47 protein-coding genes (2 of these 47 cut by a window edge) are annotated in these 57,671 nt (G+C 51.3%); 41 read left to right on the top strand and 6 right to left on the bottom strand.

Annotated elements, in window-relative coordinates:
• The 21 genes from hag to M2108_RS04280 form a co-directional block, all read left to right on the top strand.
• Positions 1-59, top strand: the end of a protein-coding gene (gene hag, locus M2108_RS04380; protein ID WP_277468222.1) for a flagellin Hag. The gene continues 832 nt to the left of window position 1, outside the view; 59 of the gene's 891 nt are visible here — the last part of the coding sequence; the start codon falls outside the window, past its left edge; it ends in the stop codon at positions 57-59.
• Positions 60-244: 185 nt separating this feature from the next.
• Positions 245-2,146, top strand: a complete 1,902-nt coding sequence (locus M2108_RS04375) for a glycosyltransferase (RefSeq protein ID WP_277468223.1) — start codon at positions 245-247, stop codon at positions 2,144-2,146.
• A 61-nt stretch (positions 2,147-2,207) separates the two neighbouring features.
• Complete coding sequence (locus tag M2108_RS04370) at positions 2,208-2,600, top strand: flagellar protein FlaG (protein WP_277468224.1); 393 nt, start codon at positions 2,208-2,210, stop codon at positions 2,598-2,600.
• A 20-nt stretch (positions 2,601-2,620) separates the two neighbouring features.
• The gene (gene fliD, locus M2108_RS04365; protein ID WP_277468225.1) at positions 2,621-4,102 is read left to right on the top strand and encodes a flagellar filament capping protein FliD; all 1,482 of its coding nucleotides are present in this window, start codon (positions 2,621-2,623) and stop codon (positions 4,100-4,102) included.
• A 33-nt stretch (positions 4,103-4,135) separates the two neighbouring features.
• Positions 4,136-4,528, top strand: coding sequence for a flagellar export chaperone FliS (gene fliS / locus M2108_RS04360; protein WP_277468328.1), 393 nt, complete (start codon positions 4,136-4,138; stop codon positions 4,526-4,528).
• Positions 4,518-4,853: a flagellar protein FliT gene (gene fliT, locus M2108_RS04355; RefSeq protein WP_277468226.1), complete on the top strand. Its 336-nt coding sequence runs from the start codon at positions 4,518-4,520 to the stop codon at positions 4,851-4,853. The genes fliS and fliT overlap by 11 nt, the downstream gene beginning before the upstream one ends.
• A 222-nt stretch (positions 4,854-5,075) precedes the next feature.
• Positions 5,076-5,273, top strand: coding sequence for a cold shock domain-containing protein (locus M2108_RS04350; protein WP_068724647.1), 198 nt, complete (start codon positions 5,076-5,078; stop codon positions 5,271-5,273).
• Between the two features lie 528 nt (positions 5,274-5,801).
• Complete coding sequence (locus M2108_RS04345; RefSeq protein ID WP_277468227.1) at positions 5,802-7,226, top strand: S-layer homology domain-containing protein; 1,425 nt, start codon at positions 5,802-5,804, stop codon at positions 7,224-7,226.
• 259 nt (positions 7,227-7,485) lie between these two features.
• Positions 7,486-8,037 (top strand): ribosome hibernation-promoting factor, HPF/YfiA family, encoded by a 552-nt coding sequence (hpf, locus tag M2108_RS04340; protein ID WP_068724651.1) that lies wholly within the window; start codon positions 7,486-7,488, stop codon positions 8,035-8,037.
• A 297-nt stretch (positions 8,038-8,334) separates the two neighbouring features.
• Entirely contained in the window at positions 8,335-10,842 is a 2,508-nt protein-coding gene (gene secA / locus M2108_RS04335) for a preprotein translocase subunit SecA (protein WP_277468228.1), read from the top strand.
• Between the two features lie 421 nt (positions 10,843-11,263).
• Positions 11,264-12,377, top strand: a protein-coding gene (gene prfB, locus M2108_RS04330) for a peptide chain release factor 2 (RefSeq protein WP_277468229.1) whose coding sequence is annotated in 2 segments (ribosomal slippage) — positions 11,264-11,335 and positions 11,337-12,377 — 1,113 coding nt in all. Because the reading frame shifts where the segments join, the coding sequence is not laid out codon by codon here.
• Positions 12,378-12,431: 54 nt separating this feature from the next.
• Positions 12,432-13,316 carry a YitT family protein gene (locus M2108_RS04325; RefSeq protein WP_277468230.1) on the top strand — a complete coding sequence of 295 codons (885 nt, stop codon included), beginning with the start codon at positions 12,432-12,434 and terminating at the stop codon, positions 13,314-13,316.
• A 153-nt stretch (positions 13,317-13,469) separates the two neighbouring features.
• Positions 13,470-14,525: an N-acetyl-gamma-glutamyl-phosphate reductase gene (argC, locus tag M2108_RS04320; protein ID WP_481856856.1), complete on the top strand. Its 1,056-nt coding sequence runs from the start codon at positions 13,470-13,472 to the stop codon at positions 14,523-14,525.
• A gap of 21 nt (positions 14,526-14,546) precedes the next feature.
• On the top strand, positions 14,547-15,782 hold the full coding sequence (gene argJ, locus M2108_RS04315) for a bifunctional ornithine acetyltransferase/N-acetylglutamate synthase (RefSeq protein ID WP_481856857.1): 1,236 nt from the start codon (positions 14,547-14,549) through the stop codon (positions 15,780-15,782).
• 31 nt (positions 15,783-15,813) lie between these two features.
• Positions 15,814-16,617, top strand: coding sequence for an acetylglutamate kinase (argB, locus tag M2108_RS04310; protein ID WP_481856858.1), 804 nt, complete (start codon positions 15,814-15,816; stop codon positions 16,615-16,617).
• 98 nt (positions 16,618-16,715) lie between these two features.
• The gene (locus M2108_RS04305) at positions 16,716-18,002 is read left to right on the top strand and encodes an aspartate aminotransferase family protein (RefSeq protein ID WP_277468232.1); all 1,287 of its coding nucleotides are present in this window, start codon (positions 16,716-16,718) and stop codon (positions 18,000-18,002) included.
• A complete protein-coding gene (argF, locus tag M2108_RS04300; protein ID WP_277468233.1) occupies positions 17,999-18,967 on the top strand; it encodes an ornithine carbamoyltransferase in 969 nt (322 codons plus the stop codon). The genes M2108_RS04305 and argF overlap by 4 nt, the downstream gene beginning before the upstream one ends.
• A gap of 390 nt (positions 18,968-19,357) precedes the next feature.
• Complete coding sequence (locus M2108_RS04295; RefSeq protein ID WP_068724664.1) at positions 19,358-20,593, top strand: argininosuccinate synthase; 1,236 nt, start codon at positions 19,358-19,360, stop codon at positions 20,591-20,593.
• 217 nt (positions 20,594-20,810) lie between these two features.
• On the top strand, positions 20,811-22,226 hold the full coding sequence (gene argH / locus M2108_RS04290) for an argininosuccinate lyase (RefSeq protein ID WP_277468234.1): 1,416 nt from the start codon (positions 20,811-20,813) through the stop codon (positions 22,224-22,226).
• A 249-nt stretch (positions 22,227-22,475) separates the two neighbouring features.
• A complete protein-coding gene (locus M2108_RS04285; RefSeq protein WP_277468235.1) occupies positions 22,476-23,135 on the top strand; it encodes a helix-turn-helix domain-containing protein in 660 nt (219 codons plus the stop codon).
• A complete protein-coding gene (locus tag M2108_RS04280; RefSeq protein ID WP_277468236.1) occupies positions 23,110-23,556 on the top strand; it encodes a hypothetical protein in 447 nt (148 codons plus the stop codon). The genes M2108_RS04285 and M2108_RS04280 overlap by 26 nt, the downstream gene beginning before the upstream one ends.
• 70 nt (positions 23,557-23,626) lie before the next feature.
• Here M2108_RS04280 and M2108_RS04275 read toward each other — a convergent pair whose 3' ends face one another.
• Entirely contained in the window at positions 23,627-24,412 is a 786-nt protein-coding gene (locus M2108_RS04275; protein ID WP_277468237.1) for an alpha/beta hydrolase, read from the bottom strand.
• Positions 24,413-24,578: 166 nt separating this feature from the next.
• On the opposite strand from M2108_RS04275, the gene M2108_RS04270 reads away from it, so the two are divergent.
• From M2108_RS04270 to M2108_RS04260, 3 genes are read left to right on the top strand one after another with little or no spacing between them, the layout of a single operon-like run.
• Positions 24,579-25,178, top strand: coding sequence for a prepilin-type N-terminal cleavage/methylation domain-containing protein (locus M2108_RS04270; RefSeq protein ID WP_277468238.1), 600 nt, complete (start codon positions 24,579-24,581; stop codon positions 25,176-25,178).
• Positions 25,162-25,743, top strand: coding sequence for a PulJ/GspJ family protein (locus M2108_RS04265; protein ID WP_277468239.1), 582 nt, complete (start codon positions 25,162-25,164; stop codon positions 25,741-25,743). The genes M2108_RS04270 and M2108_RS04265 overlap by 17 nt, the downstream gene beginning before the upstream one ends.
• Positions 25,744-25,755: 12 nt before the next feature.
• Positions 25,756-27,555, top strand: coding sequence for a hypothetical protein (locus M2108_RS04260; protein ID WP_277468240.1), 1,800 nt, complete (start codon positions 25,756-25,758; stop codon positions 27,553-27,555).
• A 75-nt stretch (positions 27,556-27,630) separates the two neighbouring features.
• Here M2108_RS04260 and M2108_RS04255 read toward each other — a convergent pair whose 3' ends face one another.
• Positions 27,631-32,412, bottom strand: a complete 4,782-nt coding sequence (locus M2108_RS04255) for a choice-of-anchor A family protein (protein ID WP_277468241.1) — start codon at positions 32,410-32,412, stop codon at positions 27,631-27,633.
• A 309-nt stretch (positions 32,413-32,721) separates the two neighbouring features.
• Here M2108_RS04255 and M2108_RS04250 point away from each other — a divergent pair, with 309 nt between their 5' ends.
• The 8 genes from M2108_RS04250 to M2108_RS04215 all read left to right on the top strand — a co-directional run bounded on the left by M2108_RS04250 (position 32,722) and on the right by M2108_RS04215 (position 41,228).
• Positions 32,722-34,386, top strand: a complete 1,665-nt coding sequence (locus M2108_RS04250; protein ID WP_277468242.1) for a GspE/PulE family protein — start codon at positions 32,722-32,724, stop codon at positions 34,384-34,386.
• 19 nt (positions 34,387-34,405) lie between these two features.
• Positions 34,406-35,455: a type IV pilus twitching motility protein PilT gene (locus M2108_RS04245; RefSeq protein WP_277468243.1), complete on the top strand. Its 1,050-nt coding sequence runs from the start codon at positions 34,406-34,408 to the stop codon at positions 35,453-35,455.
• On the top strand, positions 35,455-36,660 hold the full coding sequence (locus M2108_RS04240; RefSeq protein WP_221796778.1) for a type II secretion system F family protein: 1,206 nt from the start codon (positions 35,455-35,457) through the stop codon (positions 36,658-36,660). The genes M2108_RS04245 and M2108_RS04240 overlap by 1 nt, the downstream gene beginning before the upstream one ends.
• A gap of 186 nt (positions 36,661-36,846) precedes the next feature.
• Complete coding sequence (locus M2108_RS04235; RefSeq protein ID WP_277468244.1) at positions 36,847-37,341, top strand: type II secretion system protein; 495 nt, start codon at positions 36,847-36,849, stop codon at positions 37,339-37,341.
• Between the two features lie 68 nt (positions 37,342-37,409).
• Positions 37,410-38,159 carry a prepilin peptidase gene (locus M2108_RS04230; protein ID WP_277468245.1) on the top strand — a complete coding sequence of 250 codons (750 nt, stop codon included), beginning with the start codon at positions 37,410-37,412 and terminating at the stop codon, positions 38,157-38,159.
• Between the two features lie 15 nt (positions 38,160-38,174).
• Positions 38,175-39,818, top strand: coding sequence for a type IV pilus biogenesis protein PilM (pilM, locus tag M2108_RS04225; protein ID WP_277468246.1), 1,644 nt, complete (start codon positions 38,175-38,177; stop codon positions 39,816-39,818).
• Positions 39,805-40,404: a type 4a pilus biogenesis protein PilO gene (gene pilO, locus M2108_RS04220; RefSeq protein ID WP_277468247.1), complete on the top strand. Its 600-nt coding sequence runs from the start codon at positions 39,805-39,807 to the stop codon at positions 40,402-40,404. Before pilM ends, pilO begins: the two co-directional genes overlap by 14 nt.
• A 221-nt stretch (positions 40,405-40,625) precedes the next feature.
• Positions 40,626-41,228: a DL-endopeptidase inhibitor IseA family protein gene (locus M2108_RS04215; protein ID WP_277468248.1), complete on the top strand. Its 603-nt coding sequence runs from the start codon at positions 40,626-40,628 to the stop codon at positions 41,226-41,228.
• Positions 41,229-41,292: 64 nt separating this feature from the next.
• Here M2108_RS04215 and M2108_RS04210 read toward each other — a convergent pair whose 3' ends face one another.
• On the bottom strand, positions 41,293-42,723 hold the full coding sequence (locus M2108_RS04210) for a VanW family protein (RefSeq protein WP_277468249.1): 1,431 nt from the start codon (positions 42,721-42,723) through the stop codon (positions 41,293-41,295).
• Positions 42,724-43,071: 348 nt separating this feature from the next.
• Here M2108_RS04210 and ftsE point away from each other — a divergent pair, with 348 nt between their 5' ends.
• From ftsE to M2108_RS04185, 5 genes are all read left to right on the top strand, one after another.
• Positions 43,072-43,758: a cell division ATP-binding protein FtsE gene (gene ftsE, locus M2108_RS04205; RefSeq protein WP_277468250.1), complete on the top strand. Its 687-nt coding sequence runs from the start codon at positions 43,072-43,074 to the stop codon at positions 43,756-43,758.
• Positions 43,748-44,662 carry a permease-like cell division protein FtsX gene (gene ftsX / locus M2108_RS04200; RefSeq protein WP_277468251.1) on the top strand — a complete coding sequence of 305 codons (915 nt, stop codon included), beginning with the start codon at positions 43,748-43,750 and terminating at the stop codon, positions 44,660-44,662. The genes ftsE and ftsX overlap by 11 nt, the downstream gene beginning before the upstream one ends.
• Before the next feature lie 61 nt (positions 44,663-44,723).
• A complete protein-coding gene (locus M2108_RS04195; protein ID WP_277468252.1) occupies positions 44,724-46,025 on the top strand; it encodes a murein hydrolase activator EnvC family protein in 1,302 nt (433 codons plus the stop codon).
• 113 nt (positions 46,026-46,138) lie between these two features.
• Positions 46,139-47,608: a S41 family peptidase gene (locus M2108_RS04190; RefSeq protein WP_277468253.1), complete on the top strand. Its 1,470-nt coding sequence runs from the start codon at positions 46,139-46,141 to the stop codon at positions 47,606-47,608.
• A 66-nt stretch (positions 47,609-47,674) separates the two neighbouring features.
• Positions 47,675-49,030: a PDZ domain-containing protein gene (locus tag M2108_RS04185; protein WP_277468331.1), complete on the top strand. Its 1,356-nt coding sequence runs from the start codon at positions 47,675-47,677 to the stop codon at positions 49,028-49,030.
• A 374-nt stretch (positions 49,031-49,404) separates the two neighbouring features.
• Here the strand turns inward: M2108_RS04185 and M2108_RS04180 are convergent, their stop codons facing one another.
• The 3 genes from M2108_RS04180 to M2108_RS04170 form a co-directional block, all read right to left on the bottom strand.
• Entirely contained in the window at positions 49,405-49,629 is a 225-nt protein-coding gene (locus M2108_RS04180; protein WP_277468254.1) for a hypothetical protein, read from the bottom strand.
• A gap of 225 nt (positions 49,630-49,854) precedes the next feature.
• Positions 49,855-50,517, bottom strand: a complete 663-nt coding sequence (locus tag M2108_RS04175; protein WP_277468255.1) for a response regulator transcription factor — start codon at positions 50,515-50,517, stop codon at positions 49,855-49,857.
• A 52-nt stretch (positions 50,518-50,569) separates the two neighbouring features.
• Positions 50,570-51,727 (bottom strand): sensor histidine kinase, encoded by a 1,158-nt coding sequence (locus M2108_RS04170; RefSeq protein ID WP_277468256.1) that lies wholly within the window; start codon positions 51,725-51,727, stop codon positions 50,570-50,572.
• A gap of 183 nt (positions 51,728-51,910) precedes the next feature.
• Here M2108_RS04170 and M2108_RS04165 point away from each other — a divergent pair, with 183 nt between their 5' ends.
• The 4 genes from M2108_RS04165 to M2108_RS04150 form a co-directional block, all read left to right on the top strand.
• Positions 51,911-52,846: an ABC transporter ATP-binding protein gene (locus M2108_RS04165; protein WP_277468257.1), complete on the top strand. Its 936-nt coding sequence runs from the start codon at positions 51,911-51,913 to the stop codon at positions 52,844-52,846.
• Positions 52,847-52,866: 20 nt separating this feature from the next.
• A complete protein-coding gene (locus M2108_RS04160; RefSeq protein WP_277468258.1) occupies positions 52,867-54,036 on the top strand; it encodes an ABC transporter permease in 1,170 nt (389 codons plus the stop codon).
• Complete coding sequence (locus tag M2108_RS04155; protein WP_277468259.1) at positions 54,029-55,186, top strand: ABC transporter permease; 1,158 nt, start codon at positions 54,029-54,031, stop codon at positions 55,184-55,186. Before M2108_RS04160 ends, M2108_RS04155 begins: the two co-directional genes overlap by 8 nt.
• Positions 55,187-55,493: 307 nt before the next feature.
• Positions 55,494-57,671 carry the 5' portion of an efflux RND transporter permease subunit gene (locus M2108_RS04150; RefSeq protein ID WP_277468260.1) on the top strand. 825 nt of this gene lie beyond the right edge of the window, so 2,178 of the gene's 3,003 nt are visible here — the first part of the coding sequence; its start codon is at positions 55,494-55,496; the stop codon falls past the right edge of the window.

Raw genomic sequence — 57,671 nt, 5'->3', positions numbered from 1 at the left:
AAGCGATGTTGGCTCAAGCGAACCAACAGCCACAAGGCGTACTGCAACTCCTGCGTTAATTTTTAACCTCATTCAATTTGATTTAGTCTCGTAATACAAGAGGACTGGATTGTATGCCTGAAAAGGCTGCAACCAGTCCTCTTTTTATAGTATTCAATTGTACAAACTGTTTACTATAACTAACTATATTTTTGGATGATGCCGATATAATGAGTAACATTTAAAAGCAGGGGAGAATGTACTTATGAATGCCTCCATCTCATTATGCATGATTGTTAAAAACGAAGAGAATATACTGAACCGGTGTCTGGACAGTATAAAAGATAAAGTGGATGAAATGATTATTGTAGATACCGGATCAACTGATAATACAATAGAAATTGCTCAGCAGTATACCGCATCGGTGTATTCGTTTGCCTGGACTGATGATTTTTCAGAAGCCCGAAATTATTCGCTACGCCAGGCAACGAAAGAGTATATTCTGGTCCTTGATGCAGATGAATATTTAGATGCAGATGCTGATTTGCAGCAAGAACTTTCCTCAAGACTGGATTATTACCTGTTTAACATTAAAAATTATCATTCCTACGGGCAGAGCTTTACTCACAGCGCAGTGCGACTATTCAAAAATGATGCCGCTCTTTATTATGAAAACCGGTTACATGAGCATCTGAATGTTGTGGGTAACGATTCACTTAAAGGCGGAGAAGCTGAAGCGCTTATTCATCATACCGGGTACAACGCGGAAACGATGATTGAAAAGGATAAGATAAACCGGAATTTACCCCTGATGCTGCAAGCTGTAAGGGAAAACCCCGATGCCTACAATCTATATAACATGGGTAAAACCTATTTGTCGCTGAATGAGCACCTTAAGGCTGTAGAATTTTTCAAAAAGGCATACCCGTTAAGTACAAACCGTGTCTTTCTGCCGGAATTGCTGGTAAAGCTAGCCTATTCCCTTGGGGAACTAGACAGGAACGAGGAAGGCTTAAGCATATTGAACGATGCAGTAAACGTATTCCCTGAAGAAACAGAAATGTGGTATATCCGCGGTGAACTTTTCGCGAAGACTGGCTATTATAAAGATGCTGTAGCTTCATTTGAGCAGTGTCTGAAAATCGGAGACAGCGGATCTTTGGTTCTTGAAGGATCAGGGAGTTACAAAGCCTTAGAATCACTGGGAGGGGTATATGAGAAGCAGAGACAACTAACATTGGGGTTTGATGCTGTCTTAAAATCTCTTCAAGCCAAAAAAAATTATACCCCTGCACTAAAAAGGTATTTCAATATCACACTGAAGGCTAAGGTCCCATTAAAGGATGTTTATGAGACTATTAAACAGCTCTATAATATTGCTAATATTGAGGAGCTTCATCTGCTTCTGAATATCTTGTATGGACTTAGACACCCGCTGCTTTGGGATCTTCTGACACAATACTCCGTTAATTCGCAAAAGCATATTGAAGCAGTGGCCAAACTCTACAATAAGAATTATGACGGTGCACGTGCGATCTGGAGCGGAATGCCCCTACAGGCAGTTCTTCCGGAAAACGGGCCGGATATCCTGCTGCTGGCTTATATCATGCAAGATCCAGAGCTGTTGAAGCTTGCTGTGGGGGCTATGAATCTAAGCCATCGTGAGGCCAAGCAACTCAGCAAGCTTATCGGAGGAGCAGAACTAAAGGCTGCCGAAATGACAGGCCCAGTAGAAGCTCAGCTCCTTGAAATGGCACGAAACCTTATCATTCTTCAGGAAATGGATCGTTTTGAAACGATTTCTGCCGTACTTTTAACAGCCAAAATGGACACCAAAATTAAGCTGTGTGAAGTCTTAATCGATTATGGTTATGAAAAGCCGGCATTTGACCAATTAGTAAAGCTCTATGAAGAAAAACCTGCAAATGTAGAAGTGCTGAAAACCCTTGGAGATCTTTGCCTCAGGCTTGGTTATTTCGATGATGCGGAAGTGCTGTATGCTAGACTAATGGAGTTGTTACCGGTATATAGCTCATTTGAGAGCTGCTTCAATTTATATGAAGGAAAACGTAACCTTAAAGGAATGAGAGTGATTTGGCAAGAGATTAAACGGCTCTTTCCACTATCTCAATGGGATTTAGCTTTAAATGGAAGAACGTCTTCATAAAGACTATCCTTCTTCCGATATATAAATTAAATAATAGTATTCTTTTCGGAGGTTTTTGTATATGGAATTTCAATTCTCCTTGTCCGCGGTATCGGTTAACCCACCTAAACAGAGCACAGGCTATGAACCTGCTGCCGTAAAAGCCCCGGAGCAGCAAAAGCTCCCTGATAAAATCAGCACCAATTCCGAGCTCGTACAAGCGGAAAGACAAGGCGCTAAAGTGTCAATCGGGCAGGAGCATCTGATCAAGACTATAGCTAAGGCAGTCAAAGCTCTGGAAGGACCGCAGACAACACTGGAAATCAGTATTCATGAGAAGACACATGAATTGATGGTGAAGGTGCTCAACAAGGATACGGGAGAATTGATTAGAGAAGTCCCATCCGAGAAGACTTTAAATCTGGTTGCTAATATGATGGAGATTGCCGGAATTTTGATTGATGAACGCGTGTAGAAGGGAGCTGGGATGAACGAATGGTTATCCGGGTCAATGGATTTTCTTCAGGCATGGATATTGATAGTATCGTCAAAGAACTAATGACTGCAAAGCGCCAGCCGCTTGTAAAGCTTAATCAGTCAAAGACGCTGTTGGAGTGGCAACGTGATAGTTACCGCGACATCAACAGTAAGCTGGTAGATTTCAAGATGAATAAGCTGAGTGAATGGAATAAATCTGCTCAGATGAATACACAGCAGGCAGTGGTTACGGGGAATACCTCGGCAGTGAAAGCAGATGCAACTGCAAATGCCAACGGTGTGGAGATGACCGTAAATGTGACTAAGCTCGCCACCAGAGCCAGTGCAGAATCAAGTAGTCTGGTAAGTACTTCTACCAGCAAGACGGCCACTACTTCGACGCTGTTGTCTGACATCCAGCACAGTGGTACAGTCGCCTTACCCAGTAAGATTACAATTAATAATGTAGATATTGCTATTACCAGTACCGATACCATTTCCAGTCTGATGGGCAGAATCAACAGCAGTGACGCAAAGGTTAAAGCGTCTTTTGATGAGGTCAGCGGTAAACTTACTCTCACTTCTACGGAAGACGGGGATAAAACGTATCTGGCAGCAAATGAAATAGATAGCTCTTTAAAATCTCTATTGAATCTCAATACGTTCAATAATGCTCAGAAAGCACAACTAACGATTAAAAGCAGTAAAAGCGGCACTGAAGTTCCATATGAATCCATAACCAATTCCCTGATGGTAAATGGTGTGTCCCTGACTTTTCTGGCTGTATCGGGAACTGGTGGAGCCTCCACTATTTCAACCACGCCATCTACTGATAAGACGGTTGAAACGATCAAGTCTTTTGTTGATACGTATAACTCCCTGATTACAACAATGTCAACCAAGGTCGGGGAAGAAAAATATCGTAATTTCCCTCCTTTGACTGATGAACAAAAGTCCCAAATGAAAGAAGCGGATATTACGAATTGGGAAGCTAAAGCGAAAAGCGGGCTTCTGAAAAATGATTCCATTCTTCAAACCGTTATTTCAGATCTCCGGTCTGTCATATCTAAAAATCTGGGCAGTCTTAGTGACATGGGGATCACTACCGGTCAGTACTACGAAGGCGGAAAAATCTATTTAGATGAAGCCAAGCTTAAACAGGCGCTTACTGCTAATCCTCAAAGGGTTACTGAATTGTTCCAGGGCAATTCAGCTAGCATAGACGGCGGTATATTTGGTCAAATGTCCAAACTAGTAGATAAGTCTCTTGATAACATCGTTACCAAAGCAGGTACATCGAAATTTACGACTGATTTGACGGCGACCTATAAAACGGAAAGTGTAATGGGAAGAATGCTCAAAGATTATAATTCCAGGATCGATGCCATGACAGATCGGTTAACAGATCTGGAAACGCGCTATTACAAACAATTTACTGCGATGGAAACAGCAATGTCTAAATATAATTCTCAGTCTAGCAGTTTGTCTAGCTATCTCTGATATGAGATTTAGGATAAGAGAAGGGTGAAAACAATGATGATTTCTCCATATGAAAAATACCGGCAGTCGTCGGTAAAAACATCTACGCCGGGACAACTGCTGATTATGCTTTTCGATGGAGCTATCCGTTTTACCAAGGCGGGTGCTGAAGGAATTGCTGCAGCGGATATTCAGAAGACAAATCAGAACTTTGTCAAAGCCCAGGCTATTATGAGTGAATTAATGGCTACGCTTGATCCGGGTTATAGTATTTCCAATAGTCTCTTCAGTCTTTACGAATATATCAGACATTTAATGATACAAGCTAATGTGAAGAAAGATCAGAGTCTTGCTGAGGAAGCATTAACGTACCTGAATGAATTGCGTGTAACCTGGATGGAAGCCTCCAAAGCTAATATATCCCAGGATCATACTCATGGCCGATAGGATTTATGCTCTTGAAGAGCTGACACGGGGAATTCTGGGAAAATTAAGCCAGGCTGATGATATTGAGATCACAACATTTGTCGAACAGCGGGAAAAACTGACGGACGAGCTTGTAGAATCCTTTCGTTGTAATCCGCCCAGTGACGATGAGAAGGTGGAGATGAGAGCGTTGTTAGCTCACGACCAGCAGTTGAGACAGCGTATGAATGAGCTGAAGCTAGAAGCTTCCCAATGGCTACTGAACCGGAATCAGGCCAAGATGCAGCGTAATGCCTATGAAGCCGCCTACACCCCAGACAGCATTCTAATGGACCGTAAAAAATAACCGGATACGGATGTTTCAGCTCAGGAGCAGGCGGGTATTATATAGCGTCTGCTCCTTTTTGATGAAATGATCACTTTGAAGCTGCTTTGTTTAAATTTGTGGGTGGTAAATTATTGAAAGTAAACATTTACTTTTCCAATTGACAATGGAGAAGCTGCGGTGGTATAGTCGAGTTGTGGGCAAGACTCACGTTCATCTGATGACGAAGGGAATGTTTAATCAATGGAAGGTAAAGTGAAATGGTTTAACGCAGAAAAAGGCTATGGCTTCATCGAAACTGCCGATGGTGGCGACGTATTCGTACACTTCTCCGCAATCCAAACTGAAGGCTTCAAAACTTTGGATGAAGGTCAATCCGTAGAGTTTGACATCGTTGAAGGCGCACGCGGACCACAAGCAGCTAACGTCATCAAATTATAATCATCCGGCGCAGCCGACCTACATATATGGTAGATGGTTAGCAATTTAGACAACGCTAGCAGGGACCCTGGGATTCTCCCGGGGTCTTTTTTTATTGTTCTGAAAGCGCTACTCCTACTGCGAAAACGCCAAAGCTAACATGAATTCCCAATAATCTGTTAGCGATATGAAAAAATGGGTAATAACAGGTGTTGGGCCTACGATCTTGCCTCGATGCAGACTATTCGTAGCTTAGGTGTATGGTTGAGAAAGGTGTGAAAAGCGATATCGTGAAGCTAATGCCCTTCTGCAGTACAGTGAGCAGTACGGTGAAATGTGTCTGCCCATAAAAGGAATGAATTACACTATGCTGCCTAAGCTGACAGTACGTACAGTATGCTTCCTGAAGCAGATGTGTTGTATAAAGCGGATTTAATAACGCGGGAGGCCCACAAATGTAAGCGCGCGCTTCCAATAATGATATTGCAAGGCTATGGTTACAGCCATGGAGGGATGCGCAATTAAACTTTTAGGAGGATGGATAGCAGAATGAAGAAGATGTGGCGCGGTTTGATGACTGGAATACTCGGAATCAGCATGTTATTCGGAGCTCTTGGAAGTGTCTCTGCAGCAACGGCCAAGGATATTCAGGGACACTGGGCACAGAGTCAGCTGCAGGACTGGCTCGATAAAGGATACCTGCAAGGTTATGCTGACGGGACGGTAAAACCGAATAATGCGATTACCCGTGGTGAGTATGTTGCGCTCGTAAACCGCCTGTTTGGATTTACGGACACGGCAGCAATCACGTTTACAGATCTCAAGAGCAACAACTGGGCTTACAGCGAAGTGGCCAAAGCTGTAAGAGCCGGATATATTGGCGGATATGAGAATAATACTTTCCGTGCTACCAGTCCGATTACCCGTCAGGAAGCTGCAGTGATTACTGCCAAGCTCCTCAGTTTGAATACTAACAGCACAACGCTGACATTCAAGGATAGTGCTCAAATTGCCTCGTGGGCTAAAGGAGCAGTCGCAGCCGCGGCTGCCAAGAGCATCATTAACGGTTATCCGGATGGAACCTTCGGGCCGAAAAAAGCTCTGACCAGAGCTGAAGCAGTGGGTATCATCGGTAACTCGGCGGCGAATAATCCAGGCGGTACAGTCACGCCAACTCCAACACCTACAGCTACACCGTCTGCAACGGCCACTCCAACTCCGACGGCAACCCCTACCAGCCCGGCTGGAGGAGGTAGCGGTGGTGGTGGCGGTGGCGGTGGAAGCTCTGCTCCAACTGTTAGCGGAATAACTTATGGACATGTGGGCTCTGTTACGGCAGATGTGTATATGACCCCGTCGGTGACAGGAGCCGTTTATTATGTTGTTGCTCCTTACAGCAGCACTGCGCTCCTGCCGACGCAGCTGCAGGTTCGTGATGGTCTGACCGCAGCTGGAGCAGCTGGTGTGAATGCCGGCTCAACGACTGCTGTTGCCGGCAGCACGGTGTCCTTCTCGGTCTACGGATTGCAGCCTAGCACGGAGTACGCGGCTTACATTGCGGTTGCTGATACTGCCGGCAGCTGGTCAGGTGTTTATACTCTTCGGTTAACCACTGCATCTGCCGGCGGAGGGGCCATCACCGAACTTAGCCCGGGCACCATAGGGACAGTAACAGCTGATGTTTATGTAACTTACGGCCAGGCGGGCGGTATAGCCACACCTGTACGGTATGTGGTGCTTCCGGCTGGCGCTACCGAGCCTACAGCAGAACAGATTGCAGCAGGTCAAAACAGTTCCGGGACACAGCTTGCTGCACCTTGGAGCGGCGGCTTTACACCGGTGCCGGGGATAAGACAGACACTGACTCTTAGTGGTCTGACGGCTGATACGGCTTATAAAGTGTATGTCATTGCAGGTAGCGGAACATCATGGTCTCCGATAGAAATTTTACGGATTCATACGAAACAGCCGTAAAGCATGATACAGCCCGTAAGCTGGCACTGTGTAAGGAATTTGTTATTATAAATTCGGGCGGTCTAGGAATAATATAAGCAGCTAGACATGGTCCGGATGAGGGCAACCTGATTGCCCCGTCCGGACTTTGTTTATTTGTAAATATAGAAAGCTGTAGAATAGATTAATGTTAGGTAAATGTAAAGTCTGTAACGAATTGCTTTTTACTTAGCGCTGACAATTTGGTATAATGGGAACGTAAACAAAGGAGGAGTGCCCTATGCAATTCAGCATTCGAGGTCAACAAATTGAAGTGACAGATGCTTTGAGAGATTATGTTGATAAGAAGCTCAGCAGACTTGAGAAGTATTTCGATGCACCCCCTACCTCAGAAGGATATGTGACGCTTAGCGTAGTCCGCGGCCTTCATACGGTGGAAGTAACGATTCCGCTGGCCGGCGTGACGCTTCGTGCAGAAGACCGCAGCGACGACATGTATGCATCTATTGATGCTGTTGTGGACAAGCTGGAACGGCAGATCCGCAAGCACAAAACCAAACTCAACCGTAAGTTCCGCCAGGAAGGCAGCCTGAAGACCATCTTCGTGGAAGAGCCGGCGAGTAGCGTTGCCGTTGAAGAACAGGATTACGATGATTTGGAAGTAGTGCGGAATAAGCGCTTCACCCTGAAGCCTATGGATGTCGAGGAAGCCATTCTGCAGATGAACATGGTTGGACATAATTTCTTTGTATTCTCCAACATTGAGACTTCTGAAGTAAGCGTTGTTTACAAACGTAATGACGGCAAGTATGGCCTGATCGAACAAGATTAGTCTGATAATCAGGCACAGGTTTATGCTGGATGGTTATTGCCGCCAGTAATAATTTCAAAAAATCAGCCGAGTCCCTATTCGCTTGAAGCGAATAGGGCTCTTACTCGTATATAAAGGGTGACCATTTGCCGCTTCTTCTATTTTGCAAAATAAGGTTGCGGCTGCTCGTATTGCGGCTTGTCTTACAAACTGTTACAATTTATGAAGCAGCGGAATCGAAATAATATATGGCCCTTTCAATTTATATTTAAGGATGGGCTCGGTTCCACCATCTGTGTTGCATGAAAGGGGTTAACCATGCTAGGACTTGTAAAGAAAATATTCGGCGACACCAACGAACGCGATGTCAAACGTCTCATGAAGACGGTCGATGTTATTAACGGATTGGAACCTGAATTCGCAGCCCTCTCGGATGAGGCGCTTAAGGCGAAGACAGAAGAGTTCCGGGCCAGGATCGAAAAAGGCGAAACCCTGGAGGAGATACTCCCCGAGGCATTTGCAACCGTACGCGAAGCTTCCAAACGGACGCTGGGCATGCGGCATTTTGACGTACAGCTTGTTGGAGGTATGGCGCTGCATGAAGGCCGGATCTCCGAGATGAAGACAGGTGAAGGTAAGACACTGGTTGGTACATTGCCGGTCTATCTGAATGCATTACTCGGCAAAGGCGTGCATGTGGTGACTGTGAATGACTATCTGGCCCAGCGCGACAGCGCCCAAATGGCACAAATTTATAACTTCCTGGGCATGACGGTCGGGGTCAACCTGAACGGCATGGACCATGCTGATAAACAAGAAGCTTATGCCTGCGATATTACGTATGGTACCAACAATGAGTTTGGTTTCGACTATCTGCGTGACAACATGGTGCTCTATAAGGAGCAGATGGTACAACGCCCGCTATATTTCTGTATTATTGATGAAGTGGACTCCATTCTTATTGACGAAGCGCGTACTCCGCTGATTATCTCGGGGCAAGCCGAGAAGTCGACAGAGCTGTATTATGCAGCAGACCGTTTTGTTAAAAAGCTGACGGCTGAAGAAGATTACACTGTTGATATTAAAGTGAAGTCGGTAGCGCTGACTGAGAAGGGCGTGGCTACGGCGGAACGTGCTTTTGGCGTTGAGAACCTGTACGATCACAGCCATGTTACGCTGAATCATCATATCGTTCAGGCGCTCAAGGCTAATGTCATCATGCGCCGTGATGTCGATTATGTAGTGAACGGTGATGAGGTTGTCATTGTCGATGAGTTCACCGGCCGTCTGATGGCTGGCCGCCGCTACAGCGACGGGCTGCACCAGGCTATTGAGGCTAAAGAAGAAATCCAGGTACAGAACGAGAGCATGACGCTGGCTACAATTACCTTCCAGAACTACTTCCGGATGTACCGCAAACTGGGCGGTATGACAGGTACAGCGAAGACGGAAGAAGAAGAATTCAAGAAAATTTACGGCCTGGAAGTTCTTCAGGTACCGACGAATAAACCGAACCAGCGTGTAGACATGCCTGACGTTGTCTATAAGAGCGAGAACGGCAAATTCAACGCAGTGGTAACCGAGATTGTAGAACGCCACAAGAAGAACCAGCCTGTACTGGTTGGTACAGTATCCATTGAGAATTCTGAACGCGTATCTGAAATGCTGAAGCGCAAAGGAATCAAGCATCAGGTGCTGAACGCCAAGCATCACGAATCCGAGGCGGAGATCATTTCCCAGGCCGGACAGCCGGGGACCGTAACTATTGCAACCAATATGGCCGGACGTGGTACGGATATTATGCTCGGTGAGGGTGTAAGAGATGTTGGCGGTCTGCATATTATTGGTACAGAGCGTCATGAATCCCGCCGTATCGATAACCAGCTGCGCGGACGTGCCGGACGCCAGGGTGACCCGGGCTCGACACAGTTCTATCTGTCACTTGGGGACGAGCTGATGAAACGGTTTGGTGCGGACAACGTGCTGAACATGATGGACCGTCTGGGCTTTGAAGAAGACCAGCCGATTGAGAGCCGTATGATTACACGCGCAATTGAATCGGCCCAGAAGCGGGTAGAGGGCAATAACTTCGATATTCGTAAGGTCGTTCTTCAGTATGATGATGTTATGAACCAGCAGCGTGAAATCATTTACAAACAGCGCCGCGAAATTCTCGAATCCGAGAATATCAAAGGTGTTGTAACCGAGATGATCAAGCCGGTTATCGACCGTGTAGTCCGCGCTCACTGCGTGGATGACATTCCGGAGAATTGGGAGCTGCAGGAGGTTGCTGACTATGTTAACAGCAAGCTGCTGGATGAAGGTGCCATTACCCGTGATGACCTGTGGGGCAAGGAAGTAGAAGAAATCGTTGATTTCATCTTTGAACGTGTTATGCAGAAGTATGATGCGCGTGAAGAGCGCCTTGGCGCTGAGCTGGTGCGTGAATTCGAGAAGGTTATCGTGCTCCGTTCCGTAGACAGCAAATGGATGGATCATATTGATGCGATGGATCAGCTGCGTCAAGGGATTCACTTGCGTGCTTACGGCGGTACCGATCCGCTGCGTGAATATCAATTTGAAGGCTTTGAGATGTTCAACGCCATGACTGCCGCCATTCAGGAGGAAGTCGCTACGTACATTATGAAGGCGCACATCGAAGCCAACCAGGAACGCCAGTCCGTAGTCGAGGAAGATAAAATCTCGACCAACGCTGAGCCGGCTGAGAAGCGTCCGGTGCATGTCGAAGCGGCAATCGGCCGTAACGATCCATGCCCATGCGGCAGCGGCAAGAAGTACAAGAACTGCCACGGCCAGAACGCGTAAGGATATCCGAAGCGTCTCAGGCTTATAATGATAATAAAAGCGGCTGGGCCCGGGGTTTCCCCCGTTTGCGGCCCGGCCGCTTTTTTGGAGTTTTGGGGATTGGGCGATTTAGCTGCAGAGGATGAGCAGTGCGTTCTCAAAAAAACTAAAACTAAGGTGGAAGCGGCGGAGGGGAAGTTTGGAACTGTAGGAGCGATAGCGTCCGCCTTTGTCTTCAGATTTCTACCGCGATCAGCGGTTCGAATCAGGAAATCTGAAGACAACAGCGGCCGGAAGTCCAAACATTCCCTGGAGCTGCGTACTAACCAGGTTCCGTAATTTTGAAGTGCCAGCTCTCAGGGGCAGTGATACTATGCCAGATCTACAAAATCTCCAATCAGCGGCCCGCGCAATATTTTATTTTGAAAGGTGTAGTGATCCCATGATCGATGCAAATGTGAAGCAGGACCTGCGTGAAATAGGCAAGAAACTAACCAACCTTAGGGGGTCTCTTTGACTTAGACCTGAAGCTGGAAGTCATTGCGAACTTTGAAGAGAAGATGGCAGCGCCGGATTTCTGGAATGACAATGAGCAGGCCCAGGCAGTCATCGGCGAGATGAATGCAGTAAAATCCGTAGTAGACCAGTTTGAGAAGCTGCAGCAGGAGTACGATGATGCGGCGATGATGGTGGAGCTGGCCGATGAGGAAGGCGACGAGGAGCTTGCTGCCGAGGTGGCCGGAAACATCCGGACAATCAGCGGCAAGGTGGATGAGTTTGAGCTGCAGCTGCTGCTTAATCAGCCATATGATAAGCTGAACGCCATTCTGGAGCTTCATCCGGGTGCAGGCGGAACGGAGTCCCAGGACTGGGGCCAGATGCTGCTCCGCATGTACACACGCTGGGCGGAGAAAAGCGGCTTCAAGGTTGAAGTGCTCGACTACCTGCCTGGTGATGAGGCGGGTATCAAGAGCGTAACGCTGCTAATTAAGGGCTTCAATGCCTACGGCTATCTGAAAGCGGAAAAGGGTGTACACCGGCTGGTGCGCATCTCGCCGTTCGATTCCTCCGGCAGACGCCATACCTCGTTCGTTTCCTGCGATGTGGTTCCGGAGATTGCCGATGATGTGGAAGTTGAGATCCGTACAGAGGATCTAAAAATAGATACCTACCGGGCCAGCGGTGCGGGCGGTCAGCATATCAATACAACGGACTCAGCGGTGCGGATTACGCATATTCCTACAGGTGTAGTGGTAACCTGTCAGAATGAACGCTCGCAGATCAAGAACCGGGAGCAGGCGATGAAGATGCTGCGCTCCAAGCTGTACGAACAGAAGCTGCAGGAGCAGCAGAAGCAACTGGATGAGATCCGCGGGGAGCAATCTGATATTGCCTGGGGCAGCCAGATCCGCTCGTATGTATTCCACCCTTACAGCATGGTGAAGGATCACCGTACTTCCGTGGAAACCGGGAACGTGGGGGCTGTAATGGACGGCGATATTAATCTGTTCATCGACGGCTACCTGCGCAGCCAGATCAAGACAGAAGTTGAATAAGCATAACTGGATTTCTACGCGTCCTCGGAGTGTAGTAAGGAGAAGCAAGAGAACATGCTAAAAGAGAATTCACGCAACAAACCGCCGCTGATTCCGCTGAACGGGCCGCTGCGCCATACAGTGGATGTGGCGTTGATCCTGATCGGTTCATTGATTACCGGTCTCGGGTTTAATCTGTTTTTTCTGCCGAACCAGATCGCTTCAGGGGGAGTATCCGGCTTATCGGTGCTTGCCGAGGCCTGGTTCGGCGCTGAGCCGGCTTTTACCCAGTGGGCCTTGAATATCCCGTTATTTATCCTCGGGGTTATTTTCCTCGGCAAGCAATATGGCATGCGCTCCCTGCTGGGGAGCTTTGTGCTGCCGCTGTTTATCTACCTGACCAAAGACGGTCCGGTTCCGACAACCAATCCGCTGCTTGCCTCGATTTATGGCGGGATCGCAGTCGGACTTGGTCTGGGGCTGGTGTTCCGCGGACGCGGATCCACGGGCGGACTGACCATTTTGGCGCAGATTATCCAAAAGATCACAGGCTTCAGCTTCTCGCTGTCTGTTGTGCTGCTGGACGGTACGGTTATTACACTGGCTGCGTTTGTGCTGGGCATGGAGCAGGCGATGTATGCACTGATTGGTCTGTTTGTGACCGGGAGAGTAATCAATGCGCTGGAGATGGGCTTCAGCGTGACCAAGGTGGCTTACATCATTTCAGATCATACAGAGGCGATATCCCAGGCGATTCTGAATGATCTGGACCGCGGGCTGACCAAGCTCAATGCACAGGGCGGCTATACCGGTGACAACCGGGTAGTGCTGATGGCGGTTGTCGGCCAGAACGAAATTACCCGGCTAAAAGCGATCGTCCGGTCTGTAGATCCGGGTGCATTTGTCATCATTACCGAGGCACATGAGGTGCTCGGTGAAGGATTTAAAAGAGAAGCGTAGAATCTCCATGAGAGAAGTCTGCGCTTCTCTTTTTCATATAACAATCCCGCCAATAAAGTTAACGTTACATGTTGTATTTATATTAATTCGGTCGTATAATAATACATATTTGCAGGACGGTATGCATTTCATGAAATAGTCAGAAAGCAGGGGATGACAGTGGCAGGCAAACTGAGAGCGGCGATAGTGGGATCGACGGGGTATGGTGGCGTGGAGCTGATCAGGCTTTTGCAGAACCACCCGGATATAGAAATTACATCGGTAATCTCTTCATCAAGTGCAGGGGAGCCGATTGAGCTCGGGTTTCCGCATTTGACGGGAATTGTGGAGCGGAAGCTGGATGGCGTTGAACCGGCGGAGATTGCGGGCAGGGCTGATGTAGTATTCACGGCAACACCGTCAGGTGTGAGTGCCAAGCTGGTGCCGCAGCTGCTGGAAGCGGGCCTGAAGGTTGTCGATCTGTCCGGAGATTTCCGGCTGAAGGACGGCGGGGAGTATGAGCAGTGGTATAAGCACACGGCTCCGCCCGCTGAATATCTGGAGCAGGCCGTATACGGGTTATGTGAAGTATATGGTGAACGCGCTGCAGGAGTTGATTTTATCTCCAATCCGGGCTGTTACCCGACCGCTACGCTGCTGGGGCTGATTCCTGCGGTAGAGGCAGGCTGGATCAAGCCGGAGAGCATTATTATCGATGCGAAGTCAGGGATTTCCGGAGCGGGACGCGGTGTGAATCTGGGCGTTCATTATGCCGAGATCAATGAGAACTTCAAGGCCTATAAGGTTAACAAGCATCAGCATATTCCGGAGATTGAACAGGTGCTTACCGATGTTTCCGGTGAAAAAGTAACCGTGACCTTCACAACGCATCTGGTGCCGATGACCCGGGGAATTATGAGCACGATGTATGCCGGAATGAACGGGGCTTATAGTGAGCAGGATTTTGTGGAATTATACCGTAAATATTATGCGGGCAGATCCTTTGTGCGGATCCGTGAGGCCGGAGTGCTTCCGGCGACCAAAGAGGTCAGCGGCTCGAATTATTGCGATATCGGCTTCTCCGCAGATGCCCGTACAGGACGGGTAACGATTGTGTCTGTCATTGACAACATCGTTAAAGGCGCAGCAGGGCAGGCGATTCAGAACCTGAATTTGATGATGGGATGGGAGGAAACCCGCGGCCTCGGTTATACACCAGTGTATCCGTAAGGTTCAGCGGTCAAACATACAATGAGCATAAATCAGGCAACATATACCGTCGTGGAAGGCGGAAGCATTACCGCACCAAAGGGTTTCACCTCTGCAGGACTGCACTGCGGCCTCAAAAAAACAACCCGCAACGATCTTGGAGTTATCCTCTGCGAGGTTCCGGCAACGGCTGCGGCTGTGTATACAACAAATGTATTCCAGGCTGCGCCGCTAAAAGTAACCCGGGAGAGCCTGGCGGACGGTACCTTGCAGGCGGTCATCGTGAACAGCGGAAATGCCAATGCCTGCACAGGCGAGCAGGGTGAAAAGGATGCTTACGAGATGCGTGCTGCTGCGGCCAAAGCGCTTGGTGTCAATGAGCAGGATGTAGCTGTAGCCTCGACTGGTGTTATCGGCGAGCTGCTGAAGATGGACTGTGTGCGCAGCGGGATTGCCGGACTGCCGGAGAAGCTGGATGGAGGCGCCGCGGGGGCGGAGGAGTTCAGCCAGGCTATTTTGACAACGGATCTGGTGAAAAAAGAGTGCTGCGTCGAAGTGCTGGTCGGCGGAGAAAAGGTAACGATTGCCGGTGCGGCCAAAGGTTCGGGGATGATTCATCCGAATATGGCCACCATGCTGGGCTTCATGACGACGGATGTCCTGATTGACAGGGAAGATCTGCAAAGCTTGCTGCGTACCGCTACTAATACTACTTTTAATATGATTACAGTTGACGGAGATACAAGCACGAACGATATGCTGGTGACGTTGGCCAGCGGCCTGGCCGGGAATGAGAAGCTGACGCGTCTGCATGCGGACTGGGATGCTTTTGCTGCGGCGTTTACACATGTGTGTCAGCATCTGGCGAAGGCAATTGCCCGGGACGGTGAGGGTGCGACCAAACTGATTGAGGTACAGATCAGCGGTGCGGTGCATGATGAGGCTGCCGGGGCGATAGCGAAGACGGTGGTAGGCTCGAGTCTGGTGAAATCGGCGATTTTCGGGGCGGATGCCAATTGGGGCCGGATTATTGCTGCCGTAGGACGCGCCGGTGTTCCGGTATCGCCGGAGAAGGTGGATATTTCGCTTGGTGAGATCGAGGTGCTGCGCCAATCGCGGCCGGTGGCTTTTGATGAGGAGCAGGCCCTCCATTATCTGCAAAAGACTGATACAGTAGTGATTACCGTGGTGCTATCCGACGGCGAAGGCAAAGCTACGGCCTGGGGATGTGACCTCACTTATGATTATGTGCGTATTAATGCTGCATACCGTACCTAAACGCGGCTGGCATAAGGAGGATACCTAGAATATGATGGAGCAAAAGATAGAAAAGCTGTTTGTGATGAAATGCGGCGGGAGTACGCTGGCTGCGCTGCCGGATTCTTTTTTTGCGGATTTGCGGGAGCTGCAGGCCAGCGGGGTTCAACCTGTCATTGTACATGGCGGCGGACCGGCAATTTCGGATAATCTGGCGAAGCTGGGGATTGAGAGCAGCTTTGTGAACGGCCTGCGGGTGACGACGGAGGATGTGCTGGATGTTGTAGAGATGACGCTGGCTGGAAGCATCAACAAGGCGATTGTCCGCAGAATTCAGGGCAGCGGCGGGCAGGCCCTTGGCTTGTCCGGTGTGGACGGCAATCTGATACTGGCACGGCCTGTGGCCAACAGTGATGTAGTAGGGCAGGTCGGCGAAGTGACCGAGGTTAAGGCGGAGATCATAAAAGGGATTCTGGCACTCGGCTACATTCCGGTTATTGCACCTATTGGTGTAGATGCCGGAGGGCAGCGTTACAATATTAATGCGGATACGGCAGCTGGAGCGGTGGCTTCTTTTGTCGAGTCGCCTTCGATGATTGTGGTCACGGATGTTCCCGGTATTATGCGCACCGTTGATGGTGAAAAGGTCGTACTTCCATCGGTTACAGTGGCACAGATTGAAGAGCTGATTGCCAGCGGTGAAATTTACGGCGGGATGATCCCCAAAGTGCGCGCGGCGATGGACTGCATTCAGGGCAGTGTGTCCGAGGTTGTCATCGTAGACGGCAAAGAGCCTCAGGTGCTTAGCCGGGTGCTGGGCGGGGAGAAGCTGGGGACGAGGATTATCCGTTCTTAGTTTGGTAAGATAGAGTGGAGACAAGCCGGAAGTCAGGTGTTACCAAAATAGAGCGCTGCCGGTTTACCGGAAGCAGCATGGTGGGAGAGTGACTAAGAATGAGTGAGCTTACACAGGCGGAAAAAGATTCTTTAACAGAGGCTGCGGATACCCGTTCAGGGGAAACGAAGGTTCAGGAGGCTGCTCCTGCCAAGCTGAGTGCGGTATTCCCGTCTTATGCCAGATATGATCTGAGTCTGGTTAAGGGCAAAGGCAGCTGGGTCTGGGACGACCAGGGCAACAAGTACCTCGACTTCATGTGCGGGCTGGCAGTAACCAGTCTGGGACACGCTCCCGAGAAGGTCGGCGAGAAGCTGAAGGCGCAGATTGATACGCTGTGGCATGTCTCGAACCTGTTCCACATTCCGGGACAGGACCGGGTAGCAGCGCTTCTGACAGCAAACAGCTGTGCCGATCAGGTCTTCTTCTGCAACAGCGGTGCAGAGGCGAATGAAGCTGCGATCAAGCTGGCCCGCCGTTATCACCAGAAGGTGAAGGGTACAGGCCGCTATGAGATTATTACCTTTGAGCAGTCCTTCCATGGACGTACTCTGGCGACGCTGACAGCCACCGGGCAGCAAAAGGTAAAAGAGGGCTTCCTGCCGCTTCCGGAGGGCTTCAAGACGGTGCCTCTGCATGATCTGCCGGCGCTGAAGGCGGCCATTACGGACAATACTGCAGCCATCATGCTTGAGATGATCCTGGCCGAAGGCGGCGTGCTGGAGGTACAGCAGGAGTTCCTCAATGCTGTGGTTGAGCTGTGCAACGAGCATGGCCTGCTGCTGATCGTTGATGAAGTGCAGACCGGCATGGGCCGTACAGGCAAGCTGTTTGCGCATCAGCACTATGGCATTGAGCCGGATATTTTCACCCTGGCTAAAGGCGTAGCCAGCGGGTTCCCGGCTGGCGTTATGCTGGGCAAAGGTTACCTGCGCGAAGCGTTCAGCCCGGGCAGTCATGCCAGCACCTTCGGCGGTACGCCGCTGGCGGCAGCGGTGATGGAAGCGACGATCGAGACAATGCTCGAAGACGAACTGCCGCAGCGCGCCGAAGAGATGGGTGAATATCTGCGCGGCCTGCTGAGAGAGAAGCTGGCGGATACGCCATTCGTGAAAGAGGTACGCGGCAAGGGTCTGTTAATCGGGATCGAATGCACAGATGCGGTAGGCGATATAGTACTGGCCGGGCAGAAACAGGGACTGCTGTTCGTGCAGGCCGGACCGAACGTGATCCGCCTGCTGCCTAATCTATATGTGAGCCAGGATGAGATCCACCAGGCGGTGGACATTCTTGTTCCGCTGATTCATACTTATGCTAACAAAGGAAACGGGGAGGCACATTCATGAGCCAGAGTGTACACAGCGGGAAGCTAGCGATCGCAGAGCAGCTCAAAGGCCGTGATCTGCTGGAGCTGAATGATTACAGCCCGGAAGAAATCACGTATCTGATTGATCTGGCTATCGAGCTGAAGAAGAAACAAAAAAACGGCGAGGTTTATCAGCCGCTTAAGGGCAAGACGATCGGACTTATTTTTGAAAAATCCTCGACCCGCACACGCGTGTCCTTCGAGGTAGGCATGTATCAGCTCGGCGGCCATGCGCTGTTCCTGAGTAAAAATGATATCCAGCTCGGCCGCGGCGAGACTGTTGGTGACACTGCTCAGGTGATGTCACGCTATCTCGACGGCATCATGATCCGCACCTTCGGCCATGATAAGGTTGAGGACCTGGCGCGTTATGCTTCTGTGCCTGTAATCAACGGCCTGAGCGACCTGGCACACCCTTGTCAGGTGCTGGCTGACTTTCAGACCGTATATGAGCACAAGGGCAAGCTGAAAGGCCTTAAGCTCGCTTATATCGGCGACGGCAACAACATGGCCCATTCCCTGCTGATCGGCGGCGCCAAGCTGGGCGTGCATGTCTCGGTTGCCGGACCAGAAGGCTACGAGCCTGACCCGGCTGTCGTTGCTGAGGCGCGTGAGATCGCCAAGGAGACAGGCGCGAACATCGTCATCACCCGCAGCCCGCAGGAAGCGGTACAGGATGCTGACGTTATCTACACTGACGTGTGGGCGAGCATGGGCTTTGAAGCCGAGCAATTGGCGCGTGAAGCGGCATTCAAGGACTATCAGGTCAACGAGGAGCTGGTAAAAGGCGCGAAGAGCGACTACCTGTTCCTGCACTGCCTGCCGGCCCACCGTGAGGAAGAGGTCAGCACGGGCGTAATCGACGGCCCGAACTCGGTCATCTTTGACCAGGCTGAGAACCGCCTGCATGCACAGAAGGCGCTTATGGCTGCTTTGATGGGCTAATTAAGGTGTTTTCATCCAGGGCGAAGGTCGGGATGAAAGGGAAGCTACAAGCGCCTGCTAGAGCGTTGATTTAAGAAATTGCAGATTTCAACCTGCAAAGGCCTTAGAGGTCTTATACTATATAAAACACTATATAGGATGAGCTTTGAATAAACGCGTTATAATTCCGGTGCTAAGCAACGGAGTGAAGTTTGGAACTGTAGGAGCGCTAGCGTTCGCCTTTGTCTTCGGATTTCTACCGCTGTATAGCGGTTCAAATCAGGAAATCTGAAGACAACAGCGACCGGAAGTCCAAACATTCACGCAGCTTGCGTCCGAGCACCGGAGTTATATTAGCTGTTATTTCATAAGCCCATCCTATACCCCCAACCGAAAGGAAGTTGCACCCCCATGCCTAAAGAAAAAATTGTACTCGCCTATTCCGGCGGGCTGGATACCTCAGTCATTCTGAAATGGCTGAAAGAAACCTATGATGCAGAGATTATTGCCTTCACTGCCGATATCGGCCAGAAGGAAGAGCTGGACGGCCTGGAGGAAAAGGCACTGGCGACCGGCGCATCGAAGGTCTACATTGATGATCTGCGCGATGAGTTCGCGAGTGATTTCATCTATCCGATGTTCCAGTCGGGCGCTTTGTATGAAGGCCAATATCTGCTCGGCACCAGTATTGCCCGTCCGCTGATCGCTAAGCGTATGGTGGACATTGCGATCGCAGAAGGCGCTACAGCCATTGCCCACGGCGCAACCGGCAAAGGCAATGACCAGGTCCGCTTCGAGCTGAATGCGGCGGCGTTATCGCCGAACATCAAGGTGATTGCACCTTGGCGGCTGGAAGAGTTCCGCAACCAGTTCCCGGGCCGCGCGGAAATGATCGCCTACGCGGAAGCGAACGGCATTCCGGTACAGGCTTCGGCTGCTAAGCCGTACTCGATGGACCGCAACCTGCTGCATATCAGCTATGAGAGCGGCGTGCTCGAAGATCCTTGGTTTGACCCAAGTGCTCCGGAGAACAAAGAAATGTTCCTGCTCAGCAACGCCCCTGAGGATGCTCCGGATGAAGCGGAATACCTGGAGCTGGACTTCCTGAAGGGGAACTGTGTAGCCCTGAACGGCGAAGCCTTGACTCCGCTGCAGGTAATGGAGAAGCTGAATGAGCTGGGCGGCAAGCACGGAATCGGACGTGTGGATATGGTCGAGAACCGTTTTGTCGGCATGAAGAGCCGCGGCGTCTATGAGACCCCGGGCGGAACCATCCTGTTCACCGCACACCGCAAAATGGAATCCATCACCATGGACCGTGAAGTGATGAACCTGCGCGACAGCCTGATCACCCGTTACAGTACGCTGGTGTACAACGGATTCTGGTTCGCTCCTGAGCGCCTCGCGCTGCAGGCACTGGTGAACGAGAGCCAGAAGAATGTAACAGGTACAGTCCGCGTGAAGCTGTACAAAGGCAACATCATCGGCGCCGGCGTAAAATCACCGGTCAGCCTGTACAATCCGGACATTGCGACAATGGAAGCAGACCCGACTCAGGCTTATGATCAGGGCGATGCAACAGGCTTTATCCGCCTGAACGCACTGCGTCTGAAGGTTTCCTCCGGCGTAGCAGAATCTAATAAGTAGAATATTTAAAATATAAGGATTTATAAGTTTTACGCTATAAATCATCCTTATATTTCTCGCAGAAACGGATAACGTCCGGTTTAGGACGGCGTAGCCGTTTCTACTTAACCGCTCAGCGGTTTCATAACAGAACATAATATAAGCGGACACCAGAAGGCCGTTCCTCCGACAGGACAGGAGCGGCCCTTCTATCGTCTATCAGAGGAGGACATATCAGGTGAGCAAGCTTTGGGGCGGACGGTTTACCAAAGGAACGAACAAGCTGGTGGAGGAGTATACAGCATCCATCGGATTCGATAAGGCACTGGCCGAAGAGGATGTACAGGGCAGTCTGGCCCATGTCACGATGCTGGGCAAATGCGGTATTCTTCCGCAGGAGGATGTTGAGACAATCAAGGCCGGACTGAACAAGGTGCTGGAAAAGGTTCGTGCAGGCAAGATTGAATTCTCCGTAGCGGATGAAGACATTCACATGAATATTGAGAAGAACCTGATCGAGGAAGTGGGTCCGGTCGGCGGCAAGCTGCACACAGGGCGCAGCCGCAACGACCAGGTAGCGACAGATATGCACCTCTACCTCCGCAACCGGGTGGTCGAGTTCGTTGGCCTGCTGCACGAGCTGCAGGAAGCCTTGATTGAACAAGCCAAAGACAATGTGGATACGATTGTACCGGGCTACACGCATCTGCAGCGTGCACAGCCGATCCTGTTCGCCCATCACTTGCTGGCTTACGTGTCGATGTTCCGCCGCGATGCGGAGCGCCTGACAGACAGCTACAAGCGGATTAACGTGCTGCCGCTGGGCGCCGGGGCACTGGCCGGAACGACGTTCCCGATCGACCGTCATTTTGTGGCTGAGCAGCTTGGTTTCGACAGTGTGTATGAGAACAGTCTGGATGCTGTCAGCGACCGCGACTTCATCGTCGAGTTCCTGGCTAACGCAGCGCTGATCATGACCCACCTGTCCCGGCTCAGCGAAGAGCTGGTGCTGTGGAGCAGCACCGAGTTCAGCTTCGTGGAGCTGGACGATGCGTTCTGCACCGGCAGCAGCATTATGCCGCAGAAGAAAAACCCTGACGTACCTGAACTGGTACGCGGCAAAACAGGCCGTGTCTACGGTAACCTGATCGGCCTGCTGACTGTGCTTAAATCGCTGCCGCTGGCTTACAACAAGGATATGCAGGAAGACAAGGAAGGCATGTTCGACACAGTAGCTACGCTGACAGGCGCCTTGCAGCTGTTCGCACCGATGATCTCCACCATGAAGGTGAATAAGGGCCGGATGCGCGAAGCGGTCAACACCGACTTCTCCAACGCGACCGACATTGCGGACTTCCTGGTTGGCAAGGGTCTGCCTTTCCGCCAGGCGCATGAGGTAATCGGCAAAACCGTGCTCTACTGCATCAACGAAGGCAAATTCCTGCTAGACCTGACCCTGGATGAATTCAAGCAGTTCTCCCCGTTGTTCGACGACCAGATCTATGCTGTCCTGCAGCCTGAGGCTGTAGTGAACGCCCGTAACGTCTATGGCGGTACAGCGACAGTACAGGTAAAAGCGGCGATTGAGCGGGCTGAAGCTGCCCTGCTTGAAGCGGGTAAGTGGGTAGCGCAGCATGCGGGAAGTGCTGAATAAGCAATTGGACTGATCCAGAAATCAAACATGATCAGATGAAGTATCTTATCACATATGACTTAGAAAGAAGGCTGTCCTTACCGTATAAATACGGAATAGGCAGTCTTCTTATTTATCCGACTGAATTTTTCTTAGGAAATCGGTTAAAAAATAATAAAAGGTTAATAATAATATTTAAATTTTCTTTCAGTTTACTTTCACTTTATTGATTATTTGAACATAGAATGTATAATGAGGAGGAGAGGTGATATGATTATGCGTCCAACAGTGATTGAAAGAACAATGTTAACAGGAGCTCCAGCTCAGAGTTACGTGAAGAGTATGGTTGATACTGACATACTTATTACGGCGGCTCTTCTAAAAAACCTGCTTGTCACAGTTAAAGGTGCTGAGCGTTACATTAACCTATGGGATGAAGCTTATTTTCTTGATAGGGACAAACTCTATGAGTATACTTCGATGTTGCTCCAACACATCTCGCAAGAATCAGGAAACGAACAAACCAGTTCAGTATCCTTTTCGACTACAGAAGTAGCCAAGTATATCGGTGTTTCTGTACAGACGGTTAATACCTGGATTCGTGAGGGTAAGATAAAGGGGGTTGAAAAAGAAGAAAAGCGTTGGGCCAGAATCCCGGAAGACTCAGTAGTTACCTTTGCAAATGGTAAATCTGTTTCTGTTTCAGTTCTTAAAGCAAATTGGGAAGCTGAGAACCAGGAACCTGCAGTTGATGAGGTTACATATCTGACAGAATCCATTCTAGAATTTGAAAAAAATTACGGCGGACCATTTGAAGAGATTTTTGGAGACAAGACAATCAGAGAGCTCACACAAGAGGATACCGACGCTTCAATTTGGTGGTCATACAAAGCGAGGTTGGCTAGTGCGACATCAGTTTCTCGGACTTAACAAAACAGTTTTTTCTAACCTTGAGTACCTCTATAAAGAAATATTAGAAGTACGTTATTCTGAAACTCCAAGAGGAGAGTTGGACCACAAAAAAGGCAGAGAAATCAACGCAAAGATTACATTTCATTATTATGATGGATACCTTAAATGTCGTGAAATTTTCGAGGGAAGTCAACTCATCGAGTACTATTATGATTGGTATGCAAACAATGGAGTGATTATCCAGAAATTCCATGCCCATTACCATCCTGGTGGAACGCCGGATGAGATTACACAATTTGATCCTTGGCACTGGCATGTGCCCAAGAATATTGAGGATTTTGATGGTCAACGAGTTCCAAGCATACCCGGATATTCCATTCATGATGTTATGGGAAATGATATACTACCATATATACTACGTATAAGGCGTTCAACATAAAGGATGTAACAAGCCAGTCTACACAAAGACTGGCTTGTTTAATATGACTTCATTTAAGAAGATTTGTTCATTATTTACTCAACGGCAGCCACTTTAGCACATCCTGGATTTTGGCATCCCAATAACCCCACTCATGCTCGCCTGGACCTTCTTCATAGGTTAATGACAATGAGGTTTTGTCACAGGCAGCACGGAACACCTGATTGTCCTCATACAAGAAGTCTTCGGTACCGCAGCACTGGTAAAGAAGCGGCTTAGGCCCCTTTGATTTATCGACCTCCTGAAGCAGCCACAGCAGATCATCCGGAGTGCCGGCGATATCCGCATTACCAAAGATCCTCGCATACTCTTGCGACCTCTTGGCAGGGTCCTCCGGGTTCATGTAATGATGCGCCATATCGAGCGCCCCGGACAGGCTGGCAGCAGCGGCAAAAGCCTCCGGCTTGCGCAGTCCCAGCTTCATCGCCCCATAACCGCCCATGGAGAGCCCGGCCACGAAGTTATCCTCACGCTTAGGGGAGAGCGGGAAGAACGAGCGGGCGAGCGCCGGCAGCTCCTCGCTGATGAAGGTCCAGTACCGGCCCCCGTCTGCCATATCCGTATAAAAGCTCCGGTGCACCTGCGGCATAACCACCGCAATCCCCAGCTCAGCCACATACCGTTCAATCGAGGTCCGGCGCAGCCAGATCGAATCGTCATCCGACAGGCCGTGGAGCAGGTAGAGCGTCGGGTGAAGCTCCCCTCTTTTGACATTATTAAGTCCAATTTGCGTAGTCGTCTGCTGCGGCAGAATCACCGTCATTGAGGTGCTGAGACCAAGCACTTCCGAATAAAATCTGCATTCTATCAGAGCCATTGTCATTTCCTCCTTTTAGGACAAATGATAGCACAGCGCATGTCCGATATATAGAGTAGAAATCGCTGGAATTATTATGTCTAATAGGATTGCTGGGTTAAGAGGGGAAAGAATATAATAGATATAGGTATTGTGAACTATTAGATAACCTTCGGGAGTGAGCAGGATGTCCGGGAAAGACAAGCATAGATTGAAACGGGTAGGGGAGCGGGGGTTTACTTTAATTGAAGTGCTGGCGGCCATCGTCATCCTGTCAATTGTGTCACTGGTACTTACCTCCTACTTCAGTAATGCCTTATCCTATTCAAAATCAAACCAGAACAAGACCATTATGGTGAATCTGGCTCGTAATGCGCTGTTTTATATGGAGAAGCAGGATTATCAGAAACTAAATGAGTATTTTCAAGGGAAAAAGGCTGAGGGAGCAACGCCTGAAATACCGGGACATCCAAGTATAAATGCAGCAGGCTGCGTCCCCCTGACGTCAACTACAGTGAGCTGCAGTCTCTACAGCAATGCCGTGAAGGATGTGCAGACCCTGGCAAATGTGCTGAATCCTACAATTAACGGGATTGCTTATCACATAGACATTGAATATCAAGCTGCTTTACATTCGCAAATGAGCACCTCCCGTGATCCGGTTGAGGCGGCTACCGCGAAGTATCTGCTGCCTGTACGGGTTAGAGTAAAGGATTCAGGCAAAGGCGGAGCCAATGTCAGACAAACCGTTGTGGAGGGATATATTACCGATGAAACGATTCGCTGACCGCCTTCGCCGGGAGGAGGGACTAACCCTTATAGAGCTTATCGCCGCCCTGTCTTTATTCTCGCTGGTAGCCGGACTGATCTACGGTGTGATGATGTTCGGTATTCAGAGCTACGAGAGAGTTACCATGGAAAATACACTGCGGGATGAAAGTGACCTGCTGATGTCGGCAATCATCACTGAAATCTATACCTTTGCTCCGACAACGGTCTATTCCAGTACAAGCTCCAATAATGGCGTGATCGATACGGCGATTTTTCTGCAGCGCGATGACGGAAGCGGGGGAACGGAGAAGGTGAAGATCGGCATTTCGGGAGGCGAGCTTTTAATAAAAGACGTTCCTGCCGGTACTTTGGACAATGCTGTAACCCCGGCTGTAGGCGGAAATGATGTACGTACCTCCATTACTTCTCAGCTGGCTTCCCCATCCGCTATTACTTTGCAATGTAGTGCCAATTCCATAGAACCCTGCGAGAGCGGACTCATTAATATTAATCTGTCACTGATACTGCAGCGCGGAGATGATAGCCGCAGGCTCAATCTGGAGAGTAAATTTGGATTTTAGGAGCGTAACCATATGGGAATTCGCATAAAAAAGGATGAAAACGGCTCTGCTCTGGTGCTGGTTATGTTTCTCGTGCTGCTGCTCACCATACTTGGCCTGGGGGTTCTTAGCGCGACGATTGGCGGGGCTGCAAGAAGTGAAACGAGGGAAAATGACGTACAGTCCCTGCATCTTGCCCAAAAAGGTCTTAGTGAGGCCACGGCCTATATCCAGTCTCAGTTGACCGGCTTACAGCTTGAGAATCTCGATCCGAAACAGCTTGAGACGATTCTAAGTACGCTCAATAATAATAAATCCAGTCTGAAGGTGAGCACAGAGCTTGAATCTACCAGCAGCGGTGCAGTAGAGGGAATTGATTTTGTAGGCAAAAAGATTGATACGCAGTCTATCAAATATACGATTAATGTCACCTCTTCGGCCATGGTAAACGGAGTTAAGCGGAAGCTGAGACAGCAGATTGTGATTGACAGCTACCCGGATTTTCTTAAATATGCGTTTGGTTCGGAACAGACATTGACTTTAAACGGGGCCCCCCTGCTTCAGGGCAACATCTATGCCGGTGATAAGCTGGTAGTAACCAACACACCGGAGTATATTTATAAGAAACAATTTTATGATGATCATACGATTAACGACTTCCCTACAGTGACCATGGGCAGTGATACCAATGCGCTGGGTGAGGTGCATGTCCAATCTATGGACAGTATTGAATATGAGGAGAACCGGACAGCAGCAGCTCACCTTCCGCAAAATGAAAGTGAAAGAAAAAGGGTTTTGGCCCAAATACTTCATATTACTCCGGATAAAATCAAGATTAAAGAGCAAAAAAAGTTTGTCAAGATCAATGTCGAAGAATCGTTCCTGGACAAGCTGTCACAAGGTTTGCTGGCAGGTCAAAGTGAGACTGTGCAGAAAAATTTGCGGGACGATCTCCGTGTGGCCTATAATTCCGGAATCCCTGCCTTGAACAGTCTGTTGAACAGCCGCACTGGAGTCATACACATTAACGGTATGCCGACGGCCCCGGTTAAAATAAATCGGGATGAGTCGACGCAAGCACAAATAGATCAGTATGACGCCGAGCTGAGCCAATATAACAGCGAGTTGCAAAAATTAGAGGAACTGAATTCTACCGTAGTATTTAACGGGAATTTAATAGTTGACGGACTGGAATACAAGAAGCTGTTTTATCCGCAGGGGGCAAACGGCCAGCCCGATCCTAAAAGCGGAGCTGTACCGAGCTGGTTCATTGTTACAGGTAATCTGGAGCTGAATAACTATAATCTTAATGACTTCTTAAATGTGCGGGCCAATATTCTGGTTACCGGCGATGTGAAGATCAAAGGTGATATCAGGTTCGATTCAACTATGTTCGTCCTGGGAAAGACGATTATCGAGGATGCCGACATTAAGGGAATACAGCTAAATGGTAAAACCAAAGAATTGGTGTTGATCTCAAAAGGGAGCGTGCTGGTAAACCGGCTGAACGCTTTTGCTGTCAGCGAACCATCAGCTTCAGATACGATGGAGGCCTTTTTCTACACGGATTCCAGCGGGGAACTATACGGTGTAGGTTCCATGTTCCGGCTGAAGGGCGGATTTTTTGCCAAAGGAGATTTAACGGTAAATGCAGTAGTTGGCAGGGTCGATGAGCCGGCGGCAGGCGGTAAGCTGCTAATTAATCAGGGAGTTGATCTGAAGCGCTTTGTAATTGATTACAAATATGATATTTATGAAAATCAGCAGTCCAGTCTGCCCAGAGTGGCGAGCGTAAATGTCCATGTAGGCCCGCTGCAGCTGATTAATAATTAACAAATAACCAAAGAGCCCGTTGCCTTCAGGAATAACCTGAGGCAGCGGGCTCTTCTTGTTTACATACTGAACTGGTTAATAACGGTCATCATTAGTGAGCGGTACTACTTTGATCAATGTGCTCGCTTTGATTACCGGGTTATCTGGATTATTAGGGTCACTGTCATAGGTCACTGTTACCAATGTGCTTCCTTTTTGCTTACCAAAAATAATTCCCTGATTGTCCACAGTAACAGGATCTGCAAACGAAGCAATGCCGGGGTAGGTGATTTCCCATTTCAGCTTATCCCTTACATCATCAATCGTAATATCCCGCGGCATAAACCAGAGCTCTTTATTGAGATCCAGAGGAGCCCCGCCAACTGTAATCTCGAACACATCCTTGGAGAATGCCATTGAAGTAAGCTGCAGAATCTTAATTACTTTGGTTTTGGTGATGGTACCGGCTGTGACGGTGACTGTAAGCGAATCTGTTGCTGCAGTACCCATCAGCGTATATTTGGTGTTATCGGTGTCGCCTTCCGCCTTAGTCAACTGCGCATAATGGTTACCAGTACCAGGAAGACTCCAGGAAATCTGATAATGGTCAGCGTTATTCGGCTTGAAATCACTGAGTGTCAGATCAATCGATTTGCCCATCATTACATAATCTTTACTGTTGATTGTAAAGTCTGTCAAAGGATTAGTAATGTTGATTTTGTAACTAGCCGGAGTTCCTTGGGTATTACTACTGCTAGTGACAGTTACGGTAATAGTGTAGCTTCCAGACTGAGTTGCTGTAAAGATTGCCGGATTCTGATTAGCACCGCTAAGCAGGTTCTGCAATAGATTCCCGTTAGAGTCTTTAACTTCCCAGGAATACTTAATATCTGTTTCAGTCTGAGTACTATTATATGTTGCAGTTAAATTGATAGGTTGATTAACCAGTCCATCATTTGCCGAGATTGTCACGGTGCGTACAGGGACAGGATTTTCAACCTTAATTACTGCGGTATTGCTAGTGACATTACTGCCGTCTCTGGCAACCGCTACAATTGTTGCGGTTCCCTCTGTAAGTCCGGTAACCAGTCCGGCGCTGTCGATATTAACAATGCTGCTGCCTTCTACAATTCTCCAGTCTACATCTTTATTGTTAGCATCATCGGGCAAAACTTCAGGCAGCAATTTCAGGGTGGTGTTAACAAGAATCGTACCGCCTGTCAGATTAATCGAGCTGACCTTAACAATGGCCTCCAGATCAATTCTTGAAAAGTTCATTGTTACCGGTATAAGCGGTAATGGTGTTGCCGTTGGAGCAAGAGTTGGAGCAACCGTCGGTGCCGGTGTCGCTGTTGCATCTGGCGTCGTCGTTGGAGCTGTTGTAGCCTCCGGTGCAGGCATCGCCGGCCAGGAGCCGGTGAACGGGTATGCGTAAGTGATATCTACTCCGTTGCTCCATACTGGTGACAGCTTTCTGCCGATAATGGTTCCTTCGTAGGTGCCGGTCAATTGAATATTTGCATTAGGAGCCAGAATGGATTCCTTGATCGCATAGCTTTCTGACAGCACGGAAGTGGCCTGATAGAAATTGAACAGGACATTATTAGGCTTAACATTTACCAGCGTAATGGAACCATTCCCGAACTTGGCGGAAGTACCCACAACGTTGATGACTACGGTTGAATCTGCGGGAGCATCAACTTTTACAGCACTAATGTATTTAGAATTATCCTTAAGAGTGACGTAGAAAACATTAAGCTTTGGATCTGTACCCGTAACTGTAAAATCATTACGGTCATTAGCGATAACAGCATCTACTTTAATGCCCGGCAGCGTGGCCAAATAGGCTGAGAGCTTAATTAAGCTTTCATTAACTTTTGCAAAAGGAAAGGTGCTGTTCTGTTCAGTATTTTTAAGAAGATAATCAGGAGCTTTAACAGTACCGCCATAATAAGCCTTACCGTTTATAGATCCTCCCCAATTGCCCCAATCTATATTTTTACCTGCTATGAGCACTGGCCCTGTCTGATTGGCTGGCAGCCCACCACCTAAAGTTAACCCCTGAGCTGTTATAGATCCCCCAGCCGCTGTACGCCCTTTATTCTGAAAAGAGGTAGGCGAGTAGTCGATATCTTCCAGCATATAAATGGAGTAGTCCTTGGCAACCCCGAGCGATGTTATCGGCTCAGAAGATCCCGGAAAAACAATCGGCGTCGGCGTAGGAGCCGGGGTTGGCGTTGGTGTCGGCGTCGGTGTTGACTCAGCTGTAGCAATTGGTGTAGCTGTAGCCGCCGGCAAAGCAGGAGCATGGATTTCGTTAAAGGTTATTTTGGAATTATCCATGATATAGGATTTCTTTTCCTGCGGCACTGCAGTTAACGTGAATTTGTAAGCTAGTGGAACAGTAGAATCAGCAGGATTAACCGGTTTATAGTATTGCTCCCCATTAGCGTCGGTAGCTAAATTGTAAGTTATATCCGGGAATGTACCTGTTATTGTGTAGCCTTCCTGCAAAGTGCCTGTTTTGACCAGATAATCAGGCAAGGTACCGCTAAATTCCAGATTAGCCGGGAAATGCTCCACATACTGCAGGTTGGAAATAACCAGTGATTGCTTACCCCGATAGTCTGTTTGGACCAGATTATACTTGATGACATTTGGTGAAATGCTGTAGTCAATCGTAACAGACTTGCCTTTTTCAATTGTGGTAGCCGATTGGTTGCGGCTGATGGACAGGGAAGCATCCGCTTTGCGGATTGTAACAGGTATCGTTGTAGACACCATTGCACCCTGCGCATCCTTTGCGGTAATTACAATTTCTACGTTTCCGCCTTCCGGCAGCGGATTTCTAAAGGTCTTGGTCACCACTTCTTCTGAGAAAATCTGCTGTCCGGTAACGGTCATATCGGTTAATTCCTGATTGTTTACCATAAACTTAATGCCAGTGGTTAGCGTGCGGTCCTTAAAGTCCAGATCGGCTACCGAATAGCTGACAGTCAGTTTATCCTGATAAGACGGAATAACCGTTTCAGGCGCAGGAGTATATACCGTGATTTGCGGTGCATGATTGGCACCCATAAAGGCTCTGTACATCGTGTTGACAAACAGTTGCTGTTCCCAGTCAGGGAAGACAGCAAGGCTGCTGTTAAGCCCGGAGCCGAAAAGATGGCCGGTGCCTGAGTACGTTACGTTTCCTTTGGAATAAGTATAATAATGGTTCCAGCTGTCGTCAGGAGTTCGCTTGTAGGTATTGTTAGAGGTGCCGCCTAAAGCGTTGTTCGACTCGCTCAGAATGTTATACCAAGGAATGACTTCACGATCCTCCAGGTCAAGTGTGAAATACTGATTATGTGTAGGAGCTACCTTTGGCTCTGCAATGCTAACCTGGGCGCCGGAGGCATCCTGTTTGCTGAGATAAAAAGGATATTGCATCAGCAGGCCGTCATTTACCGGCTTGACCTTTGTCGACATATTCAGCGCATTATGGCCGAAATTGACCACAGGTTCCTTTTGCCCGGTAATATTTTTGAAGTTGCTTACCCAGGTGTTGTCACCGTAAATATTAATCACAGTATCATGAGTGAACATGGCGCTCTGCTTGGAGACCTCAATGAAATCTTTAACTGCGGTTATAGCCTGGGAAGACAGAATCGCATACTTGTAATATTCATCGCGGAATCCGAAGAGCAGCATGTCATAGACGCCATTAAGGCCGTACTGGCCTGTGGCTGTATAGGTGTCTTTGATATAGGTATTGAAGTTGGCCATTGTCATGGTCTTGATTTGCAGCTCGTAATCCTCTTTATTCAGATAGGCGCTTTGCATGTTGGCTGCACTTGTCAGATTGCTTTGGTCTGAGGCGGGTGTAATCTGAAGCACCTTAACAATCGTTTTCTCCCCGCGGTAACGGATGCTCCCCTGCTCAAAATCCTTTAATTGCTGTGCACTGGCAGGATCGCTGATTTCCAGCTTCCAGTACAAAAGGCCCGAGAAGGTCCGGGGGAGTGTGTATTCCAGGGTTCCGTTGCTACGGTTTACTTTGGCAGAAGCTACTACCTGCTGCTCGCTCATGGCGATTGATTTATCAAGATTGATATACAATTTAACCGTTAACGGGTTATTGGCCAGATTAACGGCATTACTGATATTAAAGTTGAAAGCGAGCTTGTCTCCGGGCTTATAGACCTTCCCGTTTGCAGCGGCAGGATTATAGTTGCCGATCTCACTGCTGTTGGTAATCTGCAGTTGCGGGCGCTGTTTAAGTCCGGCAAGATATCTGGAATTGCTGCTCTTCAGGTCTGTGGAAAATTCGGTAAGCTTGGCATCGTTCCAGAAAAATACATTGGTTTTGGAGTTACTGGTGCGAAGAGAGTTGAATGTGTCATACAGAATTCCTCTGGCGTTTGCCGGCTGGGCTTCCTTATCGATGAAAGTCTGGTCATGGAAAATAACATATAACCCCTTGTTAATAAAGAGATTAGTGATGTCGCCCGCTCTAAGTTTAGTGATGTCATTCTGGATTAAGCTGGTATCCATGGCCTGGGCCCGTTCATTTACAGACTTATCCTTAATATTACCAAGTGTAGCGGGACTGTAAGCACCCTTACCGATATATAAGGCATCATACTGACCGTCTAAATCATCGCGGAGAGCAACGAATTTCTTCATGCTCATGGTAACAACAGTAAGATCAGGAATACCGGATGTATAGGAGGTTAGTTGGCTTATTCCGTCTTGTGTTACTTCGAGGATACGAATCGGATAAACAGTCTGATCAGCGTCGATCTTGGAAAGCAGGCTCCATACAGGAAGTACAAGCAGCATCAGCAGGGCCAGGCCTGAAACAAAATACAACCTTTTCTTTTTCATACGCTTCATCATCATCTCTCCCTGGCCGATATATAATTCATGCTTTCTGTCAAACATGAATGCATTATGTAATTTAATGGGTGTATCTGGCGGCTGTTTTCGTTGTAAAAAGTACCAATCTATGCTATATATCATTCTAGGACATATTTAGTAGATAGGCAATTAAAAGATATGCGTGTTTTCCGAAAAGTGAGACTAAATAACTATTAAATTTGAAATATTTTTACAATATACATAGGTTAAATTAAGCAGGACTGCCGGCCGGGTCCGGGAGAGGCTGTATACGACAAAATTTAAGCGCTCTGGAGTGAAAAGGGTATGGCTATCATGAAAAAAAGGCTGGGCGATTTGCTGGTCGAAAACGGAATTATCTCTCAGGAGCAGCTTGAAGAAGCGCTGGTGGAACAGCGCAAATCCAAGCGCAAACTGGGCGATCTGCTGATCACCCAGGGCTATATTACCGAGCAGCAGCTTATTGAGGTCCTTGAATTCCAGCTTGGGATTCCCCATGTCAGCCTGTTCAAGTATCAGATCGATCCGGCCATCACGCAGATCATTCCTGAGAGCATGGCCAAGCGTTATCAGGTGCTCCCCTTCATGAAAGAGGGCAGCAAGCTGATGGTGGCGATGGCCGACCCGCTCGATTATTTTGCGATTGAGGATCTGCGCATGAGCACCGGCTTCCGCATCGAGCCTGCGATTTCCAGCCGGGACGAGCTTACACGGGCGATTGCCCGCCACTACGGCATGCGGGATTCGATGAGCCAGATGATGGTGGAGCTGCCCTCGCAGGAAGAGATCGAAGAAACCGAAATCACGGATGAGGATTCGCCGATTGTGCGGCTTGTGAACCAGATGATTCAGCAGGCTGTTTCGTTAAGGGCATCAGATATCCATGTGGACCCGGGTGAAAATAACCTGTCCATCCGTTACCGGATTGACGGAACGCTGCGTACAGAGCGGATTATCCCCAAGCAGATGCAGGGGTTCATCACGGCCAGACTCAAGATTATGGCCAAGCTTAACATCGCCGAGCGGCGGCTGCCGCAGGACGGCCGGATCAAGATGCAGTTCGATTACAAAATGGTCGACATCCGCGTATCCTCGCTGCCAACGATGCACGGTGAGAAGATCGTACTCCGCCTGCTTGATCTGAGCACCGGGGTGAAGACGGTCGACAGTCTGGGATTCAGTGACTGGAATGCCGTAGCGTTTCAGGATATGATCAGCAAGCCTTACGGCATTATCCTGATTACCGGGCCTACGGGCAGCGGTAAATCTACCACGCTGTATGCAGCCCTTAATCAGCTGAATACCGAAAGCGCCAATATAATAACAATCGAAGATCCAGTGGAATATCAGCTGGAAGGGGTCAACCAGGTGCACGTCAATCCGGCGATCGGACTGACCTTTGCCGCCGGACTGCGTTCCATTCTGCGGCAGGACCCGAACATCGTTATGGTAGGGGAAATCCGCGACACCGACACTGCAGAAATCGCGGTCCGCGCCTCCCTGACCGGGCATTTGGTATTATCCACATTGCATACGAATGATGCAGTCAGTACGATTCTGCGGCTGCGGGATATGGGAGTAGAGCCCTATCTGATTGCCTCCTCGCTGCTGGGAGTAGTTGCCCAGCGTCTGGTGCGCAAAATCTGCCCGGATTGCCGGGAAGAGCATGCGCCAACCGAGCAGGAATCGATCATGCTGCGCCGGTACGGCTTGCCAGACCGGGTTATCTACCGCGGCAGAGGCTGCGGCAGCTGTAATAATACCGGCTTCAGAGGCCGGATTGCGATTCACGAGGTATTGACCATTAACGATCATCTGCGCCAGATGATCACCGAATCGGCATCCATTGAAGAGCTCCGTGCTGCAGGCAAGGCGCAGGGTATGGTGCATCTGATGGAGGATGGATTCCTCAAAGTCTCCAAAGGCATAACCACCCTGCAGGAGGTTATGCGCGAGACGGTGTCGCATTAGAGTTTAGGGGGAGACAAAAGTGCCAGCCTTTTCATGGGATATTGTTCAATTGCTATATATGGCCTTTGCTTCCAAGGCTTCAGATTTGCATATTTCTGTTGGTTCACCTCCGGTCATGCGGATTGACGGAAAGCTGATCCCACTGGAAGGAGCAAGGGTCAGTCCGGAGGAAGCGGCTTATATGGCCGATTTGCTGCTGGGGAGTGAGAGAAGCGTGGAGTTCCGCAATAAAGGGGAATTCGACTTTTCTTATCCGCTGGATGACGGAGTAAGATACCGCGTGAACGTGTACCGGCAGCGCGGTCAGGTCAGCATTGCAGCGCGGTCCATACCGGCTCAAATTCCCAGCATGGAGCAGCTGTCACTGCCGGGAGTGCTTTCTGGACTGGCGATGAAACCTCAGGGTCTCATTCTGGTGACTGGCCCTACGGGCAGCGGCAAGTCGTCAACGCTTGCCGCTATGCTGAATTATATTAACCGGACTGCCAGCAAGCATATTGTTACGCTGGAGGATCCGATAGAGTTCCTGCACAGCCACGGGACTTGCCTGATTGATCAGCGTGAAGTGGGCAGTGATACCGGCAGCTTCGCCAGCGGTTTAAGGGCAGTGCTCCGACAGGACCCCGATGTTATCCTGGTTGGGGAAATGCGTGATCTGGAGACGATCTCTGCGGCGGTTACAGCGGCTGAGACGGGACATCTGGTCATGGCTACGCTGCATACAACCGATGCGCCGCAGACGATTGACCGGATCATTGACACGTTTCCCGGGCATCAGCAGGGGCAGATCCGTTCCCAGCTGGCATCAGTGCTGCTGGCGGTCCTTTCGCAGCGGTTGTTTCCGCGGGCTGGCGGAAAGGGGCGGTTGTGTTCGACCGAGCTGCTGATTAATACACCGGCAGTGGCCAACATGATCCGGACCGAAAAGACGCATCAGCTCAAAAATGTCATGCAGACCAGCCGTGCGCTCGGCATGCATACCCTTGAGATGAACATCCGCGAGCAGCTGCAGCTGGGGCTGATTGAGCCTGAAGCGGCCAGAGGTTATCTCACGGAGGTGAGCGGCTGATGCCCCAATTCGAGTATCAGGTCCGGACCAGCGCGGGCAAACAGCTTAAAGGCAAGCTGACAGCTTCAGATAAAGGATCGGCGATGGAGGAGCTGCGTAAGCGGGGACTGACCGTGTTCTCCCTGGTCGAACAGAAGTCTTCCATTCTGTCGATGGAAATCTATATCGGCAATCCGGTGAAGACCATTCATTTTATTATCTATTGCCGGCAGTTTGCCACCTTGATGCGAGCTGGAGTATCTATTGTAGATGCTACAAGAATTCTGGCAGAGCAGACAGAGAGCAAGCCGCTCAGCAAAGCGCTGCAGGATGTTAACTCCAGCCTGCTGCGCGGGGTAGCCTTGTCACAGGCGATTCAGGATCATAAGAAGATTTTTCCGCCGCTGTTCATCAGCATGATCCGGGCCGGGGAAGAATCGGGTGATCTGGAAGGGACGCTTGAGCGGCTGGCGGTTTATTTTGAGAAGCAGCATACCACTACAGAAAAGATTAAGTCAGCACTGACTTATCCTGTGACTGTTGCCGTAATGGCAGTAGCGGCTGTTGTCTATCTGCTGTGGGCCATTGTGCCCCAGTTTGTCAGCATGTTCGAATCCATGAATGCCGAGCTGCCGGCAATAACCAAGATGGTATTGGCGCTCAGCAAAAGCATTCAGGGACAATGGTATATATGGCTGATCGTTATCATTCTGCTTGCGGCTGGTTTTATGATCGCTAAACGGACTGAAAAGGGTGCTTACGCACTCGATTATGCCAAGCTCAAAATTCCTGTATTCGGCAAATTGAATCAGAAGGGTTCAATCGCACAGTTTACGCGGACCTTTTCTTCGCTTTATGCGAGTTCGGTGCCCATTCTCCAGGCCTTGTCCATTGTGGAGGAGGTTGCCGGAAACAAGGTGATCGGCGGATATATCCGCAGTGCTGCGGACTCCCTCAGACAGGGGAAACCACTCTCGGAGCCGCTCAAGAAAGCATGGGTATTCCCGCCACTGGTTACGCAGATGATTGCCATCGGTGAAGAGACCGGGGCGCTAGATCAGATGCTCTCCAAGGTAGCAGACTTTTATGAGATGGACGTGGAGAATACGGTTGACCGGCTGAAGTCGCTGCTGGAGCCTTTGCTGATAGCTTTTTTAGCAGGCGTAGTAGGTGTGATTGTAGCAGCGATTATGCTGCCGATGTTCAGTCTGTACAGTAATATGTGAGCCATGTGCTCCTTGCATAGATTGAGAGGGGTGACGCCAGGCAGGCGGACCGGGAGCAGAAGCAGACTCCAGAGCCTGCTGGAATAGGACAAGTACATTGGATGACAGCAACAGGACAGCTAGGAAGTACACAGATAACGGAGTATCGGTCTTATTCAATAACATCAATTATGAGGGGGAAATATTATGTTGGCACAGGCAATTCGCAAGAAGCTGGGCAAGGCGGGTAAAGAGGAAAAGGGGTTTACGCTGATTGAGTTATTGGCGGTTATTGTTATTATGGGTATCATTGCGGTTATTGCAATTCCAATGATTAGTGGTTTGATAAATAATACTGGAGATAAGGCGGATCTAGCTACTGCCAGGCAGATTTATGAGGCTTCTCGTATGTATGTAACTTCTGAACTTGATGGTTCGGCAGGGTCAGTAACTATAAATATAATTAGTTCATCCGCAGCTAATTCAACTACTGGAGCCACAGCAAGAATTGGCCTTCAAGAAAAGAAATACTTAGAAGATCCGATTTTACTACCAAGCACCAAAACTGAAATAACAGGTGGCACCGTTGTTTATGAAAATGGACAGCTAAAAACTGACGGTGCTATTACAATATTTGTAGATGGTAGCTCTACAGCGAAGAGAACCTATTCAGCAGCTCAGATATTGAATACTAAACTGTAATAAATTCCCAAAGGAATCGGAATTCCCGATTCCTTTTTTAAAATCCACAGAACAGGAACCCAACCCCCATGACCATTGTTATCGCAGTATACATCACGCTTGTCGGCCTGATTCTGGGCTCCTTCTATAATGTAGTAGCACTGCGGGTGCCGGCGGGGGAGTCGCTGGTGCGGCCGCCGTCGCATTGTACGAGCTGCGGAACGCGGCTGACGGCACGGGATCTGCTGCCGGTGGCAAGCTACATCCTGGCTGGGGGCAAGTGCCGGCATTGCGGGGCAAAGGTGTCACCGCTGTATATGCTGGGTGAGGCGGCAACAGGGCTTCTGTTCTTATGGATTTATCTGCAGTTTGGGCTAACCGGTCAAGGGATTACCGGATTTGTGCTCGTCAGCCTGGCTGTGATCGTGACCGTGGCTGACCTGAAATATATGCTGATCCCGAACAAGGTGCTGCTGTTTTTTCTGCCGCTGCTTCTGGTGCTGGTGCTGCTGTTTCCGCAAGGGCCGCTGTGGTCCCATCTGCTTGGAGGCGCGGCAGGCGGCATCATTCTTCTTCTGCTGGCACTGCTCGGGGGTATGGGCATGGGGGATATGAAGCTGTTCGCGCTGCTGGGCTGGGTAGTCGGCTTTCCCAATGTTATTTTGGCGTTTATGATAGCTTGTGCACTGGGAACGATTGCCGGTGTGGTGCTGATGCTGCTGGGGAAGGTGAAGCGCAGACAGCCTGTTCCGTTTGGACCGTGGCTGGCGGCGGGATCACTGATTGCATTCGCTTACGGTTCACAACTTATCAGCGGTTATCTCGCGCTCATCCGTTAGGAGGAACTTTATAGCATGTTTGGAATAGGTAACAAAGCGGCCGGAGTCTCCATTGAGCAGACAGGTATCCGCTATATCAGCTTCAAGAATAATCAGGCGAAGCAAGTCCATAAAAAGAGGTTCATGCCGCTGCTGCCGGGAATGATTGTAGAGAATCAGGTGGCTGACAGCGAGGCACTGCTGGACCGGCTGAAACAATGGGTGAAGACCAAAGGGCTCCGCGGCAGCGCAGTGAACCTGTCGATCCCCCCTTCACAGATGATCATCCGCAAAATGACGATTCCGAGTACGGCGGAAAAACAGATCGACCAGTTGGTGAAGCTGGAGGTGGAAACCGGGCTGCATCTGCCCTTCGAGAATCCGGTGTACGATTATGTCATTACCGGACAGAATGAGAACGAGAGCCAGCTGATTATCTTTGCCGCGCCGCGCAAGGTTGTTCAGGACTACGTGGATGTGCTGGAAGAGGCCGGCCTGAAAATCAAAAGCGTCGAGGTTTCGGCAACCGCGCTGGCACGCAGTATTGTTGCAGGCTACGGGCACTCCTTTAATGAGACGATGCTGATTCATCTCGAGCAGTCGCTGCTCGATATTTATATGTTCCGCAGCGGAAATCCGGTGTTTATGCGGACGATCAATCTGGTGGATCTGGGCCGGCCGCAGCCGTTGCCGTTCGATTTAAGCAAAGAGCAGCGGTTTGCTGCTGAAGCCGAGGCGGAAGCTGCTACGGCAGCCTCCCAGGATCACTTGTCCGCTGAGCAGATCGTGGAAATTACAGCGGAAATCTCGCGGATGCTGAGCTTTTACCAGTACAGCTTGCATGACGGCTCAACGCGGATAACGGAGCTGCTGATTACAGGAGCGCCTGACATGCGCAGAGAGCTGCAGCAGGAGCTGCAGGCGGCGCTGCCGGAGCTGGCGATCGCCCCGATAGCCGCCGACCAGTTCGCAGCAGGTGTACGGCCGGACAACAGCCTCAATGATTACCGGGTGGCTGCCGGGGCGGCGCTGCGCGATCCCAAGCTGCGCAATATTAATCTGCTGCCGCGTGAGGACCGCGAGAGCATTGTATTTCCGTATCTGGCAGTCACGCTTGCAGCCGTCTGGGTGCTTGGCGCTGTCGGAACAGGGATTCTATACGCTTCTGTCCGTGGAGAGTATGATGAGCAGCGCGCACAATTGCAGAGTGTCCAGGAGCAGAATGCAGCTCTGCAGCTTGAGCTTGCCAGCCTGAACAACAGCGGGGCCGGAAGCGGCAGCTTTGACCGGGCAGCGATCATTGCGGCTTTGTCTGCGAGCCGGGTAAATGCCGCGGCTGTGCTTAATGAGCTGCAGTCGAAGCTGCCTTATGCCGCTGCAATCCGTGAGATCAGCTTTTCTTTCCGCGGAGATCTGCTGCTGACCGTGAACTTTACAGATATGGCGCACAGCGGAGCGTACCTGACTTCCCTCCGGGGCATGCCGTTCGCACGCGAAGCGGCCATTGAAAAGTTAACCGAAGGCGGAGCAGGCACCGGGACAGCTGGCGGCAGTGTATCCAATCTGATTAAATACACGGCAGTATACCGTGTGAATATGGCACCTGAAGCCGTTGAGCTGTCAGGGGCGGATGTGCAGGCTGCTACAGAGGAAGGAGCGGATATCAGTGGAACAGATTAACAAGTACCGTTCGCCGATTGTCATGGGAATGCTCATCCTGTTTCTGATTCTGTTTGCTTTTTACATGCTGGCGATTCGTCCGGTAAGCAGTGATATAGCAATGCAAGATAGTGAGCTTTCTCTGCTGGAGCGGGAAAGATCGGTGATGGATAACAAGATTAATGAGCTCAAAGCCGCGGGAGACAGCCTGAGCGCAGACGAAGAGACGGCGCTGGCCGCTATTCCGTCCGGCGACGGCAGCGAGGCGCTGATCAATGATCTGAAGGCGATCGGCGACAGCTCCCATGCCAGATTGAAGGACATCGGTTTCTCGCTGACAGGCACAAGTACAGCAAGTACCTGGGCGGGAGTAGCGGCAGCCTCCGCAGCCGGACTGCAGGAGGTCAAGATGACGGCTATCATTGAAGGCGGATATGCCGAGATTCATGAGTGGCTGAAGCAGCTGAATAAAATGCCAAGACTGGTAACGGTCGATTCCTTTGCTTTTCAGCAGCCTTATGAATTTCCAACCGCACAAAATCCCGGCAGCATCCTGACGGCAAACGTGGCTTTCACGGCCTATTATCAGGCGGATTCCCCCGAATAATCATTCAGGCTCATATCAGCAAATAAATGATGTACGCATACTCCGTTTTCCCTTTCCGGGAAGGTGGAGTTTTTTTGCGCGGAGTGGCGGTAAATCCGTTTTCATTATTGGAAGGAATGGGTATTTTAGCTTACAGGCTGCCGTAAGGTATAAAGTAGTGAACGCAGCAATGGAATGTAACACACTCTACTATGAAGCAGAATAAAGAGGAGGAACTTAAGATGAACAAAAAGTGGATGATCGGTACGCTGGCCTTGTCGCTCGGTCTGGTTTCGGCGGGAAGCGGGGCGCTGGCGGCTACGCCTGCAGTAGGAAGCACAGCGGTCAAGACAGTAGCAGCCTCTCTGCCTGGCAAAGAGGGTCCTGCGACGATCAATAATCTGACGGTCAAAAGTGTCATTCCGCTGGTCGTTCACGCCAAGAAGCTGTACACCTATGCGAGCGGCGCAGGCAATATCCTGGGGGCAGAGAAATTTGTCTACAACGGACTCGAGTACCGCTATCTTTCCAGTGATCTTGGCACCAAGCAGCAGCTGATGAATTACATAAAAAGAGGGTTTACGCACAATGCGGCTGCTTTTTATGTTCAAACGCAATTTCTTGAAATGAAAGGCAGAATGGCCCAGGTTAACGCAGATGTAGGGAATCACCTCCAGTTCGATAAGGCTACTGCCAGAATGGTCTCCAAAACAGCAACCACGGCAGTATTTGAGCTCAGTGTGCCTCAGCCTAACGGGCAGGGGGACAATGCGGATGTAGTGGTGAAGCTGAAGAAAGTAAACGGCTATTGGAGAATTGATATGTCACCGGATACTCTGTTCTAAGGTGAATTACACAGTAGCATTTAAAAAGACGGTCAGAGCTGATTCTGACCGTCTTTTGCAAGTTTTATTCATTGCTGCGCACGCCGTCTTCGACCAGAGGCTTCTTAACGGGTTCAGGCTGGACAACCTTGCTCATCCCGCCCCGGTTAATGGCAATTACCTGCTTCTGGGCCGGATAGACATCGCGGGACAGCTTTTTTTTCTCCACCGCTTTGCCATCGACATAACGCGTAATATAAGTTTCTACTACATACCCGACCTTGCCGCTCTGGAGCACGCGTGTGCCTCCGCGGGGCAGCGAGGCATCACTGAAGTATCTGGCCGCAGGCTGCAGGATTTCGACGGTCTGGGACTGGACGGTATAATATACGTTTTTCGGGAACGTGCCAAACAGCTTCACGGTCAAGGTCCGGCCTTCAACGGCCGCCTTGATGATCAGGTATTTGCCGGTATTGTTGCGGAACCGGAAATTGATGTAGCCCTGGGCAAACGTGGCATCCTGGCCTTTGGGCAGATAATTGACCGGCAGGGAGTGGTTGCGCCGCTCCACAATATCGAGGCCGGCCCTGAGGGCGGCGTTATAGAGGGTACTGGATACCTGGCAGATGCCCCCGCCGGTTCCAGGCTGCAGCTTACCGTTGACAATAACCGGTGCTTCGCGCAGCCCGGATTCCCGCTGGGCCTTTTCAATCGCCTTGCCATAATCAAAAACAGCATCCGGCGGCAGGATGGTACCGTTCACCGCCTTGGCGGCCGCTTCTACGTTAAAGGTGCGCCCCGGCCCGCTTAAGCCCAGCGAGGTGCTGAATTGCGTGATTTTCCGTTCAATCCCCTGATCCTTAAGAGCCTTTAAGGTAATAGCGGGCTCTTTAACAGTCAAGGGCACCTCCAGGGTAATGCTCTTACCCAGCAGAATATCCGGGCTGCCCAGCCTTGTGGGCAGAGCCGTCCGCAGGGCGAGCTCCAGCCCATGCCAGTCCACCTCATAGGAGGTGGTCTCTGCGGTGTAGACCACCCGGTCATCTTCTGTAATACGCCGGGTCGCATCGACCGGATTGCCGAAGGACTCGCTTTCCCAGGCGGGGCTTAAACTGGATTGCAGATGTTCAATCTCCAGGTGGATACCAAGGTCCCAGCTCCCGGCAAAGCGGTGCCGGGCCTTGGCCCTGTCGAGCATGTGGCCTTCGGACAATGCCTTTAGGCCCTGAAGGAAGCTCTCGGCTTCATAGGATACTCCCGCCTCCTGCAGGGTGACGGTCAACTCCGTATTAGCTCCTGCTTTGAGAATCAGGGGGAGGGTTTCGAGCGTGTGCAGCCGGTCTGCCAGCCCGCTGCGGACTTCGGCTATGTCCAGGCCGCCGATATCCCAGCCTGCCAGCCGGGTGCCCTTGGGCAGGGTCTGCTGGCCCACATATAAATGAAGCCCGCCGGCCAGCAAAGAGCTGGTCAGAAGCAGCGCGATGGCCGCAATAAGGGCGAGGTGGATTTTTTTCATCAGAAGATCTCCTTCGGGCGGTATATTTGCGCAGGGCAGCAGCGCAGGCCGGAGTTGCAAGCTTACCGTTCGTAATTTCCAGCCGATATATAAGAGGTAGGGCAGCGGCTGGCAGGATTTTCTCAAGAGATGCTCGAATGTATAACAATGGAATGGCAGCCGGTCAGGTGAAGGCCTGTTTTATGTATATGAGCGAGTCCCCAAAAACTTTCGGGGTACTCATTTAGTTACAGATTTGTTACAATGGATAAGCCTGTGATGACGGGGCAGTTTATGGAAACTTTCGCGGTTTGGTGTCGAACCAGACGGCCAGCCGGCGGAATACGACAAAATCGGGAAGTGATAACTTTGATCGAAATGCAGGATGTATGGAAGACATACCCCAACGGAACCCACGCTCTACAGGGAATATCCGTGAAGATCGACCGCAACGAATTCGTGTATGTTGTCGGACCGTCCGGCGCCGGAAAATCAACATTTATGAAATTAATTTATAGAGAAGAGACGCCTACCAAAGGCCAGATTTCTGTAGGCGGGTTCAACATCGGCAAGCTCAAGCCGCGTAAAATCCCTTACGTAAGGCGCAATATCGGCGTAGTGTTTCAGGATTTCCGGCTGCTGCCGAGGCTGACGGCGTATGAGAATATCGCTTTTGCGATGGAGGTCATTGAAGCCCCAAAGAAAATTATCAAGAAGCGCGTCAACGAGGTGCTTGATCTGGTGGGATTGCGCAGCAAGGCGAACCGTGAACCCTCCCAGCTCTCGGGCGGGGAGCAGCAGCGGATTGCGATTGCCCGGGCGATTGTCAACAATCCGTCGGTCATTATTGCGGACGAGCCTACCGGCAACCTGGACCCGGAGACCTCATGGGGCATTATGCAGCTGCTTGATGAAATTAATTTCCGCGGTACAACCATTGTAATGGCTACCCATAACAGGGATATTGTTAATAAAATGCGCAAACGGGTGCTTGCAATCGAGCATGGCAATATTGTCAGAGACCAGGTGAGAGGGGAATACGGTTATGAGTTTTAAAACCTTCTTGCGCCATATGCGGGAAGGCTTCAAAAATGTATTCCGCAACGGCTGGATGTCGGTGGCCTCCATCACATCTATCGTCGTCTCCCTATTCGTGCTCGGTGTCTTTATTCTGCTTGTACTCAATGTGAATTCCATCGCCGACAAGGCGGACAGCCAGGTGCAGATCAATGTGCATCTGACGCTTAATACTGACCAGAAGATGCGGGAAACCCTGCAGAACGAAATCGGCAGCATGCCGGAAGTCAGCAAAGTAGAGTTTGTATCCAAGGAGCAGGGGCTGATTGAGTTCCGTGAGGATATGGGACCGGATGCAGCCGAGCTGCTGGAAGGCTTTGACGAAGATAATAACCCGCTGCCGGACAAGCTGCTGGTCGAAGTGATTGAACCGACCACAGTCCCGTTTGTAGCAGATAAGATAGAAGCACTAAACAAAACGCATGACGAGCAGCCGATATATAAAGTGAACTACGGTAAAGGCTCAGTAGAGACGCTGTTCAAGATTACGCGCGCTGTGCGCAATATAGGTTTTGTTTTTGTAGCGGGACTGGCCTTGATGTCCATGTTCCTGATCTCCAATACGATTCGTGTAACGATTCTTGCCCGCCGCAAGGAGATTGGCATTATGAAGCTGGTAGGGGCGACAAACGCTTTTATCCGCTGGCCGTTTTTTGTGGAAGGGGCACTGATCGGGCTGATCGGCTCACTGGTGACTTCCGGAGCTCTGTATATTGGCTACAGCAGTCTGACCCGTTCCGTACAGGGAGACCCGATGCTGGGGCTGCAGATGATCCCGTTCAATGAAATCTGGGTGCTGCTCTGCGGTCTGCTGGTGGGGCTGGGGATGCTGATCGGAATTTGGGGAAGTACCGTGTCGATCCGCAAGTTTTTGAAGGTGTAAGTACCGTTACTGACATGAAATGACATTATAAATTACGGAGTAAAAGGATGGGGAGTGCGAGTTGAAGAAGATTGCCGCCGGAATAGCCGTAGCACTGCTGGCTGTCACTTTAGTAGGACCCTCTGACGGATATGCCAAAAAGACAACTGTCGCTGAAATAGATCAGCAGCTGAAGAAGCTGCAGCAAGAGGTACAAGCGGCCAAGGCCGCGCAGGAGAAGGCAGCTTCCCGCTCTCAGGAGGCGCAGCACTATAAGAACAAAACGACACTGAACCTCGAGTATGTACTGGACCAGATTGAGCAGGTAAAGGGTGAAATGACGACCATTTCCGGCAAAATCGCCAGCACCGAGGAGTCGTTGAATGTAACGGCAACCGAGCTTAGTGATGCGGAGGAACGGATTGCTTCGCGTGAAAAGCTGCTGGAATCCCGTGTCCGGCTGATGTATACCGATGGGGCAGTCTCCTATCTTGACGTGCTGCTGTCTTCGACCAGCTTCTCGGATTTCCTGGACCGGGCTGATTCCCTCAAAATGATCGTAGACCAGGACCAGGATCTGCTGGAGCAGCACAAGCTGGATAAGGAGACAGTGGTAGCGAAGAAGATCGAGCTGGAAGGGCAGTATGCCAATGCCAAGCAGCTGTACACTGAACTGGAGGATCAGCGCAGCATCCTCAAAGAGAAGGAAGCGGAGAAGCAGGAGCTTATCGCCCATTATGATAAAGAGATTCTTGTTTCGGGCGAAATCTCCGAGGAGCAGGAAGCCAAGCTGGTGCAATTGGCCAGCGAGCGTTCCGCACTCGAAACGCAGAAGGACAAGCTGAAGGCCGAAGAAGCAGCACGCAAGGCAGCGGCAGCCAAAGCAGAAGCGGCGCGCAGAGCAGCAGCCGCAGCGGCGGCCAAAGCGAAGGCGAAGGCTTCCAGCAGTGTCAGCAGCGTGAGCTCCTCCTCGGAATATGCAGGCGGCGACGGTCCGTTCCTCATGCCGGTTGGCTCGGCCCGGATCTCGTCGGGCTACGGGAAGCGGACGCATCCGGTGACGGGTGAGGTCGGCAAAATGCATACAGGCGTAGACTTTGCCGTTCCGCAGGGCACCAGCATCCATGCTGCTGATTCCGGAACAGTGCTGGTTGCCGAATGGTGGAGCGGTTACGGATACTGCGTCATTATCGACCATGGCGGCGGCGTGTGGACCTTGTACGGCCATATCCGTGAGGGCGGAATCAGAGTTTCCGCCGGGGATAAGGTAGACAGAGGCCAGGTGATTGCGGAGTCCGGCTCGACCGGACGCTCCACAGGACCGCATCTTCATTTTGAAGTACGGGTAGACGGCAAGACTGTGGATCCGATGCCATATCTGTAATTTTGCGGACCGATAAATATTAATCTGCTCTGCGGCATATACTGGAAGAGATACCGTCCTTCCGGGACGGATGCGGGCTTGATGAGAGGAACAGAAGGGACGGTGGGAACACCATGTTAAAGAAAAGCACGGCGGTCTTTATGATCGTCGCTGCACTGCTCTGCGGCAGTCTTCTAACCTTGGGCGTGACCGGTTATATGCAGGTTGTCGGACAAGCTGCGGGGGAAGGGGTTGCAGCTGTTCTGCAGACGGGAAGCGGCCTGCAGGATAAGGAATCGCAGAAGCTGGGTACTGCGCTGAACTTGATTGAAGATAACTATTACGATAAGGTAGACCGGGACAAGCTGATCGACGGTGCTGTCAACGGTATGATGGAAGCACTCGGCGACCCTTATTCCAACTATATGGGCAAGGAAACAGCAGAGAAGTTTGAAGAGAGCATTGAAGGCTCCTTCTCCGGAATCGGTGCAGAGGTATCCTCGGATAACGGTAAGGTAGTCGTTGTTTCACCGATCAAGGGGGCGCCGGCCGAAAAAGCCGGAATCCAGGCCAAGGATATCATCCTGTCCGTTAACGGAGAAACGCTGGAGGGGCTGGAGCTGAATGATGCGGTCGCCAAAATCCGCGGACCTAAGGGCAGCAAGGCAACGCTCAAGGTACAGCGGACCGGATCAGCGGAGCCGCTGGAATTTGTAATTACCCGCGACGATGTGAAGCTGGAGACCGTCTATGCCACTATGGAGAAAGACGGAGTCGGTGTCATTGAAGTGACCCAGTTCTCCATGAATACCGCTGAACGTTTCAAGGAAGAGCTGGACAATCTGGAGAAGCAGGGCATGAAAGGGCTTGTCATCGATGTACGGAATGATCCGGGCGGTGTGCTGCAGCGGGTTATCGAGATGGCAGAGCAGTTTGTGCCTGCAGGCAAGACCATTGTACAGGTAGAGAACAAGGATAAATCGCGCGAGGTCAGCACCTCCAAGGGCTCCAGCAAGGATTATCCGGTTGTCGTGCTGATGAACAAGGGGAGCGCCAGTGCCTCGGAGATTCTGGCCGGAGCGCTGCAGCAATCAGCCGGAGCCAAGCTGATCGGTGAGCATTCCTTCGGCAAGGGCACTGTACAGACCAGCTTCGAGAAGGAGCTGGGAGACGGCAGCCTGCTGAAGATTACGATCGCCAAGTGGCTGACACCGAACGGCACCTGGATTCACGGCAAAGGGATTGAGCCGGACATTGCGGTAGCCCAGCCGGATTATTTCTCGGTGGCGCCGATTAACAAGAGTGTAACGCTGCAATACAATATGAACAGCTCGGATGTGAAGAGCGCCCAGACGATGCTGGACGGACTTGGCTACAAGCCGGGGCGCAAGGACGGATATTTCGACGCCGGGACGAAGGAAGCGGTGAAGAAATTCCAGAGCGCGTCCAAGCTGCAGGCAACCGGCGCCATCGATGCCAAAACCGCGGAAGCGCTGGAGCAGGCTCTGATCAAGGTCATTCAGGACCCGGCCAATGACAATCAGCGCAACCGGGGAATCGAAGAGGTGCGGAAGGAAATCCAGAAAGCCGCGTCGAACAAGTAAGAAGGCTGAATTCAGCCTTCTTTTTTTGTAAGTGAGTAGAAGGAGTGTGACGACAGTTTGAATGAGATGCTAGAACTGCTTACAAGCTTGGGCACAGCGGTCATACATCTGCTGATTCAGCCTTATTATTATATTGCCCTTCTGTTTATTGCCCTCTATTACCGCAGACAGGTGGCGCTGGAGCGCAAGCTGATTCATGTGAAGCAGCATAGCTGGGGCCTTGAAACGTGGCGGACGGTATGGAGCGGTTTGGTCATGGGGCTGCTGGTTTCAGCAGCGGCGGTGGCGTTAGGCATTTCGCTGCCCCCTGACGCTGTAATCTGCATCTGGATTGTCAGCCTGATCCTGATGTTATTCCGCGTCCGATTTCTGTGCTTTGCCTACTCTATCGGATTGCTTGGTATTATACAGTTCATTTTCTCCTTCTTCCCGGATGTTTTTCAGGCTGGAACAGCCGGGCAGCTGGTAACTGCGCTGCGGGAGATGGACATCCCGGCGCTGCTCGTGCTGGCCGGGCTGCTGCATCTCGCGGAAGCGCTGCTCGCGCGCTGGCAGGGCGCGCGACTGGCGTCGCCGCTCTTCCTGGAAGGCAAGCGCGGCAAGGTCATCGGCGGCTACCAGCTGGAGGCCTTCTGGCCGCTGCCGCTGTTCCTGCTGGTTCCCTCCGCAGCGGGAACCGGGGAGCTGCCCTGGCAGCCGCTGCTTGGCGGCGGACTTGGGCTGGTGTCGCTGCCGGTCATCATCGGCTTCAGCGAGATGACCCAGAGCCTGCTGCCGGCGCGCAAGGCAGCCCGTACCGCAGGCCGGCTGCTGGCGTACAGCGTTGTCCTCCTGGGCGTAAGCCTGCTGGCTTACGTCTGGAGTCCGCTGACGCTGATTGCGGCGCTGCTCGCACTTCTCCTGCACGAAGGCCTGAACTGGTACAGCGCTCTGGAGGAGCGCAGCACCAGCCCCAGCTTCGTGCATCCCCCGGCCGGCCGCAAGGTGCTGGCCGTCCTGCCGGGCAGCCCGGCGGAGGAGCTGGGCATCCTGCCGGGTGAAGTGCTGCTGAAGGTCAACGGGGTGCTGTTGACCGAAGCGGCGCAGCTGCATGATGCGCTGCGCATGAACCCGGCATACTGCAAGCTGGAGGTGCAGAACCGGGAAGGGGAGAGCAAATATCTGCAGCGCCCGATTTACGCCGGGGACCATCACCAGCTCGGCATGATTCTCGTGCCGGACCCGGATGAGGCCGTCACCGCAGCTGCGAAGCCAACCGGCATCTTCGGCATCATCGGCATGAAGACAGGAACCCGCACCCGCCGCAGAGGAATTACACCATCCGGGCTGAAGCGGACCCAATCTGCTGACGATCAGCCGGCCGGCAGTAATGAGCAGCAGCAGCCAGCCGGGACCGTTAATACAGAGACACTGGATGCCTGATCAGACGGATTTCCAGCCAGCTATTATTCGCATATAACAAAAGGCCAGCCTCCCGCTGTAACTGCGGGGGCTGGCCTTATTTTGTTATAGCATACTGATGCGCGGCGCAGTGACTGGAACGCTAACGGACCTGAGCGACGTTATTTTTCCTGGTGGAGGTTCTCAACCATTCTAACGGACCGTACCGCTCTTATTTCTTAATAAACAGCCACTTTTGCGGTAAACTCACCTACATAAAGGCGCTGGTGTCCGTTACATGACCAAGAGAGAAGTAATGGCGGAAATAAGGGCGCTTGTGTCCGTTAGCGTTAGGAGGGCGGGGTTCCATGTATGGATCATCACGCAGCCAGTGCACTCTTGAGCAGCAATCTCCCCTAGTATATGCCTGTGCACTTTTCAGAACCCACTACCACTGCGTATGACCGACCGTACGTTTCTAGAATCACAGTCCAGTGTATCTTCGTGTACCACCAGCCCTCCAGCCCCTCCAGCCCCTCCAGCCCCTCCAGCGCCTCCAGCCCCTCCAGCGCCTCCAGCGCCTCCAGCCCCTCCAGCGCCTCCAGTGCCTCCAGCCCCTCCAGCACCTCCAGCCCCTCCAACGCCTCCAGCCCCTCCAGCGCCTCCAGCCCCTCCAGCGCCTCCAGTGCCTCCAGTGCCTCCAGCGCCTCCAGCCCCTCCGATACCCCGCCCCTCTGTCCCCCAGCCCCTCAGGTTACATGCGCTACCTATGATTACAGCTATAGCATTTGTAATGGCGGCGATATCAAAAATCTTCTTATGATGGTGATGGTGGCTGTATCGGCAATAGTCGTTATCTATCATCCCTAATCCCGCTGGCTCTTCAAATAAAAAATTGCAATCTGCGTGCGGTCACGCAGGCCAAGCTTGCTGAGGATGTCGGTGATGTAGTTCTTGACGGTGCCCTCGCTCAGGAACAGCTTGGCGGCGATCTCCTTATTGGTCAGCCCCTCCGCAATAGAGGCAACAATGCCTTGCTCCGCCTTGGTCAGGCCGTAGGATTCCAGTGACGGATGCTCCCGCACAGGCAGCGCCGCGGGTGCTGCGGACTGGAGAAATCCCGCCATTTTGCGGGCAATGTCGGGGTGGATCAGCATATTGCCCTGATGTACGGTTTTGATCCCCTGAATAATCCGGTCAGGCGGAATATTCTTCAGCAGATACCCGCTGGCTCCGCCCCGCAGTGCTTCAATTATGTATTCGTCATCGTCAAAGGTGGTCAGCATCAGGACAGATACCTGTGGAAAAGCCGCCTTAATCCGGCGGGTTCCCTCAACCCCGTCGCAGCCCGGCATCCGGATATCCATCAGGACGACATCGGCAACAGGGGTCAGCCCCTGCAGCAGCGTCAGCGCTTCGGCCCCGTCGCCTGCGCAGCCGGCCACTTCAATCTCCGCATCCAGGCCAACCAGTACCTTGAGGCTCTCGCGGATGAAAGGATCGTCGTCTACAATTACAACTTTAATCATACAGAAAGCTCACCTCGGATTGGATTGGGTGTAATGTATCTATTCATGGCACTCATTTAAAATCACCCTGCCGGTAAACCGGCAGTCTTGTAACCACAGTGAACGGCGCTCCGGCGCGTACCTCCAGCGTACCCCCTACAAGGCTGGTGCGCTCGCTCATTCCTTTCAGCCCCATGCCGCCGCCCGTCTGCAGCCTGCGCAGCTGATCGTCTTCGGGCAGCAGCCCGTTGTTGCCGACCTCCATAATAACCTCACGCTCACTGTAGTTTACAGAGATCCAGGCAGAGGTCGCTTTTCCGTGCCGCAGGGCATTGGTTAATGCCTCCCGGGCATTTTTGTAGAGCACCACCTGTATGCTCGGATAGAGCGGATAAACATATCCCTCTACCTGGTAAGAGGTTTCTATACCGGTATCACGCCCTGTCTCCTCCAGCAGCCGATCCAGCGCGTAGGCTCCCTCAAGCTGGGGCGCATGGTTAACCTGCCGCAGGGCAGTCCGCATATCGTCCATGCTGGCGGCGAGCTGGTCACGGATCTGGCCCATCATGCCCATGCCTGCTTCAGGCGAAACCGGCAGGGTATGGATGGCGGCCTCGACCATCATTTTGACCCGGATCAGGCGGTGGCCGATATCATCATGCAGCTGCCGTGAGATACGCACCCGTTCCTCTGCCTGTGCCGCGTTCTCCACCTGGGAGGCGAACTGCAGTAGCCGGTTGCGGGCTTCATCCAGCTCAAAATGCTTTTTACGCAGCTCGTCATACAGGAACAGGGTATCTTCCCGGCCGCGCCCGGCCCGCCATAGCAGCTCGTTCAGCCCGGCGGCCAGCAGGAAGGTGAGATTCATATAGATCAGTTCCTGAAGGGCTAAACTGCCGAAGGCGGCGTTCAGCGCCCCCAGATGGAGACAGGTCAGCAGGACTGGCAACACTTTGGGCTGCAGTCGGGAATAGCAGAGCAGCGCCGAGACTGCCGGAAAAATCATCAGCAGCCCGTACTCCCGGCACATCCAGGCACTGTACAGCAGTTCAAGAGTAACGGCCAGTGCAGGGAAAGGCTTCGGCAGCCTGCTGCCTGCAGTTGCCAGCAGCAGCTGCATCAGAAAATAGAAGGTGAACAAGCCGTAGTCCGGATAATCATAGACATATACGGAGAGCACGGCCGGAATAATGAGCAGGCCGTAGCGGAGGATACGCAGTTCTCTGGTCAAGTCATTCATCCTTTGTATCATAATATAAGGCCGTAACAGTCTATATTCATCTTAGCATACCCGGCTCCCTGTTCAGGAGATGACTTTAGTCACCACCAGCTCATGACTTAGCGTACCTCCGGAGGAACGCTCCATGCGCTACAATGAAACCATAGAAGCGATAAGAACAGGAGAGATGAGCGGATGACTCTTGCAGTGCTCAGTGATGTTGTTAAACGGTACGATCAGAAGCTTACGGTGGACCATGTGAATTTCAATATTGAAGAGGGAGAAATCTTCGGGCTGCTCGGGCCGAACGGAGCGGGAAAAAGCACTACCATCAGCATGATCTGCGGCCTGCTGAAATATGATTCCGGTGAGATCCGGATCGACGGCATATCCGTGAAGGAGCATCCGATTGAGGTTAAAAGGCGGATCGGGCTCGTTCCCCAGGATCTGGCGCTGTATGCAAACATGACGGCAGCGGAAAATGTACGGTTCTTCGGCAAGCTGTATGGGCTGCGGGGCAGCCTGCTGAAGGAACGGACGGAGGAGGCGCTGGCTTTTACCGGACTGAGTGACCGGGCCAAAGAGAAGCCGTCCACCTTCTCGGGAGGGATGAAGCGGCGGCTGAATATCGCTTGTGCAATCATGCACCGCCCCAAGCTGATTATTATGGATGAGCCGACCGTCGGCATTGATCCGCAGTCGCGCAATCATATTCTGGAGTCGGTCAAGGCGCTGAACAGGCTTGGTTCGACGATCATTTACACCAGCCACTATATGGAGGAGGTTGCAGCGATCTGCGACCGGGTAGCCATTATGGATAAAGGGCATATCATTGCCTGCGGAACCGAAAAGGAGCTGCGTGAACGAGTCGCCCATGAAGAAAAAATCGTTGTGAAAGCAACCAATATCACACCGGGACTGATCAGTGAGCTGGGTAAACATCCGCGGATCAACCGTGTAGAGGTTGTTGAGGATGCAGTTGAGCTGTATCTGCCATCTTCGCAGAGTGAGCTTCAGGATATTTTATTTATTTTTTCCAGGCATGAAGGAAGCATTGTTTCCCTGCATATCGAAGAGCCGGATCTGGAGACGCTGTTCCTCAGCCTGACCGGCCGGACCCTGCGGGACTGAGGAAGGAGCTGCACACGGATATGAACATCTGGACGATTATGACCTATGAGCTGCGCCGGCAGCTGCGTTCACGTACCTGGCTGCTGAATATGATTCTGCTGCCGGTGGTGCTGATTTTCCTGCTGGGAGCTTCGCTCTCCGGGGTAGTCGGGGTTGAAGGCGCGGAAACCGTAAATCCGGTGAAGGTCGCCATTGTAGATACGGCAGCTGCAGCCCCGGCGAAGTCAGCAATGCTGGATGCTTTAGTGAAATCGGATGAGGTTAAGGATTATATCAGCCCGTTTGAGGTGCAGACCCGCGAGGAAGCGGAAAGCGGACTTCGTACGGGAAAATATGGCTATGCGGTCATAGTACCACAGGGATTCGACAGTGAAATCCAAAGCGGCGGCCAGGCGGAGCTTGAATTAATCCTCGGTAAAAACCATAGTGACAATACCACCGCAGGTACAGTGTTCGACAACTTTCTCAGCGAAATCAATTATAAGCAGGCGGCAGCCATGACCCTGGGGCCTGCAGCTCTGGCGGCAATCCAGCCGGTGAAGGGAGACCAGTCCGCGGTGCAGCTGGGGAATCTAAATAATGGAGGAAAGACCTATACAGCTTCCCAGTTCTATGCGGCATCCATGCTGCTGATGTTCCTTTTATACAGCGGGCTTACGGTTGCCAGCTCTCTTTTTAGCGAAAAAGATAATCATACTTTATTCCGGATTAACTCCATGCCGGTCAAAGGCTCGCAGCTGTTCATCGGAAAAATGCTGGGTGTCGGCGTCATTACGATGCTGCAATGTGCGGCGATAATTATTTTTACCAACCTGCTGTTCGGAGTGTATTGGGGGAACCGCCCTTGGCTGCTGATGCTGTTCTGTCTGCTGATGATCATTGCCTCGATGATGTTCTCGATTCTGGTCTGCATGTTCAGTAAAACAAGTGCAACCGCCACGAATATCGTGAATATCGTAACGGTTGGGATGACCTTCCTCAGCGGGGGGATGGCTCCCCTGCCGGATTCCTGGGTGAACAGTGTCGGGGCGTTTACGATTAACCACTGGGAGATGCAGGCGATCATCCGGATGATGCTGCATTCGGGCTTCGGGCAAATCCTGCCGAATCTGCTGGTGATGTCGGCAATATGCCTTGTTCTGATCGGCGGAGTGGTCTTCACATACCGGAAGGTGGGTTATCATGAGTAATATCTGGACAATCGGCTGGAATATGGTCAAACGGACCATCGGCTCGCGTAAAGGGCTGATGCTGTATATTGTGCTGCCTGGTATTGTAGTTGCGGCGATTATTTCCATCACCGGAGGCATTGATAACAGCTCAAAGGCCACCTTGCTCTATACCAATCTGGACAATGGGGCGGGAGGCAGACATCTGCTGGCAGAGCTCAGGAGCTCAGGAGATTACGAGCTGGCAGAGAGCCCAGGCGAACAGGAAATGAAAGAAAGCGTGATCGGCCAGGACGGGATTGCCGGCCTGCTGATTCCGCAGGATTATACCGCACAGCTGCTGGATGGCAAGCAGCCGCAGCTAACGGTATACGAGCTGAAGATAACAGAGGATTCGGTTCTGTTAAAAATGAAAGCTGCCGCCATAGCCAGGCAGATGCTGGTGACTGCAGCCACGGTGAAGGAGACCGGCACCGGTGATCCGGCCGGTCCTTTTGCCGCCATTCTGCAGCAGGCCGAGCGTCATAATGCCGGAAGTGTGCGGACGGATTATGATCTGTACCCCAGACAGACACTGGGGGTTATAACCGGAATGACACTGATGTTCCTGATGAGTCTGGTGACAAGCGCAGTCAATCAGGTCATTGATGACCGCAAGGGCCGGACGATGATGCGGATGTACAGCGCACCGGTCCGCTCCTATGAAATTGCGCTGGGCAACTTTTTCGGCAGTTTTCTGGTCGGCATTATCCAGATTGCCGTTGTCCTCATTCTTGGCAAATGGGTACTGCGCTACGACTATGAAATTCCGATGTATCTGTATTTCCTGGTGCTGGCCGCATTTATGCTAGTCTCGATGGGTATCGCCGGCACGGTGGCCGGCCTGATCCGCAATCCGCGCAATGCCGGAATGCTGAATGCGCTCATTCTTACACCGACCTGCATGCTGGGCGGATGCTTCTGGCCGCTGTCCATTATGCCGGACTACATGCAGAAGGCGGCCAACTTCACACCGCAGAAATGGGCTATCCAGGCGGTGGATATTGCGGCTACGGGCGGCGGCTGGAATGAGCTGTGGCTGCCCTTTGCGGTCCTTGGCCTGATGGCGGCCATCCTGCTCGCACTCGGTTCGGCAACTCTGCGTCCGAATGAAGCGGGAATCAGCGCCTGAGGGCGGTGTATGGCAGTCCGCTAATAGGGAACAGAGCTTTCCCGAATCAGAGACAGATTACTGTAAGCCCTTCTGTGTATGCAGAGGGGCTTTTGTGCGCCCTATTCCCTTAGATGGCCTGCTCCCTCTGTCTTCCTCTGTCCAGGGAGTGAGACACGCTCCGTCTTGAGACCGGGCCGGAAACCAGCCGCCGGGCGGTTTTGGCATCCTTTTAAAGACACTACACTAAAGCAAGAAAGCAGCTCATACATAAGGAACGCAGACATAAGGCTTCTCAAATCAGGAAAGTGGAAGGGGTACAGGAACAATGAATTGGTTTACAAAATGGTCCTTCGGCAATAAAGGGGCAGTAGGTCTTCTCGTCGTAATGGCGCTTGTAGTGGGGATGCTGAGTTATACCACACTGCCAATGGAGTTCATGCCGGAGGCTGACAACCCGCAGGTGACCGTTACGGTACTGGGTCCGGGCCAGGACGCACATTCGATGGAAAGTAAGGTTACGAAGCCGATTGAGGCAGCAACTGCAGCGTTAAAAGGTAAAACCGGGCAGATGTCCACCTCGGGGGACGGGTATGCGAAGGTGGATCTTTATTTTGACGGAAAAAGCGATATGAAGGAGGCCTCACAGGAAGTTGAAAAGGCGGTCGGTGCGCTGCAATTCCCGGAAGGGGTAATGGACCCTTTCATTGTGCAGCTGAACACTTCCATGATTCCGGTTGCTCAGACAACGTTATCTTTCGAGGACGGGTTGACCAAGGAGAATCTGGAGGTCGCCGAGAATACGATTATTCCTCAGCTGCAAAAGATAGACGGCGTAGCCAGTGTAGCGCTCTACGGCAAAACCAGCCCGCAGGTGAATGTGAAGCTGGACCCGCAGGCGATGGCGGTAAAGGGTGTCACCACAGTACAGGTACTGGGATTGCTCCAGGGCCGCAGCGTATCAGCTTCTATCGGGGAGCAGACAATCGGCGGGCAGACGGGGAATGTAAATGTTACGTCTTCCATAGACAGCCTGGACACGTTAAAGAGTCTCCCGTTAGCCGCCGGCGTAACGCTGCAGGATATTGCTGCGGTTACGGTCAAAGCGGATCAGGAGAGCGTCAGCCGCTCCAACGGCAAGGATGTGCTGTTCGCGATTATTACCAAGGAAGCCGGTGCGAATGCGGTTGATGTCGGTGAGAAGGTGCGGGACGCTGCAGATGATATCAATAAAAGTGTGCCGGGTGCCGAGCTTTCCGTCATCTTCAGCACCTCTGACATGGTCGTCACCTCGGTCAACAGCATGATGCGGGAGGTGCTACTTGGTGCTTTGTTCGCTACAGTTGTCATTCTGCTGTTCCTGCGCAACATCCGCGCTACGCTGATAACGGCAGTATCCATCCCGCTGTCTCTGGCCGTGACGCTGTATCTGCTCAAGGTTTCCGGCATCACGCTGAATATCGTCACTCTAGGCGGTGTTGCCGTTGCGGTAGGCCGGCTGGTCGATGACAGCATAGTTGTAATTGAGAATATATACCGCCGGCTGCAAAAAGAGCCGCTGTCCCGTGATATGGTAATCAGCGCAACCGGCGAGGTCGCCAGAGCCATCACCACTTCGACGATTGCCACCGTTGCGGTGTTCCTGCCGATGGGTCTGCTGCGCGGCAGCCTGCAGGATTTTCTGCTGCCGTTTGCGCTGACGGTAACCTATTCGCTGCTGACCTCGCTGGTTGTAGCGCTAACGGTAGTGCCGCTGCTGAGTGCATGGCTGTTACGCGGAACATCCATGAAGGAGCATGAGCCTGCCAAATGGTTTTCCCGCTTCCTCGACTGGAATCTGCACCGCAAGTGGATTACGCTGACGGCGGGCCTGGTGCTGCTTGCCGGCTCCATCGCCGCTTACGTTGCCATGCCCAAGGGGGCGCTTGATGCAGCGGATGCCAGTATGGTCAGCGTCCAGCTCGTCTATCCGAATGATGTGCCGGTAGCCGAGGTGCTGGAGAAGGGCAAACAGCTGGAGCAGGAGATGATCAGCCGGCCGGAGGCAGAGACAGTCGTTATGCAATCCGGCAACAGTGCTGATATGGCCAGATGGGGTTCAGTTAGCTCCCTGACTCAGGTAGACTACACTGTGCTGATGAAGGAGGATGCTGACGCCCAGCAGTTCCTCGATCATGTCCGCAGTCTGCAGAACAGCTATGAAGGAGCCACACTGACGGCAAATGAAGCCAGTATGATGGGGTCTGGATCTACAAGTGAGTTTGTGGATATTTCCGGGGATAACCTTGCGGCAATCCGGACGGTTGCGGAAGAAGCGATTGTTAAGATCGAGGCTGTAGACGGTGTACAAAAAGTCAGCAGCAATATGGAGGATACGAAGCCGGTATTTGCCTTCAACGTTGATCCCGCAGCAGCAAATGCCCAGGAAATCTCCATGCAGCTTGCAGCCATGCTTAATCCGGTTCCGCTGGGCCAGATGGAGCTTGAAGGCTCACCGGCGGCGGTT

This window comes from Paenibacillus sp. PastM-3 (assembly GCF_029893965.1).
Classification (GTDB): Bacteria; Bacillota; Bacilli; order Paenibacillales; family Paenibacillaceae; genus Paenibacillus_AQ.
This window is presented reverse-complemented; position numbering and strand designations above follow the sequence as displayed.

What these genes read in the sequence shown, in the direction of transcription:
- M2108_RS04285 (WP_277468235.1), top strand. Translation starts at nt 22,476, where the DNA reads ATGATTATGCGTCCAACAGTGATTGAAAGAACAATGTTAACAGGAGCT.
- M2108_RS04215 (WP_277468248.1), top strand. Translation starts at nt 40,626, where the DNA reads ATGAACAAAAAGTGGATGATCGGTACGCTGGCCTTGTCGCTCGGTCTG.
- M2108_RS04160 (WP_277468258.1), top strand. Translation starts at nt 52,867, where the DNA reads ATGAACATCTGGACGATTATGACCTATGAGCTGCGCCGGCAGCTGCGT.
- M2108_RS04255 (WP_277468241.1), bottom strand. Translation starts at nt 32,412, where the DNA reads ATGAAGCGTATGAAAAAGAAAAGGTTGTATTTTGTTTCAGGCCTGGCC.
- M2108_RS04235 (WP_277468244.1), top strand. Translation starts at nt 36,847, where the DNA reads ATGTTGGCACAGGCAATTCGCAAGAAGCTGGGCAAGGCGGGTAAAGAG.
- argC (WP_481856856.1), top strand. Translation starts at nt 13,470, where the DNA reads ATGACAGTGGCAGGCAAACTGAGAGCGGCGATAGTGGGATCGACGGGG.
- secA (WP_277468228.1), top strand. Translation starts at nt 8,335, where the DNA reads ATGCTAGGACTTGTAAAGAAAATATTCGGCGACACCAACGAACGCGAT.
- M2108_RS04345 (WP_277468227.1), top strand. Translation starts at nt 5,802, where the DNA reads ATGAAGAAGATGTGGCGCGGTTTGATGACTGGAATACTCGGAATCAGC.
- M2108_RS04165 (WP_277468257.1), top strand. Translation starts at nt 51,911, where the DNA reads ATGACTCTTGCAGTGCTCAGTGATGTTGTTAAACGGTACGATCAGAAG.
- M2108_RS04375 (WP_277468223.1), top strand. Translation starts at nt 245, where the DNA reads ATGAATGCCTCCATCTCATTATGCATGATTGTTAAAAACGAAGAGAAT.
- argJ (WP_481856857.1), top strand. Translation starts at nt 14,547, where the DNA reads ATGAGCATAAATCAGGCAACATATACCGTCGTGGAAGGCGGAAGCATT.
- argB (WP_481856858.1), top strand. Translation starts at nt 15,814, where the DNA reads ATGATGGAGCAAAAGATAGAAAAGCTGTTTGTGATGAAATGCGGCGGG.
- hpf (WP_068724651.1), top strand. Translation starts at nt 7,486, where the DNA reads ATGCAATTCAGCATTCGAGGTCAACAAATTGAAGTGACAGATGCTTTG.
- argF (WP_277468233.1), top strand. Translation starts at nt 17,999, where the DNA reads ATGAGCCAGAGTGTACACAGCGGGAAGCTAGCGATCGCAGAGCAGCTC.
- M2108_RS04350 (WP_068724647.1), top strand. Translation starts at nt 5,076, where the DNA reads ATGGAAGGTAAAGTGAAATGGTTTAACGCAGAAAAAGGCTATGGCTTC.
- M2108_RS04210 (WP_277468249.1), bottom strand. Translation starts at nt 42,723, where the DNA reads ATGAAAAAAATCCACCTCGCCCTTATTGCGGCCATCGCGCTGCTTCTG.
- ftsX (WP_277468251.1), top strand. Translation starts at nt 43,748, where the DNA reads ATGAGTTTTAAAACCTTCTTGCGCCATATGCGGGAAGGCTTCAAAAAT.
- fliS (WP_277468328.1), top strand. Translation starts at nt 4,136, where the DNA reads ATGATGATTTCTCCATATGAAAAATACCGGCAGTCGTCGGTAAAAACA.
- M2108_RS04265 (WP_277468239.1), top strand. Translation starts at nt 25,162, where the DNA reads ATGAAACGATTCGCTGACCGCCTTCGCCGGGAGGAGGGACTAACCCTT.
- fliD (WP_277468225.1), top strand. Translation starts at nt 2,621, where the DNA reads ATGGTTATCCGGGTCAATGGATTTTCTTCAGGCATGGATATTGATAGT.
- M2108_RS04240 (WP_221796778.1), top strand. Translation starts at nt 35,455, where the DNA reads ATGCCCCAATTCGAGTATCAGGTCCGGACCAGCGCGGGCAAACAGCTT.
- M2108_RS04190 (WP_277468253.1), top strand. Translation starts at nt 46,139, where the DNA reads ATGTTAAAGAAAAGCACGGCGGTCTTTATGATCGTCGCTGCACTGCTC.
- M2108_RS04185 (WP_277468331.1), top strand. Translation starts at nt 47,675, where the DNA reads ATGCTAGAACTGCTTACAAGCTTGGGCACAGCGGTCATACATCTGCTG.
- M2108_RS04250 (WP_277468242.1), top strand. Translation starts at nt 32,722, where the DNA reads ATGGCTATCATGAAAAAAAGGCTGGGCGATTTGCTGGTCGAAAACGGA.
- M2108_RS04275 (WP_277468237.1), bottom strand. Translation starts at nt 24,412, where the DNA reads ATGGCTCTGATAGAATGCAGATTTTATTCGGAAGTGCTTGGTCTCAGC.
- M2108_RS04270 (WP_277468238.1), top strand. Translation starts at nt 24,579, where the DNA reads ATGTCCGGGAAAGACAAGCATAGATTGAAACGGGTAGGGGAGCGGGGG.
- M2108_RS04305 (WP_277468232.1), top strand. Translation starts at nt 16,716, where the DNA reads ATGAGTGAGCTTACACAGGCGGAAAAAGATTCTTTAACAGAGGCTGCG.
- fliT (WP_277468226.1), top strand. Translation starts at nt 4,518, where the DNA reads ATGGCCGATAGGATTTATGCTCTTGAAGAGCTGACACGGGGAATTCTG.
- M2108_RS04260 (WP_277468240.1), top strand. Translation starts at nt 25,756, where the DNA reads ATGGGAATTCGCATAAAAAAGGATGAAAACGGCTCTGCTCTGGTGCTG.
- M2108_RS04230 (WP_277468245.1), top strand. Translation starts at nt 37,410, where the DNA reads ATGACCATTGTTATCGCAGTATACATCACGCTTGTCGGCCTGATTCTG.
- M2108_RS04370 (WP_277468224.1), top strand. Translation starts at nt 2,208, where the DNA reads ATGGAATTTCAATTCTCCTTGTCCGCGGTATCGGTTAACCCACCTAAA.
- M2108_RS04155 (WP_277468259.1), top strand. Translation starts at nt 54,029, where the DNA reads ATGAGTAATATCTGGACAATCGGCTGGAATATGGTCAAACGGACCATC.
- pilM (WP_277468246.1), top strand. Translation starts at nt 38,175, where the DNA reads ATGTTTGGAATAGGTAACAAAGCGGCCGGAGTCTCCATTGAGCAGACA.
- M2108_RS04325 (WP_277468230.1), top strand. Translation starts at nt 12,432, where the DNA reads ATGCTAAAAGAGAATTCACGCAACAAACCGCCGCTGATTCCGCTGAAC.
- M2108_RS04295 (WP_068724664.1), top strand. Translation starts at nt 19,358, where the DNA reads ATGCCTAAAGAAAAAATTGTACTCGCCTATTCCGGCGGGCTGGATACC.
- M2108_RS04175 (WP_277468255.1), bottom strand. Translation starts at nt 50,517, where the DNA reads ATGATTAAAGTTGTAATTGTAGACGACGATCCTTTCATCCGCGAGAGC.